The 56,692-nt window shown below is 46.5% G+C and carries 59 protein-coding genes and 1 pseudogene (2 of these 60 only partly in view); 41 read left to right on the plus strand and 19 right to left on the minus strand.

Going from position 1 to position 56,692, the window contains the following annotated elements; all coding sequences use genetic code 11:
• A protein-coding gene (gene flgA / locus OU793_RS11180) for a flagellar basal body P-ring formation chaperone FlgA (protein WP_140103351.1) crosses the window boundary here: on the minus strand, positions 1–53 show its start. The gene continues 745 nt to the left of window position 1, outside the view; the window shows 53 of its 798 coding nt (coding positions 1–53); it begins with the start codon at positions 51–53; the stop codon falls past the left edge of the window.
• A 78-nt stretch (positions 54–131) separates the two neighbouring features.
• Between flgA and flgB the strand changes: the two genes are divergently transcribed.
• The 12 genes from flgB to OU793_RS11240 are packed head-to-tail and all read left to right on the plus strand — an operon-like array spanning position 132 to position 10,110.
• On the plus strand, positions 132–494 hold the full coding sequence (flgB, locus tag OU793_RS11185; RefSeq protein ID WP_005463947.1) for a flagellar basal body rod protein FlgB: 363 nt from the start codon (positions 132–134) through the stop codon (positions 492–494).
• A gap of 2 nt (positions 495–496) precedes the next feature.
• A complete protein-coding gene (flgC, locus tag OU793_RS11190) occupies positions 497–931 on the plus strand; it encodes a flagellar basal body rod protein FlgC (protein ID WP_005464013.1) in 435 nt (144 codons plus the stop codon).
• Positions 931–1,614: a flagellar hook assembly protein FlgD gene (gene flgD / locus OU793_RS11195; protein ID WP_005463939.1), complete on the plus strand. Its 684-nt coding sequence runs from the start codon at positions 931–933 to the stop codon at positions 1,612–1,614. The genes flgC and flgD overlap by 1 nt, the downstream gene beginning before the upstream one ends.
• A gap of 26 nt (positions 1,615–1,640) precedes the next feature.
• A complete protein-coding gene (gene flgE, locus OU793_RS11200) occupies positions 1,641–2,837 on the plus strand; it encodes a flagellar hook protein FlgE (protein WP_005463978.1) in 1,197 nt (398 codons plus the stop codon).
• 12 nt (positions 2,838–2,849) lie between these two features.
• On the plus strand, positions 2,850–3,581 hold the full coding sequence (locus OU793_RS11205) for a flagellar basal body rod protein FlgF (RefSeq protein WP_005464045.1): 732 nt from the start codon (positions 2,850–2,852) through the stop codon (positions 3,579–3,581).
• Between the two features lie 25 nt (positions 3,582–3,606).
• Positions 3,607–4,392, plus strand: coding sequence for a flagellar basal-body rod protein FlgG (gene flgG / locus OU793_RS11210; RefSeq protein WP_005481471.1), 786 nt, complete (start codon positions 3,607–3,609; stop codon positions 4,390–4,392).
• Between the two features lie 32 nt (positions 4,393–4,424).
• Positions 4,425–5,096 carry a flagellar basal body L-ring protein FlgH gene (gene flgH, locus OU793_RS11215; protein ID WP_011106240.1) on the plus strand — a complete coding sequence of 224 codons (672 nt, stop codon included), beginning with the start codon at positions 4,425–4,427 and terminating at the stop codon, positions 5,094–5,096.
• A complete protein-coding gene (locus OU793_RS11220) occupies positions 5,096–6,217 on the plus strand; it encodes a flagellar basal body P-ring protein FlgI (protein WP_005463987.1) in 1,122 nt (373 codons plus the stop codon). The genes flgH and OU793_RS11220 overlap by 1 nt, the downstream gene beginning before the upstream one ends.
• 10 nt (positions 6,218–6,227) lie before the next feature.
• Positions 6,228–6,767, plus strand: coding sequence for a rod-binding protein (locus OU793_RS11225; RefSeq protein WP_005463927.1), 540 nt, complete (start codon positions 6,228–6,230; stop codon positions 6,765–6,767).
• Positions 6,768–8,141 carry a flagellar hook-associated protein FlgK gene (gene flgK / locus OU793_RS11230; RefSeq protein ID WP_005483982.1) on the plus strand — a complete coding sequence of 458 codons (1,374 nt, stop codon included), beginning with the start codon at positions 6,768–6,770 and terminating at the stop codon, positions 8,139–8,141.
• Positions 8,142–8,152: 11 nt separating this feature from the next.
• Positions 8,153–9,052, plus strand: a complete 900-nt coding sequence (flgL, locus tag OU793_RS11235; protein ID WP_005497981.1) for a flagellar hook-associated protein FlgL — start codon at positions 8,153–8,155, stop codon at positions 9,050–9,052.
• A 17-nt stretch (positions 9,053–9,069) separates the two neighbouring features.
• The gene (locus OU793_RS11240; RefSeq protein ID WP_031777765.1) at positions 9,070–10,110 is read left to right on the plus strand and encodes a flagellin; all 1,041 of its coding nucleotides are present in this window, start codon (positions 9,070–9,072) and stop codon (positions 10,108–10,110) included.
• A 124-nt stretch (positions 10,111–10,234) separates the two neighbouring features.
• Here the strand turns inward: OU793_RS11240 and OU793_RS11245 are convergent, their stop codons facing one another.
• Positions 10,235–12,949, minus strand: a complete 2,715-nt coding sequence (locus tag OU793_RS11245) for a DUF2339 domain-containing protein (protein WP_159404276.1) — start codon at positions 12,947–12,949, stop codon at positions 10,235–10,237.
• A 314-nt stretch (positions 12,950–13,263) separates the two neighbouring features.
• Between OU793_RS11245 and OU793_RS11250 the strand changes: the two genes are divergently transcribed.
• From OU793_RS11250 to OU793_RS11275, 6 genes are all read left to right on the plus strand, one after another.
• Positions 13,264–15,063, plus strand: a complete 1,800-nt coding sequence (locus OU793_RS11250; RefSeq protein WP_159404277.1) for a sodium:proton antiporter — start codon at positions 13,264–13,266, stop codon at positions 15,061–15,063.
• A gap of 244 nt (positions 15,064–15,307) precedes the next feature.
• Complete coding sequence (gene fni / locus OU793_RS11255; protein ID WP_159404278.1) at positions 15,308–16,327, plus strand: type 2 isopentenyl-diphosphate Delta-isomerase; 1,020 nt, start codon at positions 15,308–15,310, stop codon at positions 16,325–16,327.
• A gap of 160 nt (positions 16,328–16,487) precedes the next feature.
• Positions 16,488–16,751, plus strand: coding sequence for a DUF3012 domain-containing protein (locus OU793_RS11260; RefSeq protein WP_005481466.1), 264 nt, complete (start codon positions 16,488–16,490; stop codon positions 16,749–16,751).
• A 352-nt stretch (positions 16,752–17,103) separates the two neighbouring features.
• Positions 17,104–17,505, plus strand: a complete 402-nt coding sequence (locus OU793_RS11265; protein ID WP_159404279.1) for a GFA family protein — start codon at positions 17,104–17,106, stop codon at positions 17,503–17,505.
• A 236-nt stretch (positions 17,506–17,741) separates the two neighbouring features.
• Entirely contained in the window at positions 17,742–19,421 is a 1,680-nt protein-coding gene (locus tag OU793_RS11270; RefSeq protein ID WP_025507796.1) for an LruC domain-containing protein, read from the plus strand.
• 10 nt (positions 19,422–19,431) lie between these two features.
• The gene (locus OU793_RS11275) at positions 19,432–19,896 is read left to right on the plus strand and encodes a hypothetical protein (RefSeq protein ID WP_020834911.1); all 465 of its coding nucleotides are present in this window, start codon (positions 19,432–19,434) and stop codon (positions 19,894–19,896) included.
• A 155-nt stretch (positions 19,897–20,051) separates the two neighbouring features.
• On the opposite strand, the gene OU793_RS11280 is transcribed toward OU793_RS11275, so the two are convergent.
• Positions 20,052–20,402 carry a rhodanese-like domain-containing protein gene (locus tag OU793_RS11280; RefSeq protein WP_025506177.1) on the minus strand — a complete coding sequence of 117 codons (351 nt, stop codon included), beginning with the start codon at positions 20,400–20,402 and terminating at the stop codon, positions 20,052–20,054.
• 258 nt (positions 20,403–20,660) lie between these two features.
• On the opposite strand from OU793_RS11280, the gene OU793_RS11285 reads away from it, so the two are divergent.
• The 4 genes from OU793_RS11285 to OU793_RS11300 all read left to right on the plus strand — a co-directional run bounded on the left by OU793_RS11285 (position 20,661) and on the right by OU793_RS11300 (position 24,048).
• Positions 20,661–20,951 carry a co-chaperone GroES gene (locus tag OU793_RS11285; protein WP_005373989.1) on the plus strand — a complete coding sequence of 97 codons (291 nt, stop codon included), beginning with the start codon at positions 20,661–20,663 and terminating at the stop codon, positions 20,949–20,951.
• A gap of 33 nt (positions 20,952–20,984) precedes the next feature.
• On the plus strand, positions 20,985–22,583 hold the full coding sequence (gene groL, locus OU793_RS11290; RefSeq protein WP_005463958.1) for a chaperonin GroEL: 1,599 nt from the start codon (positions 20,985–20,987) through the stop codon (positions 22,581–22,583).
• Between the two features lie 105 nt (positions 22,584–22,688).
• Positions 22,689–22,898, plus strand: a complete 210-nt coding sequence (locus tag OU793_RS11295; protein WP_005464025.1) for a hypothetical protein — start codon at positions 22,689–22,691, stop codon at positions 22,896–22,898.
• Between the two features lie 154 nt (positions 22,899–23,052).
• The gene (locus OU793_RS11300) at positions 23,053–24,048 is read left to right on the plus strand and encodes a hemolysin (protein WP_274647771.1); all 996 of its coding nucleotides are present in this window, start codon (positions 23,053–23,055) and stop codon (positions 24,046–24,048) included.
• An 89-nt stretch (positions 24,049–24,137) separates the two neighbouring features.
• Here the strand turns inward: OU793_RS11300 and OU793_RS11305 are convergent, their stop codons facing one another.
• Positions 24,138–24,749 (minus strand): LysE family translocator, encoded by a 612-nt coding sequence (locus tag OU793_RS11305; RefSeq protein WP_005481530.1) that lies wholly within the window; start codon positions 24,747–24,749, stop codon positions 24,138–24,140.
• A 109-nt stretch (positions 24,750–24,858) separates the two neighbouring features.
• On the opposite strand from OU793_RS11305, the gene OU793_RS11310 reads away from it, so the two are divergent.
• Complete coding sequence (locus OU793_RS11310; RefSeq protein ID WP_005498006.1) at positions 24,859–25,749, plus strand: LysR family transcriptional regulator; 891 nt, start codon at positions 24,859–24,861, stop codon at positions 25,747–25,749.
• A 59-nt stretch (positions 25,750–25,808) separates the two neighbouring features.
• The gene (locus OU793_RS11315; RefSeq protein WP_005395273.1) at positions 25,809–26,180 is read left to right on the plus strand and encodes a VOC family protein; all 372 of its coding nucleotides are present in this window, start codon (positions 25,809–25,811) and stop codon (positions 26,178–26,180) included.
• Between the two features lie 99 nt (positions 26,181–26,279).
• On the opposite strand, the gene OU793_RS11320 is transcribed toward OU793_RS11315, so the two are convergent.
• A complete protein-coding gene (locus tag OU793_RS11320) occupies positions 26,280–26,501 on the minus strand; it encodes a hypothetical protein (protein ID WP_005481464.1) in 222 nt (73 codons plus the stop codon).
• Positions 26,502–26,626: 125 nt separating this feature from the next.
• Between OU793_RS11320 and OU793_RS11325 the strand changes: the two genes are divergently transcribed.
• Positions 26,627–27,163: a TetR/AcrR family transcriptional regulator gene (locus OU793_RS11325; RefSeq protein ID WP_159404280.1), complete on the plus strand. Its 537-nt coding sequence runs from the start codon at positions 26,627–26,629 to the stop codon at positions 27,161–27,163.
• Positions 27,164–27,236: 73 nt separating this feature from the next.
• Here OU793_RS11325 and OU793_RS11330 read toward each other — a convergent pair whose 3' ends face one another.
• Both OU793_RS11330 and OU793_RS11335 read right to left on the minus strand, forming a co-directional pair.
• The gene (locus OU793_RS11330) at positions 27,237–28,679 is read right to left on the minus strand and encodes a hypothetical protein (RefSeq protein WP_159404281.1); all 1,443 of its coding nucleotides are present in this window, start codon (positions 28,677–28,679) and stop codon (positions 27,237–27,239) included.
• A gap of 33 nt (positions 28,680–28,712) precedes the next feature.
• Positions 28,713–30,278, minus strand: coding sequence for a bifunctional UDP-sugar hydrolase/5'-nucleotidase (locus OU793_RS11335; protein ID WP_159404282.1), 1,566 nt, complete (start codon positions 30,276–30,278; stop codon positions 28,713–28,715).
• A 278-nt stretch (positions 30,279–30,556) separates the two neighbouring features.
• On the opposite strand from OU793_RS11335, the gene OU793_RS11340 reads away from it, so the two are divergent.
• Complete coding sequence (locus tag OU793_RS11340) at positions 30,557–31,612, plus strand: nitronate monooxygenase family protein (RefSeq protein ID WP_159404283.1); 1,056 nt, start codon at positions 30,557–30,559, stop codon at positions 31,610–31,612.
• Between the two features lie 72 nt (positions 31,613–31,684).
• Here OU793_RS11340 and OU793_RS11345 read toward each other — a convergent pair whose 3' ends face one another.
• The 3 genes from OU793_RS11345 to OU793_RS11355 form a co-directional block, all read right to left on the minus strand.
• Positions 31,685–33,085, minus strand: a complete 1,401-nt coding sequence (locus OU793_RS11345) for a fructose-specific PTS transporter subunit EIIC (protein WP_025553353.1) — start codon at positions 33,083–33,085, stop codon at positions 31,685–31,687.
• A gap of 11 nt (positions 33,086–33,096) precedes the next feature.
• Complete coding sequence (locus OU793_RS11350) at positions 33,097–33,537, minus strand: PTS sugar transporter subunit IIA (protein WP_159404284.1); 441 nt, start codon at positions 33,535–33,537, stop codon at positions 33,097–33,099.
• Between the two features lie 264 nt (positions 33,538–33,801).
• Positions 33,802–34,764, minus strand: coding sequence for a LysR family transcriptional regulator (locus OU793_RS11355; protein WP_069521108.1), 963 nt, complete (start codon positions 34,762–34,764; stop codon positions 33,802–33,804).
• 175 nt (positions 34,765–34,939) lie between these two features.
• Here OU793_RS11355 and OU793_RS11360 point away from each other — a divergent pair, with 175 nt between their 5' ends.
• A complete protein-coding gene (locus OU793_RS11360; RefSeq protein ID WP_015312889.1) occupies positions 34,940–36,433 on the plus strand; it encodes a DUF1254 domain-containing protein in 1,494 nt (497 codons plus the stop codon).
• Between the two features lie 238 nt (positions 36,434–36,671).
• Here OU793_RS11360 and OU793_RS11365 read toward each other — a convergent pair whose 3' ends face one another.
• Positions 36,672–37,148, minus strand: coding sequence for a peptide-methionine (S)-S-oxide reductase (locus OU793_RS11365; RefSeq protein WP_015312890.1), 477 nt, complete (start codon positions 37,146–37,148; stop codon positions 36,672–36,674).
• A 181-nt stretch (positions 37,149–37,329) separates the two neighbouring features.
• Here OU793_RS11365 and OU793_RS11370 point away from each other — a divergent pair, with 181 nt between their 5' ends.
• Together OU793_RS11370 and OU793_RS11375 are read left to right on the plus strand one after the other, a co-directional pair.
• Positions 37,330–37,719 carry a VOC family protein gene (locus OU793_RS11370; RefSeq protein ID WP_159404285.1) on the plus strand — a complete coding sequence of 130 codons (390 nt, stop codon included), beginning with the start codon at positions 37,330–37,332 and terminating at the stop codon, positions 37,717–37,719.
• Positions 37,720–37,810: 91 nt separating this feature from the next.
• On the plus strand, positions 37,811–38,551 hold the full coding sequence (locus OU793_RS11375; protein WP_025499242.1) for a DNA-binding transcriptional regulator YciT: 741 nt from the start codon (positions 37,811–37,813) through the stop codon (positions 38,549–38,551).
• An 18-nt stretch (positions 38,552–38,569) separates the two neighbouring features.
• Here OU793_RS11375 and OU793_RS11380 read toward each other — a convergent pair whose 3' ends face one another.
• A complete protein-coding gene (locus tag OU793_RS11380) occupies positions 38,570–38,926 on the minus strand; it encodes a VOC family protein (protein WP_020834926.1) in 357 nt (118 codons plus the stop codon).
• 256 nt (positions 38,927–39,182) lie between these two features.
• Between OU793_RS11380 and OU793_RS11385 the strand changes: the two genes are divergently transcribed.
• Positions 39,183–40,697 carry a catalase gene (locus OU793_RS11385; protein WP_180793899.1) on the plus strand — a complete coding sequence of 505 codons (1,515 nt, stop codon included), beginning with the start codon at positions 39,183–39,185 and terminating at the stop codon, positions 40,695–40,697.
• A 101-nt stretch (positions 40,698–40,798) separates the two neighbouring features.
• Positions 40,799–41,266 (plus strand): ankyrin repeat domain-containing protein, encoded by a 468-nt coding sequence (locus tag OU793_RS11390; RefSeq protein WP_005490844.1) that lies wholly within the window; start codon positions 40,799–40,801, stop codon positions 41,264–41,266.
• 177 nt (positions 41,267–41,443) lie between these two features.
• Here the strand turns inward: OU793_RS11390 and OU793_RS11395 are convergent, their stop codons facing one another.
• Positions 41,444–42,097, minus strand: coding sequence for a nicotinamidase (locus OU793_RS11395; RefSeq protein WP_140103588.1), 654 nt, complete (start codon positions 42,095–42,097; stop codon positions 41,444–41,446).
• 32 nt (positions 42,098–42,129) lie between these two features.
• The gene (locus tag OU793_RS11400) at positions 42,130–42,855 is read right to left on the minus strand and encodes an NUDIX domain-containing protein (RefSeq protein WP_140103589.1); all 726 of its coding nucleotides are present in this window, start codon (positions 42,853–42,855) and stop codon (positions 42,130–42,132) included.
• Between the two features lie 299 nt (positions 42,856–43,154).
• Between OU793_RS11400 and pncB the strand changes: the two are divergent.
• From pncB to OU793_RS11415, 3 genes and pseudogenes are all read left to right on the plus strand, one after another.
• A pseudogene (pncB, locus tag OU793_RS11405) lies at positions 43,155–44,463 on the plus strand (nicotinate phosphoribosyltransferase).
• Positions 44,464–44,756: 293 nt separating this feature from the next.
• Positions 44,757–45,116, plus strand: a complete 360-nt coding sequence (locus tag OU793_RS11410; RefSeq protein WP_005479882.1) for a hypothetical protein — start codon at positions 44,757–44,759, stop codon at positions 45,114–45,116.
• 252 nt (positions 45,117–45,368) lie between these two features.
• On the plus strand, positions 45,369–45,887 hold the full coding sequence (locus tag OU793_RS11415) for a glycine zipper 2TM domain-containing protein (protein WP_140103590.1): 519 nt from the start codon (positions 45,369–45,371) through the stop codon (positions 45,885–45,887).
• 87 nt (positions 45,888–45,974) lie between these two features.
• Here OU793_RS11415 and OU793_RS11420 read toward each other — a convergent pair whose 3' ends face one another.
• Complete coding sequence (locus OU793_RS11420; RefSeq protein ID WP_025593152.1) at positions 45,975–46,883, minus strand: DMT family transporter; 909 nt, start codon at positions 46,881–46,883, stop codon at positions 45,975–45,977.
• A 91-nt stretch (positions 46,884–46,974) separates the two neighbouring features.
• Between OU793_RS11420 and OU793_RS11425 the strand changes: the two genes are divergently transcribed.
• The 3 genes from OU793_RS11425 (at position 46,975) to OU793_RS11435 (ending at position 50,473) form a co-directional block, all read left to right on the plus strand.
• On the plus strand, positions 46,975–47,859 hold the full coding sequence (locus tag OU793_RS11425) for a LysR family transcriptional regulator (RefSeq protein WP_025577649.1): 885 nt from the start codon (positions 46,975–46,977) through the stop codon (positions 47,857–47,859).
• 182 nt (positions 47,860–48,041) lie between these two features.
• Positions 48,042–48,656, plus strand: coding sequence for an outer membrane beta-barrel protein (locus OU793_RS11430; RefSeq protein ID WP_029831743.1), 615 nt, complete (start codon positions 48,042–48,044; stop codon positions 48,654–48,656).
• A gap of 158 nt (positions 48,657–48,814) precedes the next feature.
• Positions 48,815–50,473, plus strand: a complete 1,659-nt coding sequence (locus OU793_RS11435; RefSeq protein WP_193237402.1) for an ABC transporter substrate-binding protein — start codon at positions 48,815–48,817, stop codon at positions 50,471–50,473.
• 90 nt (positions 50,474–50,563) lie between these two features.
• Here the strand turns inward: OU793_RS11435 and ompV are convergent, their stop codons facing one another.
• Both ompV and OU793_RS11445 read right to left on the minus strand, forming a co-directional pair.
• Positions 50,564–51,340 (minus strand): outer membrane protein OmpV, encoded by a 777-nt coding sequence (gene ompV / locus OU793_RS11440; RefSeq protein WP_159404287.1) that lies wholly within the window; start codon positions 51,338–51,340, stop codon positions 50,564–50,566.
• A 216-nt stretch (positions 51,341–51,556) separates the two neighbouring features.
• On the minus strand, positions 51,557–52,081 hold the full coding sequence (locus tag OU793_RS11445; protein WP_020834930.1) for a copper resistance protein NlpE: 525 nt from the start codon (positions 52,079–52,081) through the stop codon (positions 51,557–51,559).
• A 376-nt stretch (positions 52,082–52,457) separates the two neighbouring features.
• On the opposite strand from OU793_RS11445, the gene OU793_RS11450 reads away from it, so the two are divergent.
• Genes OU793_RS11450 through nqrM form a run of 3 tightly spaced genes read left to right on the plus strand, consistent with a single transcriptional unit; the run spans position 52,458 to position 53,456 of the window.
• Complete coding sequence (locus tag OU793_RS11450; RefSeq protein WP_005464150.1) at positions 52,458–52,748, plus strand: DUF134 domain-containing protein; 291 nt, start codon at positions 52,458–52,460, stop codon at positions 52,746–52,748.
• Entirely contained in the window at positions 52,745–53,245 is a 501-nt protein-coding gene (locus OU793_RS11455; RefSeq protein ID WP_020841802.1) for a NifB/NifX family molybdenum-iron cluster-binding protein, read from the plus strand. The genes OU793_RS11450 and OU793_RS11455 overlap by 4 nt, the downstream gene beginning before the upstream one ends.
• Before the next feature lies 1 nt (position 53,246).
• Positions 53,247–53,456 (plus strand): (Na+)-NQR maturation NqrM, encoded by a 210-nt coding sequence (nqrM, locus tag OU793_RS11460; RefSeq protein ID WP_029824064.1) that lies wholly within the window; start codon positions 53,247–53,249, stop codon positions 53,454–53,456.
• On the opposite strand, the gene OU793_RS11465 is transcribed toward nqrM, so the two are convergent.
• Positions 53,434–54,246, minus strand: a complete 813-nt coding sequence (locus OU793_RS11465) for an aminoglycoside phosphotransferase family protein (RefSeq protein ID WP_162400236.1) — start codon at positions 54,244–54,246, stop codon at positions 53,434–53,436. The genes nqrM and OU793_RS11465 overlap by 23 nt on opposite strands.
• Before the next feature lie 187 nt (positions 54,247–54,433).
• Between OU793_RS11465 and OU793_RS11470 the strand changes: the two genes are divergently transcribed.
• Positions 54,434–54,628: a hypothetical protein gene (locus OU793_RS11470; RefSeq protein WP_005373920.1), complete on the plus strand. Its 195-nt coding sequence runs from the start codon at positions 54,434–54,436 to the stop codon at positions 54,626–54,628.
• Between the two features lie 75 nt (positions 54,629–54,703).
• Here OU793_RS11470 and fusA read toward each other — a convergent pair whose 3' ends face one another.
• Positions 54,704–56,692, minus strand: partial view of an elongation factor G gene (gene fusA, locus OU793_RS11475; protein WP_274647772.1) — the 3' portion only. 36 nt of this gene lie beyond the right edge of the window; only the last 1,989 of its 2,025 coding nucleotides appear in the window; its start codon lies beyond the right edge, outside the window — the gene reads right to left on this strand; it ends in the stop codon at positions 54,704–54,706.

A 56,692-nucleotide genomic window follows, 5' to 3' on the forward strand; every position in this document is an offset into this window, starting at 1 on the left:
TTTTTGCTTTCCGTAAACCGGAAGTTTGGTTTCCACTCTTGTTTGTAAATCATTGATAAATATAAATAAATTTTATGGCACGTATCTTGTTTGTATCTTGGCGTATTCGAGCCGACTGTAAGGAAAGATGCATGGCGATCACATTTGAAAATGCTTTAGGTGTACATCCAGAGGCACTCAATTTTCGCGTTCAGCGTACCAAAGTCCTCGCCAGTAACCTAGCAAATGTTGACACCCCTGGGTACTTGGCGAAAGACCTAAGTTTCACCACTGTTATGAACCAGATGTCGACAAACGGTGTGAGTAATTCTGTACCTAAGCTGCAGGTTCAGGCCCAGTATTCGGTGCCGTACCAAAACAGTAAAGATGGCAACACTGTGGAACTTGGTGTTGAACAAGCAAAATTCACCCAAAACAACATGGACTTTCAAACCAGCCTGACATTTCTGAACATGAAATTTAACGGCTTGGCGAAAGCGATTGAGGGACGTTAATTATGTCATTCACTGATATTTATTCGATTACTGGCTCTGCGATGACGGCGCAAACCGTTCGCCTAAACACGGTTGCCAGTAACCTTGCGAACGCGGATGCGGTGTCTGCAAACCCAGATGATGCGTACAAAGCACTTAAACCTGTGTTCGCTACCGTGTATCAAAAAACGCAAATGACGACAGAAAACGGCATTTACCCAAATGCTGAAGTTCGTATTGTCGATGTGGTGCAAAACAAAGGTCAGGCGGAAAAACGCTTTGAGCCAAATAACCCACTCGCTAACGGTGAAGGTTACGTTTACTACCCAGACATCGACGTGGTTGCGGAAATGGCGGACATGATGTCAGCGACTCGTAGCTTCGAAACGAACGTGGAAGTGTTGGCAAATGTGAAAAGCATGCAGCAAGGCTTGCTTCGTTTAGGGCAGGGTAGCTAATGAGTCTTGCACAGTACACGGCATTATCGTCGGACGCTCCGGTTAAAGCGGCAGCAAAAGAAAACAGTGGCATTGCGCCAAACCCAACGGATAAGAACAGCGCGTCTTCACTTCAAAATGAGTTCATCTCTTTGATGGTGGCGCAAATTCAAAACCAAGATCCGTTAAACCCGTTAGATGGCACAGAATACGTCGGTCAGTTGGCGCAGTTCTCTCAAGTTCAAAGTACCGAGAACATGTCGAAGGTCATGCAAAACAGCATGGTGCTACTCGACAACATGCAAGTGCTATCGACCGCCGGTTTGGTTGGTCAAACGGTTTACGTGAATTCAAAAGAATTCGAACTGGGTGATGGTGCGCAAAACGGCAAAATCGAACTGAGTCATGGTTCAAACCAAGTGACTTTAGTTGTGAAAGATCAGTTCGGTCAGAAGACGAACGTACCACTTGGCGCTCACGGCGCTGGTGACGTTGAGTTCTCAATCAATCCAGAAGAGCTTGGCTTAAAGCCGGGCAAATACACGGTATCTGTAGAAGTTCAAGAAGGCCAAGCGAGCCCGAATGTTCTACTGGCTGGCACTGTTGAACAGGTTCGTATTCCGAGTTCAGGTGGCGCAGCATTGGTCAATGTTAATGGCGTTGGCAACGTTCCTTTCTATCAAATCACTCAGTTTGGTGCTTAACCAAATAAGCAAATCAGAGGTCTTTTATGAGTTTTAACATCGCACTTAGTGGTCTGGACGCGACCAACACAGAGCTAAACACGATCAGCCACAACATTGCCAACGCTTCAACGTATGGCTTTAAAGGTGCGCGCACAGAGTTCGCAGCGGTATACAACGGCATGCAACCTGGCGGCGTAGAAGTTGCGTCTATTTCGCAAAACTTCGATAAAAACGGTTCAATCACGGGTACTGGTCGTTCGATGGACTTGGCGATCAACGGCAGCGGCTTCTTTGTGACAAAAGATCACATGGGTCAAACGCTTTACACTCGTTCTGGCGTATTTGGTACGGATAAGAGCAACTTTGTAACAGCGAACAATGGCGCGAAGTTGCAAGGTTACAGCGTAGATAGCAACAACAACCTGATGACGGGTTCCGTAGGTAACATCCAAGTATCAACATCGTCACTCAACGCGAAAGCGACAGATAAGCTTGATTTTGTTGCGAACTTCGATGCAAGTGCAAAAGCGATTGATAAAGCGGTAACGCCGTTCGATCCAGCGGATCCAACTTCGTTCAACTCTTCTTACACGACACAGGTGTACGATTCACTTGGCAACTCTCACACCGTGACGCAGTACTTCACTAAAACGGCAGACAACGCATGGGAAGTAAACGTGCAAGTCGACGGTGGTAAGACTCCTGTTTCAACCATTCCTGTGACGTTTAATAAAGACGGTACGTTAGCGGCGCCAACAGGCTCTTTCAATGTGGCATTCCCAGCTGCGGGCGCAAACGCAATGAGCGTTGATATCAACCTAAAAGGCAGCACGCAATTTGGTGCTGCGTTTGGCGTGAGCACAAACAGTCCGAACGGTTACACATCTGGTGAGCTTGCAGGCGTGCGCGTAGAAGACAACGGCATGGTTTACGCAACTTACACTAACGGTCAATCACAGCTTCAAGGCCAAGTGGTTCTGGCTGATTTTGCTAATACGCAAGGTCTAGCAAAAGTGAGCGGCACTGCGTGGACACAAAGCTTTAGCTCTGGTGCGCCGATCATGGGCGTTCCGGGTTCTGGCACGCTGGGTAACTTGACTCCAGGTGCATTAGAGGGCTCAAACGTCGACCTAACCAGTGAGCTTGTGGCACTGATGACAGCACAACGTAACTACCAAGCGAACGCAAAAACGATTTCGACCAGCGACAAGCTCACTCAAGCCTTGTTCAACGCGGTGTAATAGGAGTTCTGCATGGATAGCTTGTTATTTACAGCAACCTCCGGTGCAAGCCGAGTTCTTAAGGCGCAACACGTTCGTTCGAATAACTTGTCGAACGCGGATACCGCAGGTTTCCGTGCGGATATGGAACGTGTTCGTAGTGTGGAGTTACAAGGCCCGGGCTTTGATGGCCGAACCATGGTGGTCACAAACTCTGCATCAACGCGTTTTGATTCTGGCGACGTTGTGAAAACAGGTCGTGCGCTGGACGTTGCCGTCATGGGTGAAGGTTACCTTGCGGTAGAAACGCCAGCGGGTAACGAGGCTTACACGCGTGCCGGTAACATTCAAATCGATACCTTTGGCGCAATGTCTATCAACGGATTCCCGGTTGTGGGTGAAAACGGTCCGTTGGTGGTGCCTGATTATCAAAAAATCGAAATCAGTGAGCGTGGTCTTGTCTCGGTTATTCCACCGGGCGGCGGTGCAGAAATCGCAGTCGGCACATTGAAACTGGTGAAGCCAGAAATCAATCAGCTGCAAAAAGAGAGCGACAGCTTGCTTCATAGCGTTGACGGTGTGCCATTCGCAGCGGATGAAACCGTGCAATTGGCACCAGAACACATCGAAGGCAGTAACGTATCGGCGATCGATGAGCTGATCGGCGTGATGTCGCTAACGCGTAACTTCGAGATGCAAGTACGCATGATGAAAACTGCAGAAACGTTGGCGCAAGCCGGTAACAAATTAATGGCGGCGAGATAAGTCTCGCCCCAAAAGGAGATAACCAATGCATTCGGCATTATGGGTAAGTAAGACAGGTATGGCAGCGCAGGACACGAAGATGACTGCCATTTCCAACAACTTAGCAAACGTAAACACCGTCGGCTTTAAGCGCGACCGCGTTGTATTTGAAGACTTGTTCTACAGCATTCAGCGTCAACCTGGTGCACAGGTGGATCAGGTAAACGAGCTACCTAGCGGTGTTCAACTGGGTAGTGGTGTGCGCGTTGTCGGCACGCAAAAAGTGTTCACGCAAGGTAACACACAAAACACGACTCAAGACCTAGATCTAGCGGTAATGGGGCAAGGCTTCTTCCAGATTGAAAACTCTGACGGTCAGATTATGTACACGCGTAATGGTCAGTTCCACATCAACTCAGAAGGTTTGATGGTGAACAGTCAAGGTCTACCGCTTGAGCCACAAATTCAAATTCCTGACAACGCGACCTCTTTCTCGGTTGGCGTAGATGGCACAGTGACAACAACAACGGCAGACGATCCAACACCTCAGCAGCTTGGTCAAATCACACTAGCAAAATTCATCAACCCAGCTGGCCTTGAAGCCGTTGGCGGTAACTTGTTCCGCGAGACGGAAGCAAGTGGCCCTGCCGATGAGCTGATTGCTGGCGCAGATGGTGCAGGCAGCATCAAGCAAGGCGCGCTAGAAGGCTCTAACGTGCAAGTCGTGGAAGAAATGGTCGACATGATCACGACTCAACGTGCTTACGAGATGAATGCCAAAGTCGTATCAGCAGCAGATGACATGCTGAAGTTTGTCTCGCAATCGATGTAATGATGAAGTTGGTGATGATGAAGGAAAAAGCAATGAAATGGCTTTCTAAGAGTTGGGCAGTAGCCGTCGTGTTGCTGGTGGGATGTGCCGGACGTCAGGAGTTTATTCCGCCTCAGCCAAATGCTGAGGAGTATGCGCCGCCGAAGTTGGATTACACCTTACCAGACGCTCAATCTGGTAGCCTTTATCGTCACCAATACACGATGACTCTGTTCCAAGATCGTCGTGCGTACCGAGTCGGTGATGTGTTAACCGTGGTGCTTTCTGAAGAGACTTCTTCAAGTAAAAAAGCCGGAACCAAATTTGGTAAGAGCTCAGCGGTGAACTTTGCTGCGCCAACCATCGGCACTAAAAAGTTTGATGAACTTGGTGTGAGCATTGACGGCAGCCGAAATTTCGATGGCAGTGCGTCTAGCTCACAAGGCAACAAGCTCCAAGGTGCTATCACGGTCACGGTGCATGACGTGTTGCCAAATGGCGTATTGCGCATCAGTGGCGAAAAGTGGCTGCGCCTAAATCAAGGTGATGAATTTATCCGTTTGACGGGCATTGTTCGCGTCGATGACATCACTCGCAATAACCAAGTTTCTTCTCAACGAATTGCGGATGCTCGCATCACTTACGCTGGTCGTGGCGCGTTGGCAGACAGCAACGCTGCTGGGTGGCTGACTCAGTTCTTTAACAGCCCATGGGTACCATTCTAATGAAGCCAATCAATACCTTTTTTTCGTCTTTCCTACTGGCATTGACCTTAGGGCTTCCTGCGACTTCACAGGCTGAAGTGGAAATTCCTATTATGGATTTGGTGGATGTTCGAGGCATCCGCGAAAACCAATTAGTCGGTTACGGTTTGGTGGTTGGTCTTGCCGGCCAAGGTGACCGCAACCAAGTAAAATTTACCTCACAATCCATCACCAACATGTTGCGCCAATTTGGTGTTCAGATTGATGACAGCATGGACCCTAAACTGCGTAACGTAGCATCGGTAAGCGTGACGGCATCGGTAGACCCTATGGCAGGACCGGGCCAAACCTTAGATGTGGTCGTATCATCCATTGGTGATGCGAAAAGCTTGCGCGGCGGTACGCTGCTTCTTACGCCGCTACGCGGTATCGATGGTGAAGTGTATGCCATCGCACAAGGTAGCGTTGTTGTGGGCGGTTTATCTGCTGAAGGTAAAAGTGGTTCGAAAGTCGAAGTGAATACGCCAACAGCGGGTCGTGTGCCGAATGGTGCAACGTTAGAGCGCGAAATCAAAACAGACTTCAACCAGCGCGATGAAATCACGTTAAACCTGCGCAAACCAAGTTTCACTACTGCAAAAAACATCGCACGTGAAATCAATAATACGTTTGGTCCGAACGTGGCTGTTGCCATCAACAAAGCACGCGTGGATATGCGAGCGCCGAAAGACACGCAACAACGCGTGATCATGATGTCGATGCTGGAAGAGATGAGCGTAGTGGAAGGTCGTAAGCCTGCACGTATCGTCTTCAACTCCCGTACTGGCACTGTGGTGATTGGCAAGAATGTCAAAGTTGGCGAAGCGGCAGTAAGCCACGGCAACTTGACGGTGCGAATTTCAGAATCAGAAAAAGTCAGCCAGCCGAATGCGTTTGCTGATGGTGAGACAAAAGTCGTGAATCAAACGGATATTGATGTAAACGAAGAGCTCGCTCAAATGGTGATTTGGCCTCCGGGTACAGAGCTCAATACCATTGTCGATGCAGTCAACAGCTTAGGCGCAACCCCAACCGATTTAATGTCGATTCTTCAGGCACTAAATGAAGCGGGCGCGTTGAATGCTGAACTGGTCGTGATTTAAGGAGTGAACGATGAAACTAGACGGTAGCAGCGATCAAGCTCAATTGAACTCAATGCTTTATCACGACAACAGTGCGTTGGCGAACATCAAGCACAGTCGTGATCAAGAAGGCGCGCTCGAAATGGTGGCGGGTCAGTTTGAAGCTATGTTCTTACAACTGGTGCTGCGTCAAATGCGCAGCAGCAGCGACGTGTTAGCGGACAAAGACAGCCCATTTTCAAGCAAGCAACAAGGCGTTTTTCGCGACATGTACGATGGTCAGTTGGCGATGGAGTTAGCGAAAAAGCAAAGCTCTGGCATCGCTAATATGCTGATTCAGCAGCTGAGTCCTTCAATGCGCGAAGTGGCCTTCGATTCGGCGCGCAATGTGTCTTCTGCAAATGACGGTAAACCGGTCGATTCTGAATCGATATCACAGCTTGAACTCGAAGAAATTACCGACCCATTTAACTCAACGGCTCAAGCGGTCGCCTCAGTTAAACAAGTGCTTGGAGAAGCCGGTATGACGACCGCTTTTTCTCAGCCGCTGATCAGGAAAATGGAGCTGTAAATGAACCTAGTTAATATCGCCCTCTCAGGTTTAAACGCAAACCGCGTTGCACTTGACGTGACGGCGCAAAACGTTGCGAACGTCAACACGCCAGGATACAGCCGTCAACAAGCGTTGATGGCGACAGTTGGTGATGGTAAGTCCAACCGCTTAAGTTCTGGCATGGGTGTGGAAGTGACCAGCATCCGCCGTGTAACTGATCAGTTCTTGGTTAAACAAACTTGGTCTACCAATAGTTTGGCGGCTTACGCGGCTGGTTACACCAGCAACATGAGCCAACTAGAAAACACCTTGGGTGCAGACGGATTTAGTATCTCTGCTGGCTTAGATTCGCTTAACGCCGCGCTTAACGACGCGACAGTGAAGCCAGAATCGATGCCTTACCGCCAGCAAATCATCAATGAATCAGAAGCGTTGGCTCGACGCTTCAACACACTAACTCAGTCTTTGCACAACCAACATAAAGACATGAACGATCAGCGCACTGCTGCGCTGACTCATGCAAACAGTCTGATGTCGAACATCGCTCACGTGAACAAGCAAATCGTTGAAATGCAAGGTACAGGCGGTAACCCTGCTCAATTGATGGACACGCGTGAAAAGCTGATCGGTGAGCTGTCACAAGTGATCGAAGTGAAAACAACCGATCAACCGGATGGCAGCATGCAGGTGACGTTGGTTTCTGGTCAGCCGTTAGTCATGGGTTCGGACTTTGGTCAACTGTCTGCGATTCCTGATCCAAGCGATCCGTATCTTGCGGATCTGCACGTGAATTTTGCTAATCAAAGCTTCGCTATTGGCGATTCGGTCGGGGGTAAGTTGGGTGCCATTAACGATTACCAAACCGACGTTCTAAAGCCAAACCAAGTGGCGCTTGATGACATGGCCAAAGCTCTGGCAGATGAGTACAACGCGGTACTTGCTACAGGTAAAGACTTGAAAGGCAATGCTGGCAAACCACTGTTTAATTACGACCCTGATAACCCAGCGGCAAGTTTAACCATCACAGATTTGAGCGCGGAAGAATTGGCGTTTTCAAGCGATGGTACACCGGGTAACGCGAATGTTCTTAAATCTCTGATTGATTTGAGTAACAAACCGGTTGCGGTAACGGGTTACGGCTCAGTGAGTTTGAACGATGCCTTTACCTCAATGGTTGGCCAAACGGCGATCAAAGCGCGTCAGGCTGATGCGGATTACCAAGCAAAACTGGCAATGAGCAAGCAAGCGCATACCGCTCGCGACAACGTAAGTGCAGTGAACAGCGATGAAGAAGCCGCGAACTTGATGACGTTTGCTAACGCGCACAATGCCAACATGAAAGTGATCAGTACGGCGAACCAGCTGTTCGACTCTGTATTGCAGTTATTCTAGAGGAAACCCAGATGCGAATCAGTGATAACCAATTCAGCCAAATGATGCTGCAAAGCCTGCAGAGCAACAGCGCAGGCCTTGGGAAAGTACTTCAACAAATGTCGACACGTGAGCGACTGACTAAACTGTCTGATGATCCAATGGCGTCTATCAAGCTGCTTAACTTGGAACGCGAAAACAGCGCGATTGCTCAATACCAAAGCAACATCGCAAACCTGAAAACAACGCTTTCAAGCCAAGAGACACACCTAGACTCCGTGAGCGAAAGTTTGAAAAGCATGCGTGACATTGTTCTTTGGGGCGCGAACGGTTCGTTAACGGATCAAGACCGTAGCGGCATGATCACCGAACTGAAAAGCTACCGTGACTCCATCGAATCGTCTTTCAATGCGCAAGATGAAGAAGGCCACTTTCTGTTCTCGGGCACAAAAACCGATACTGCTGCTCTCAATAAATCAAGTGGCGCTTATGTAGTCGAAGGCAACAGCGATGTTCGTGTGGTGACGGTGGCGAAAGGCGTGACCATGGATTCGAACATGACCGCACAAGAGATCCTAGATATTGGTGGCGGCAAGAACGTTCTTAATCAAATCGACGCTTTGATTGCAGAATTTGAGAAGCCGAGTCCGAATTTTCAAGCCGAAGTGGACGCTAGCCTAAACGCCATCGATGATACGATGGCAAACGTACTAGGCGCGATGACGGAAATCGGTGGTCGCCATAACAACCTAGATTTGATGGATGGCGCACACAGCGAAAACAAGTTGTTTGTCGACAAAGTCTCTGGTGACTTATCTGCATTGGACTACGGTGAAGCTTCGGTACGTTTAAGCAACTACATGGCTGCTCTGCAAGCTACGCAGGCGAGCTACGTGAAGATCAACGATCTTTCATTGTTTGACCGTATTTAAGGTTAGGAAGTTCTTTTATGGTAATGAGTACAGTAGAGGTTAGAGCCCATAGCATACGCTTGGGTGGCCAAGAACAAGCCTCTATCATGCCAACCCGCTCTGCGGATTCAAGCAGTACGATCAAACCGCGTCCAATTCAAGTTCAGGCTGACACCGCGTCAGCCTATTCTGTTTCAGGCATTCAACTGACTCAGGGACAGCAACAAGCAACAGCGGTACAAATTGCTTCAAAATCACTGCAAACCATTGGTAAAGAGCTAACGCACATTAAGCGTGGGTTAACTCAAGCCGTTACGCAAGGCACACAAAATGTGCCGGGGTTGCAAGATACGCTTGTGCGCTCTAAAGCGAACATTCAACGTGTTGTGGAACAAGCGCGTTTTGATGGCCAGAAGGTGATTGATAACGAGTTGAATCTCAAATTGGATAAAGCCGATATTCGTCGCTTCTCTATCCCAGGTTTGAATGTGCATCGTCTCAGTGACCGAGCGGAACAAATTCGTTTGGATTTCCCTCAGGGCCAAGCGGTGATGATTCAGTTTGACGGTCAATCGGACGGCGCACGCACGGTGAAAATGCTCGACCGCAGTTTAATTGCAATGGGCATGCGCGCATCATTGGCTGAAGACGGCACCATTTTGTTTGAAGCGCGCGATAACGCTTATCAACAAATGCAGCAGAAGGTTTTGGTTACGGGCGAAGGGCATCGCTTCCCTGCTGGCCAGCCAAATGTGCTGAACTTGAAATCTGAGCCGGACGGCATTGCTGAGCTGAGTTTTGATTTAGGCTCTCGTGATGGCATCAAACAGACCATCTCGAAAGTCAATCAGCACTTAAGACAAGTGCAAACCAGCTTAGAAGAAGCGAAAGCTTTTCATGGCGAGTTGAACACGCAGATGCGCTCAATCCAAAGCAAAAGTCATCAACTTTCGGTAGATGAAGTGAACGCAAAACTGGATGGTTTTATGGAGACGTCTGGTCAGTTTACCTCGACGTTCCAAGCGTTAAATGCGCAAGCGAATGTTCGCCGTCATACGGTGGTTGCATTGTTGAAATAACGCCGTTTCAAAGAACACTCCAATGATTCCCGGCTTTACATTTTTGCTGCCCCCCAATAACGGCGAAAATGCATTGTCGGGAATCTCTCTTGTCCGCTTATCTTTTTGTGTTGAAGAACGTCGATTATGACTCAGAGGTCTGAGTGACTGAGCGATGCAGTTTTTGAAATAGCCACCCCAAAGCAATAAGTGATGCCCCCAAGCCTAAGAAGCTGATGGCGCGCCAGAACCCGTCCAAAGAGCTTACATCCCACAAGAAGACTTTCAACGCCACAAAGGCCAATATAATTAAGCCGATGCGTTGCATCATCACCGCCTTGTGAGTGACACCGCGCCAAGTTAAAGCGCCACCAACCATTAATCCTGCCACTGAGTAGCTAAACAACTCTGCCATACTGGTCGGTTGAAACAGCGTCATTGACGTGGTTTGCCAGAACTGTCGAATCGACATCCCTAGCCAAATGGCCGCTAATGCAAAGCCAAGACATGCGACCGCTAATCGGTGTACACGCAGCGTATTCCAGCGTCTAATGACCGCAGCAATGAGAATGCACGCTGGCAGAAGCCAACCTAAACTCAGCATGTTGAACACAGGCATGGCTTGTGCCGATACGTTGTTGGTGATGAGTGGCGATTCAACGCTGTTCAGCCATACCGTCAATAGCACGAATGCGCCCCACAATAAGTAGCTATAGGCTTGATAAACAAGGGTGAGCTGCTGAGCAAATTGGCTGCGATAACTGTAAACCAAGCCCATAACCAGTGCTTGATTGGCAAAGACCACGGCACTTGTGAAATCGATGTGCCCCAAATAGCCGTATTGTCCCGTTAACCAGTAGTTGGTTTGGGTGAACAACGCCATTAAGAACACATGCAAAAACGCCCCTTCGAACCAGTTGGTCAGGTCGGAATCTTGTTTCGCTAGCACGCTTCGGGCATAGGCTAAGATAGCCAATGACGGCACGTAACTAAGAATGATCCAAGCCCAATGCCCACTCTCAACCGGCTGCCATTGTGGAATAAATGGCAGCAACGTGAGACGAACCACCAAAATACCCATCACGATTTTGACCGCCCAACTTGCTGGGCGAAAGAACCCGGCTTGGATTTGCAGTGCCATCACCGCGACTTGTATCGAAATGGCAGTGGTGAGCCAAGTGTCGCTTAACCAAACGAAAGCGACGCCAGAAATCAGAGCGTGAACGACCGCTGAACATTCAAGTGCAAGAGAGCGAAGGCGCTGGCTAAGGAACGCATAATAGGCCGCGATGAGCGCGCAGAACAACGTCCAGTACAGGGCGTAACCGTGCATGAATTCGTCAGCATAAAACAACGTGACCAAACCCATCGTTGGTGCTAGCACCAACAAAAGCACGTTGCTGATTTGCGAACGGTCACTCAAAGATTGGCAATAGGTTCTAAAGCCAATCAGCGCAATACTCACCGCAAATGCGAATAGGATGCTGGCTTCTCGCTCTAACATATACAGCGCATCAAACGCGATGGTGAGAACAATCAGCGCGGTTGCCGAGACGAGTATGGATGGCAAAAATACACGTAACGACCAGCCTGTACGCAGTGCTGGTAGCCAGATGATCGCCACAAGCAGCGTATAACAGTACGCCATTTGTAGAGTGTTCAGTTCCGGCATTCTGGTGATAGCAGAAAAGGTCAATAACGCTACTGCAAGAGAGGTCGCGGTTGGTTGATTTGTCCACTTGCTTTGATAGTGGCGAAAACGAGGATTGAGCATCCAACCCATTCTCGGAACCGCGAAAATGAGATACAAAGTGATGGAGAGATAAATCGCGAGCCACGAGAACAGCAGTTCAGTTGGAATACTCTCAATCAACAGCAGCATCCAAATGACATGCGGAACGGCGATGCTTGGCGCAATCCATGCCCGATGCACTTTTTGCATCAATAAGGTCGCCGCGAACGAAATCGCGCAGATGTATCCGGCTAACAAAAAGTAGTTCGGTTCATTACCTCCAATCCAAAGTGGAGCGGTGTAGCCACCGATTAAACCGAGCACCGCCATTAACGGCCCTTGTCGTAATGATAACGCTAAACTGCAAAATGCCGCCGCAGCCAAGATGATCAACGAGACACTTGGCGTCAGCATTTGATAAACCACAAAAGCAAAAATGACGGTGCAGTAAATGCCCGTTAGCCCCGTTCCGGTGACAGCAGCAGGCACATAGGTAAAGCCTTGAGCGCGTGCGGCGCGATCCGGGTTGTTTTGCTCTTTTCGATGGAACCACTCGCCAGCGAGTACCATAAGTAACGAGAGTGAAAAGGCAAAAGAAACACGCATAAGTGGCGAAAACTCAATATGGCTGCCAATCACTTGCACCAGATAGCCGCCACCGATCAACATGGCTAATGCGCCAACCCAAACTAGCCAGTTCTCTTGGAAGTTAGCAATGAGTTTTTGCGCGTGCTTCTGGATTAGTGGGTCTTCTTGCTGAGTAAACGTCGCCAACTGAACTTGTGTTTGCTGGCTTTGGTTGAGTTCGGTTTGCTCTTGCTCACTATGGTGCTGCTGAGTTGCAATGTATGAAGGCTCAAATTCAGGCTCGATATTGCTTGGAGCGCTTAACGCCGAGTCGCCAGAATCTGAACGCATCGAAGAGGCCGCCCCAAGGCTGGATTCCGATGTATCAGGCTCTGGTTGGGAGGCTTCGAGTTTCGAATCGCGACGCGTGCTGACGCGAAGAGAGGCAACTTCTTTCTGTAATTTCGACAGTTCTTTTTCCAGCAACGATATCCGACTGGCGGCTTTCAAACCGATCAATATGGCAAAAAAAGCCGTGATCAGCGCAAGTGTCGTAAACAATCCATTTCTCCCTATCCTTGGTCGTTTGTCTCACACGATAGATGATTCTTAACTTTGAGCACGTACACTAAAGCTTAGTTCATGCTCTATGCCTGAGCGTTTTATGATGCTAGGTTCCGCGTGAAATTTTGTACCCACTTTACCTTGCTCTGAGGGGAACTGCGAGAATGACGCAAGTCTTGATGCAGTTTCTGGACGACTTTTCGGCACACATCGCCGCTAAGTCACTGGGTATAAACTATATTCATAATTCTAAGGGTCAACGCATCCTAGCGCTGTGACGCTAAAACAACGATAAAAATAGGTGACGATAGATGCAAGTGGGTAATGAAGCGCTGTTGCTGTCAGCGGTAGGGGTCATTGGTTTGGGCTGTCAGTGGTTAGCTTGGCGGCTGCGCTTGCCAGCCATTTTGTTTTTGCTGTTGGCAGGCCTCATCGTCGGGCCATTTATGCAATGGCTCAAACCCGATGAAATTTTGGGAAATTTGCTCTTTCCGTTGGTCTCATTAGCGGTGGCAGTCATTTTATTTGAAGGCAGTTTGACCTTAAATTTTAAAGAAATTCGTGGCGTGAGTGGGTCGGTATGGAGCATTGTTTCCATCGGGGCGATCATCTCGTGGGCGGCAACCAGTGTTGCAACACACTATTTCCTTGGTTTTACATGGGAGCTCGCCATGTTGTTTGGTAGCTTAACCGTCGTCACGGGGCCGACAGTTATCGTGCCGCTGCTTCGGACGGTAAGGCCTAACAGTACACTTGCCAATATTTTGCGCTGGGAAGGGATCTTAATCGACCCTCTTGGTGCGCTGTTTGTGGTGATGGTGTATGAGTTTATCGTGTCGCACAGCGCCGTAAACAGCATGGAAGTCTTTGGCACCATCATTGCCGTAGGTGTCATTTTAGGTGTGGCGTCTGGTGCAGCCGTGGCGACGGTATTGCGTCGAGCGTGGTTGCCGGAATACTTGCAGCCTTTTGCGGTTTTAATGGTAGTACTAGGCGTATTTTCGGTCTCTAACCACATCGAATCAGAAGCGGGGTTATTAACCGTTACCGTGATGGGTATGTGGCTTGCCAACGCGAAAGACATCAACATTCAGCAAATTCTGCACTTTAAAGAACACTTGACCATTTTGCTGATCACCGGTTTGTTCATCTTCCTTGCGGCTCGAATCAGCTTGGATGATTTTGCAGCGCTGGGCAGTGGTGCGTTGCTGCTGTTTGTCTTTATGCAGTTGGTGTCGCGCCCGTTATCGATTTTTCTTTCTACGATGCGCAGCAACTTGAACCTTAAAGACAAGCTCTTTTTGTCTTGGGTTGCACCACGCGGTATTGTTGCTGCGTCGATTTCTTCTCTGTTTGCGATTAAGTTGACCGAATACGGAGTCGATGGAGCAAGCTTACTGGTGCCAATGACCTTTATGGTGATCATCGGTACGGTGGTATTACAAAGTGCCACTGCTCGCCCTATGGCGATTGCGTTGGGGGTCGCTGAACCTGCGCCGAGAGGCTTCCTACTTATTGGGGCGAACCGAGTCGCACGTGAAATTGGCCAAGCGTTAGCGCGTTATGATCGACGTGTATTGATGACGGACTCAAACTGGGAGTACATCAGCCAAGTTCGTATGATGGGCCTGGATTATTATTACGGTAACCCGATTTCTAGCCATGCGGATGACAACCTGAACATGATTGGCATTGGTCAAGTGGTCGCACTCACGCCAGATCAACACTTCAACATCATGGCTTGTATGCAATTTGTCGACGAGTTTGGCGAAGATAAAGTGCATTGTCTGCAAAAAGTGAAGACGAATGGAAACGGCAGTGAAAAGCACTCTGTTGCTCAGGAGTATCACGGCAAGCTGTTGATGGGGGGCAATGTTAGTTACACCCAGCTAGCGAGCCTGTTAAGCCGAGGTGCGGAAATCAAGCACACCAAACTGAGTGAGAACTTCACTTACCAAGATTATTTGGAACATCACAAAACCAATTTGGTGATCCCGCTGTTTAATGTCGAAGACAAAGGCAAAATCCAATTCTGTGATGATCCGGATCAGTTTGCGCCAAGTACGACAAGTACCATTGTGTCGCTAATTCTGCCTGAAAGCGCACAATAGAACGCAAAACATCTATTTCACCGCCTTTAAGTTGGCATCCTATCCGTTTGTTATCCAAGCTTAGGGAGTAACTCGCCGTTATCGTTTTAAACGAGAGGGGGGGGGTTCTCTTCCTATAATTTCAGAGTAAATAACGATTCATTGCTGGTTTCGGAAATGCAATGCGCCTATTTCAGAAAATTCGCATTGACGTTACTGATAAGGATGGCAATACTGCGCGACTGTTTTACTTTAGGGTGACATTATGGCTCCGCAAACTAACCGAAAAGACTTACATTTAGACGCTGTTTTACATCATGACATGAGCATGAAAAAGAAAACGGCGGGTTTTGAGTTTGTCGAGTTTGAACATTGTGCGCTGCCAGAATGTGACTTCAACACTATCGATTTATCGACTGAGTTTCTTGGCCATCGATTGGCGCTGCCGTTTTTGATCAGCTCCATGACGGGGGGAGCGAGAGACGCCGAAACGATCAACTGCCGCTTAGCTGAAGCCGCAAGCGAGTTAGGTATCGCGATGGGTGTGGGCTCTCAGCGGATCAGCTTAGAAGAAAGCCAGCACTCTGGCTTGGGTAAAACCATCCGTGAACTCGCGAAAGGTGTGCCGCTGTACTCAAACTTAGGAGCTGCTCAACTGCGTGACAAAGGCAAATTGGATAACGCGCAACGTGCGGTTGAGGCGATTCAAGCAGATGCCTTGTTTGTGCACGTTAATCCGATGCAAGAAGCGTTTCAGAAAAACGGCGATCACAATTGGATTGGTGTATTGCACGCTATTGAGCAACTAAAGCCGCGCGTTAACGTTCCTATCATCATCAAAGAAGTAGGTTTTGGTATAAGCGGTGACGTGGCGCAGCGACTGGTTGATGCTGGCGTGGACGCAATTGACGTCGCGGGCGCTGGTGGCACAAGTTGGAGTGCGGTTGAAGGGTATTGCCAAGACAACCCTCACATGCAGCGCGCAGCAGAGCTTTTCCGTGATTGGGGTATTCCGACGGCAACGTGTTTGGCGCAAATACGTGCGCAGCATCCTAAATTGCCTTTGATCGCCTCTGGTGGTATCCACAATGGACTTGAGGCGGCGAAAGCGATTCATTTAGGCGCGAACCTCGTAGGTCAAGCTGGTGCAGTATTGAAAGCTGCGACCATCAGCACGCAGTTGGTGGTCGATCATTTTGAACAAATGGCGTTAGAGCTGCGTTTGGCCTGCTTTGGTACTGGATCGGCGAAGGTGAACGCGTTAACTAAAGCACGTCGTCTGTAAGACCAGATATGGTGTGATTATCACAGCGTCGCTCAATAAATTTTCGGTGTCTTAACACGTAGACTGATAATTTCGTTATAGTTGATACAAAAGTCACTTTGATGAACAACGCTTGTTGAAGTGATGGGTATTTAATTGTTTGCAACTGGAACCTGAATTTATGAAAAAACTAGTCATGCTGATGTTAGCTGTGTCTGCTTTAACTGCTTGTAGCGATGAAGTGGGCACCGAAGGCTGGTGTAACGACATGCGCGATAAGCCAAAAACAGAATGGACAGCAGACAATGCCGTCGATTTTGCAAAGCACTGTGTTCTTCAAGATGGTGTTGGCAGTGAGCAATGGTGTGAGAGCTTGAAAGACAAGCCAAAAGGTGACTGGACAGCAAACGAAGCAACCAGCTTTACTAAGCACTGCATTTTCTAAGCACTGAACTTGCTTAACACGATGTCTCTTATGAAGAGCGATGGCGTGGTTAAATAAAATATTAAGAAAACACCAAGCATCTTGCTTGGTGTTTTTGTATCCGAAAAGCTCATTTTACTTTTCTCTGATCGTCTTTCTGTTTTCCTACCTTTTGGCGTTAGGATGAATGAGCTTTAGGACTCATGCTTCTCGCCGTCGCGTTAGAAATGAACTTTTATCGCGTTGTGGTTTTTACATTTTCGTTTCATTTTTGAAAACCTGCGTTACCCGTCTTTAATTTGTCGTCTTGTGGTGGCATGGTGACGAGACCATCACCAACCTCACGTAGGTTCATAATAAAAAAGGGACTCAAATGGAAGTACTCAAAGGCTCATGTCTGTGTGGCAAGGTAAGACTCGAAGTGGCGGATGAATTCAAATACATGGGCAATTGCCATTGCTCTGAATGTCGAAAATTTACTGGCTCTGACTATTCATCGGCGGGCGGCATTGCTCTAGATAAGTTGCTCATTATCCAAGGGAAAGAGGATATTCAAACTTATCAGAAAAGTGAAAATACCGAGCTATGTTTTTGTCGCCATTGCGGCTCAAGTTTATATTCGAAAAAGAATAACGGAATCGTCAATATTCGCTTAGGTGTGTTGGACGATGCCCCATCTCACAAACCAAGCTTTCATATTTTCGTGGCGTCAAAAGCGCCGTGGTTAGAAATAACCGACAACCTGACCCAGTTTAAAGCAGGGCCAAAACTTTAGAGAAAATCCGTTGTTATCGCGGGGCGAGTATCAACGCCTCGCGGATTAAAATTCCACTGCACACGAACGCATTTTCTGAACTCTTCAGACTTCTACTTCGCTTGTCATGTTCATTCTCAAAATGACAAAAAACACCCTTATCATCATAACTCTTTGTTAGATAAATAATTTAATTTAGGCACCATAATTGCTCCTTCTTGCATATGACCAACGTCCGGTTAAAGAAGGGGAACATTATGAGAACAGGGAAACTAATCGCGCTTTCTGGCTGCTGCTTATCATTTTCAGCCAGTGCGCTTATGACCAGCGACTTTACCTTTGAATCTGGTAGTGACAGTTCAAATTATTCAGCTAAAGGTAAACCCGTTAATACCTATTCGGTCGCAGAAACCTTGCCGCAAGATGTGCTTAGTAACGTTTACTCCATGTTGCCAGAGGGCACACTCGTCAACAGCGCCTTTATTGCGCCAGAACGTTATTCCAGCATTGATATCGATGAAGAGTTGAATGGCGCGGAGTTTGCAACCGCAAAAGTCACCTTTTTGAATGAAGGGGCTGGGTATCGAAATACGCTCGGTTATTTTGTTTTTGATACCAATAACCCGCCGACCAATAAAGATGAAATCGCAGCGCATGTGATCATTTTCCCTAATACATCGAAAGCGCCAGATGGCGAGATGGAAGAAGGTGACACTATCGACCTGAATGTGCAGCTCACTGCTGGTCAAACGCTCGCGTTCTTCATTATTCCGAATGGTTGGGGCTGGTCTGGCTCATACAATAACATTGCCAGCCTTGGCAGTTGGGGCACGCCATTTTACAGCTATTCCAATCTAAACCCAGAGTCGACTTCAGAAAATCGTCGTCATAACGTGGCTTTTATCGATACGCAAAACGAGTTCTTAGTGCTGGGTTTTGAAGATATTTATCGCCCTGATGGCGACAATGATTTCAATGACTTGCTGTTTACTGTCGAAGTGAGCCCATTCACCGCCATTGATGGCGTCAACACTGATGGTTCGACGGATTCGAAATACGAGCCATTGGTGCAAGAAAACAACCCAGAAGTGACGGTAACTTCGGTTTATCCAAGCTCAGATACGTACGCGACGATGGCGTTTGAAGATCGCTGGCCGCTAATGGGCGACTACGATTTCAACGATGTGGTGTGGCGTTATCGCGTTACCGAACTGCTAAATGGTCAGCGTGAAATCAAAAACATTACATTCGATTACACCTTACAGGCGATGGGAGCTGGGTTCTCCAACGGTTTTGCGGTTCATCTACCAAATGTTAACCCTGCCAATATTGCGTCGACCGTGTTGACTCGAAATGGCGAACCCGTCACTCATCAAGTGGTGCAATCTGGCGGTGAGGCGGTGCTTGTGGTCTCAGAAAACTTGCGCAAAGACTTAGAAGCATTGGGTGAGTTAGACAGCAATTGTACTTTTTATCGCACTCAAACCGCGTGTGTGAGTCAGCAAACGTCAGATGTTCTGAATTATCAGCTCACCGTTGAGCTATCGACGCCTGTTTCACGTGAGCAAGTTGGCTATCCGCCTTACGATTCATTCATCTTTGCTTCGAAAGACTCGTATCACGGAGACTTTACTGCCACGCCTCCGGGCATGAGTTGGCAAACGCACTTCAAGTCCTTTGCGGGAACCAGTGAGATGAATAACTCTTTTTTCAACCTGCATGATGATAACTCCGGCGGCGCTGAGTCATTCTTGACGAACAACAACATGCCGTGGGCGATCAACATTCGTGACGAGTGGGATCATCCGATTGAAAACGTCGACATCAGTAAAGCGTATCCCGATTTTCCAACTTGGGTAACCAGCAGTGGCGAGTCAGAAACAACGTGGTACCAAGCCTCAACCGCTAACAAAGTAATTCCTGCAACTCAGCAGTAAGGAGCCTGACATGAAACATTCTACAAAACTGCTTATGACGACGTTGATTTCGGCATTAACCGTAGCTTGTGGAGGCGGCGGTGGAGGTGGTGGCTCAACTACGCCTCCGGCACCAACACCGACGCCATCGGTTCAGGTTCTCGACAATACGGCTGACATCGTGGCGGAACGAGACTTCTCATTCGATATTGGTGAAAAAATTACCTTGTCTGTGAATTATACCGGTTCGACCGAGGGGGCGTTGCACTTGTATTCGAAAGCGGCGTATACCACCGCAAATGGCGATGTGATTGCCGACCCGACATCTCGTATCACGACGTTGTATCCAAACATGGCGGGTGACGTAGAGCTCGAAGTGAATGGCAACTGGACACATCTTTATGCGCAATGGGTGCCGATGAGTGCGCAAGAGTCTGAGCAAAATTGGTCAATTGCGCTAAACAATTCCAATAACAACTACCACATAGATTTTTAGAGCCGGACTTTGCGAATAATGGGGAGCGTGTGCTTAAAAGGAGTTAAGCAACGTACATAAAACTAGGGGAAGCCGCAGAGCGCGTTGCCGCTAATCAGCAACGCGCTCTGTTTTTTCCAGATGAAAAACGAGTCATGTAGTAACAAAACGAGGGATTATTGGGCGTTTTGCAACTCTTCCAGGCCGCCTGCATTGTGCAGATTTGTGAAACCTTGCGATTGCAAATATTGGTAGGCTTGGCCCGAGCGGTTACCACTGCGACAATACAGCACGATCATTTGATCTTTTTTGACGTCTTTAAAATGTTTATCAAGCTCAGATAGAGGGAAATTTACCGCATTGTCTAAATGCCCCTCAGAGAACTCTTGCGGAGTGCGCACATCGACGATCATTGCGCCTTGCTCTATCAGTTGCCATCCTTGTTCCGCGCGTTCAGAAGCCGCTACATTAGGAGCGAGCAACCCTAAGCTCAGCGTTGCAAGAAACAGAGAAATTGCCTTTTTCATTCTTTCGTCATCCTTATCAAACTATGTGTACCACTGCGTAAAATAGCCTCCATCATAGACTCATTATGACGGATGGTGAATGAGAATTTTTGATAGGGAATTTTATTTAGTTCGATAAAAAATTTTTATTAAATTTCCCCCTTGAACTCCAATTTTTCGACCTTATTATTTTCATCGAAACGAGCAGACGACTCGTTAATCCATCTTTATGTTCAAACTATGTCTTTTATTTTTGGTTCTAAGTAGGAGGCACTTCAAATGAAAATTCGTCCTTTAAATGACAAGCTAATTGTTGAAAGACAAGAGGTGGAAAATAAATCTGAAGGGGGAATCGTTTTAACTTCTCAGTCGGTTAAAAAATCAAACCGCGGGAAAGTCATTGCTGTTGGTTTAGGTAAACGCCTTGAAAATGGCGAACGCGCTGCGATGGAAGTCAAAGTGGGCGACCAAATCATTTTCAATGACGGTTACGGCGTGAAAACCGAGAAAATTGACGGCGCAGAATACTTGATTCTGTCCGAATCTGATGTGTTAGCAATCGTTGAGTAATTATTTTTGTAGTAGTTTTTTGAGGAGATAATTATGGCTGCAAAAGACGTATTATTTGCTAATGACGCACGTCAAAAAATGCTGAAAGGTGTGAACTTACTGGCGGACGCAGTAAAAGTGACACTAGGCCCTAAAGGCCGCAACGTTGTGCTTGATAAATCTTACGGCGCGCCAACGATCACTAAAGATGGCGTGTCTGTAGCGAAAGAAATCGAACTGAAAGACAAGTTCGAAAACATGGGCGCACAAATGGTGAAACAAGTGGCGTCCAAAGCGAATGATGAAGCGGGTGACGGTACAACGACGGCTACCGTGCTGGCGCAATCTTTCATCAATGAAGGTCTTAAAGCGGTAGCCTCTGGCATGAACCCAATGGACCTAAAACGTGGTATCGACAAAGCCACTGAAGCGGCGGTTGAGAAACTACGTGAAATGTCTAAGCCATGCAGCGACAAAGAATCCATCACCCAAGTGGGTAGCATTTCTGCAAACAGCGATCGCGCGATCGGTGAAATCATTGCAGAAGCGATGGAAAAAGTGGGTCGCAATGGCGTGATTACGGTGGAAGAAGGCCAAGGTCTAGACAACGAATTGTCTGTGGTTGAAGGTATGCAATTCGACCGCGGTTACTTGTCGCCATACTTCATCACTAACCAAGAAAATGGCAGCGTAGAGCTAGACAACCCTTACATCCTATTGGTGGACAAAAAAGTCAGCAGCATCCGCGAGCTATTGCCAGTGCTAGAAGAAGTGGCAAAATCTTCTCGCTCGCTATTGATCATTGCCGAAGACATCGAAGGTGAAGCGCTAGCGACATTGGTTGTGAACAACATGCGTGGCATCGTGCGTGCGACGGCGGTGAAAGCACCTGGTTTTGGTGACAACCGTAAAGCGATGATGGAAGACATTGCGGTACTAACCGCAGGTACGGTCATCTCTGAAGAAATCGGCCTAGAGCTTGAAAAAGCAACGCTAGAGCAACTAGGTAGCGCGAAGAAAGTGACCATCACCAAAGACACAACAACCATCGTGGGTGGCGCAGCAGAAGCAAGCGCGATTGCTGATCGTGTGGCTTCGATTGAAAAACAAATAGAAACAACCACTTCTCAATACGATAAAGACAAGCTTCAACAACGTGTTGCGAAGCTTTCTGGCGGCGTAGCGGTGATCAAGATCGGCGCTGCAACCGAAGTTGAGATGAAAGAGAAGAAAGACCGCGTGGACGATGCGCTACACGCTACTCGCGCAGCGGTTGAAGAAGGTATTGTCGCTGGTGGTGGTGTTGCCCTAACTAAGATCGCGAAAGAATTGGCGGATCTAAAAGGCGACAACGATGACCAAAACGTGGGTATCCGAGTTGCGCTACGTGCAATGGAAGAGCCTCTTCGTCAAATCGCAACCAACGCAGGTGACGAAGCTTCAGTTGTGGCGAATGCTGTCAAAGCGGGTGATGCCGATTACGGTTACAACGCTGCGACAGGTGAATACGGCAACATGATCGAAATGGGTATCTTGGACCCTGCGAAAGTAACACGCTCAGCGCTTCAATTCGCAGCGTCTGTTGCTGGCTTGATGATCACCACTGAAGCGATGATCACCAACCACGTTGAAGACAAAGAACTTGATATCTAACGTTACCAATCGTTAGTGATTAAGTAAGCGTTAAAACAACAATAACATTGCAAAACCTAAGCGGGCTCGCTTGAGCCCGCGAATCAGTCATTTGAGGTAAGTGTTATGACCCGTTTGCCTGCGTTTTCTTTCTCAATATCTGAGCCGGGCGGTAATGAAGCTTCGTCAACGTGGCCGACTGCTATTCACTTCCCCCTCGTTCCAGCTGGGCCAGAGTTTTCGATCGAAAATGCTCTGCCTAAACGTCCGACAGTGACGATATTCACTATCGATCTGTCTCAGTTACTTAAAGGGGACGCTCGGGTCATTCATTAACTGCATCGAAACAGCCAGCGTAAGTTGGCTGTTTTTTTTCATTTCTGGGTGTAGGTCAAACTATTGATAATGTGAATCGTTTTCGTCACGTTGATGCAGTGTATTCAATATGTTAGCTTGGTTTGGGACTGTTCCCAAGTAAGGTAATAAAATAATGAATAAGAAAATACTGCTTCCCCTAATGTTAGGGATTTCCGCTACTGCTGCTGCTTCTGATAACAAGGTTGTAGAAAGTGTCTTGATTGATAACATCGCGCTAGAAGGTTACGTGAAGAAAAGTTATGAGGTCGTGATGCAAAGCGAGCCTGAGCTTTTCCCGTACGAGTTTCGTGGTAGCCGCGTGCAGATGAAGTTACTGGTTGAGTTATTCCATAACTCAAAGAACGATAAAAAAGCGGCTCGCGTGATCACTCTAGGGAATGGTTATGTACCAGGTAAGCCGGGTGTAAAACACACTTTTGATGCAGCGATTGTTGACCGTTTTACTCAAAACTACCCAGTTGCGTTCGATTACAGCATCTATCAAGCTGGTGGCACGCCTGTATTTAGTGAGGATTACTCACCGCAAAACGAAGCCAATGATGTTTCGGTATCGACAACCACGGTTGCACCGTCTATCGGCTTAACCGCGACTGCAACACCGGGCTCGGCACCAAGTTTTTCTGGCTCGTTGACGACCGATCTCGGTGTGGCTTATACGTCTCGCTACTCAAGTAAGGATTACGTCACCGCAGCCAAACCAAAAGCTTCCATGGAACGCGGTATGGGCGTTAAGTGGACCACCTCTCTTAGCCAAATTTACACCAACGACTACCAGTATTACGGTAAATGGGCGGGTGTTTACCACTACACAGGTTGTTCAAACGAAAACCTATTACCAGAAGAGAACTTGCCGCGTTTGATCTACGGTTTCAAACCGAAATTCCAATACGGTTTCAAACCGAAATTCCAATACGTGTTCACACCAGAATTTGAGCGCGGAGAAGAGCCCAAAACGGAGATGATTGCACGAGCGGGCATGAAAGAAGTTGACGAAGGTTTCTCTCGCAATGCGTGTAACTGGTACGATCAAGGCACAACGAGCCATTACACTGAAGCGCAAATTCGCTTCACGATTGATTGGGATAAGCTCACCGTTATCACTCAATAAACGTTTCACTTACCAGACTGAAGGTTTGTGGATTGTAATGCGGCTCCAGTAGCCGCATTGTTTGTGTTCAAAATCTGACCGCAAACGTATTAAGCCTTTAAGCCCAGCATCGCGCCGAAAATGACCAAACCCGCCCCACATGCTTGATTGAGTCGATGCTTAATCTTTAACAAGAAGGCTTGTAATTGGAGGGACGTGAATAAAACTGCAACGATAGAAAACCAAATGCCGTGCAGCGCAATCATATAAATCCCGTAAAACAAGGCGATATGTTGCTGACTAGAATCGGGAGAAATCACTTGGCTAAAAATACTCAGAAAAAACAGCATCGTCTTAGGATTGAGTAAATTACACAGAAATCCCTGCATGAAAAATCGCCACATTGAATACTCGCTCTGTTGAATGGTTTCTGAGTTTGACGCAGGCTGCGAGGAGAATATTCCTTTAATCCCAAGGTAGACAAGATAAGCAGCCCCAAGATAGCGCACGAGATTAAACAACCATTCATTTTGTGAAATTAAGTAACTGATCCCCAGCATGGAGTAAGCGATGTGGATGCTTATCGCCATGCTGATACCAATCGCACTGTACACGCCAGCTTCTCGTCCTTGATTTAAGCTGTTTCTTAATACCAAAACAAAGTCTGCGCCAGGGCTAATAACAATAAGCACACCCAATAGCGCAAGAGTTACAAATTCCATATCGGTTTCCTGTTTGAATGATGAAGTCTGTGATGTAGCGGAATTGTAGGCGTCTTTGTTACTGACTATAATCGAAAAATATTCCCATATTGGTGAGAAAAACTCACAAATGCGTCACCTAAAATCTTTCTATGTCTTCCACGTTGCGGCGAGCTCTTCAAGCTACACTGAAGCGGCTGACAAACTGAACATCACCCACGGAGCCGTGAGTAAGCAGATCAAGCAACTTGAGCAATATCTGTCGCAACCTTTGTTTTTGAAAGAGGGCAGGAAATCCGTGTTGACGGCAGAAGGCGAATTACTCAAGACATACACAAAAACGGCATTCCAAACGCTAGAAACAGGCGTGAATACACTCATTCAAGAAAAGCATCAGCATCTTGAAGTGTCTTGTGAACCGACATTAACCATGCGTTGGTTGATGCCAAGGCTTGCTGCGTTTAATGATGAACACCGTGCTGATGTTCGTTTGTCGACGGCTGGAGGCCCGGTAACATTAGGAGCAACAGGGCTTTCGATGGCGATTCGTCGAGACGATTTTGCTCAGCAGCACGATTACAACAAAACCATTCTTGTGGAAGAGTGGGTGGGGCCAGTATTTTCTCCTGAATATTGGCAATCCATTCAAGACGATTTGGATGCAGTTCGATTGTTGAATAGCCAAACTAGACCGCATGCTTGGGTGGATTGGCAGCAATCAACACGTTGTGAAACCTTCAACGGCAACACTCAGCAATCATTTGCGCATTTTTATTTTTGCATACAAGCCGCGGTGGATGGCTTAGGCGCGGCGATGGGATCGTATCCTTTTGTTATGGACGATATTAAGCGCGGTAATTTGGTCGCGCCATTTGGTTTTGTGCTATCAGGTTGCAATTATGTTTTATTGAGCCAAGATAAAAAGCGTACAGAACTCGAACATAAATTCATCACGTGGTTACAAACGCAAATGGTAGAGTGTGTACCACTACCATCGCAGCAAAATACGCAAGGCGAATAGAAGGCGTAGAGCGTGATTACGTCAGTCAGTTTGATGGAAAAGGGCTTAGGAAATTGGAAATGGAAAACCTCAATATTGTTGAAATCAAATCATTTGTTCCAGCGAAAGATTACGCGCTCTCAAAACGTTTTTATGAGGCGATAGGCTTTGATATGGCGTCAGACTTCGGTGATGTGGCGTACTTCTCTCAAGGCAGTTGCGCGTTTCTTTTACAGAATTTTTATGAGCCAGAACACGGCAACAACTTCATGATGCATTTGCTCGTAGAAGACGCAGAAAGCTGGCATCAGCACTTATCCAAAGTAGGCCATGAGGAATTTGGTTCGCGTTTAACTGAGCTGGTCGAGCAACCTTGGGGTATGCGCGAATGTTGTTTGTTTGACCCTAGTGGCGTTTTATGGCGAATCGGTCAGAACATGAATACTGATTAACGCCAGTCCTCTTTTCACCACATCTATATCGCGCAGGTATTGAGATCTCGATACTGCACGTTTTGTTTTTGCTTAACCTTGCCAACGTTTCTCGCGCACTCACGCCTTTTTCGAGGTGGTGTGTGATGGACTGACCCCAAAAAGCTCCTCAAGCAGCATGGCTTTGAGTTCTGCTCTGACTTCTGCCCCACCGATTAACGCCAAAAGTGCGAGTCCACCTGGTATGAGAATCACCATCAATATTGGTCTTAAAATATAAGAAAAGCAGAATATGGTCGGCAAGAAAATCAATCCTTGGCCTAGTTTGTTTAATACGTACATGAGCGATTCCTTTTGTTTTTATATAAAAATTGAGCGTGCTCATTTTTTATAATTGAGCGCGCTCAATTTGTCAATGTCAGCCGCTCAAGGTATGATCCTTTCAGGCTCATTAAGCAGATACATCAATGACGAAGCGACAACAAACCAGAGACAAAATCCTAAAAGCCGCGTGGGCATCTTTTGCTCAGAATGGCTATGACATGACGACCACAAGGCAGATTGCGAGAGAAGCAGGAGTCGCCGATGGTACGGTATTCAGCCACTTCCCGACCAAACTGTCGATTTTGCGCGAAGGGATGCTGACGCAACTGCAACAGATCAGCCAAGAGACGCTAGTCAGTGTGGAAGGTAAGACAGCTATCGAAATTGGTTTGGCGCTGACGGAGAAATACTATCGCTACTATTTTGCGAACGTCGAGTTGAGCCGAGCCTTGTTGAAAGAGGCGATTTGGGATTTGGATTATTACCAGTCGTTTAACCAAGCTTTGTTTCAATCTGCGAGCGTAAGTTCTGTTCTTGAAGACAAAATACCGTTGATTTTTGACTGCTACTTCATGACGCTAATCGCACATTTAAGCCGAGCAGAACCAGATGTTGAAGCTGCGCTTACAGATCTTCATGCTAAGTTTCGGCAAATCATTCCCATTGAATCACTTGGCTAATGGTTAAAAGTCGAATCTTAGATCCAGCATTTCAAACAACATCGGTTTTGATGAAGCCTTCTTGTTCGAGCGTTCAAAGGTGTACAGGAGCGTTAACCGAGCGGTTGATTGATTCGGCTATGCTATCGACGCGAGACAGGTCGATCTCATCCACCCCAACTTTTGGTGGTGATTGCATGGCTGAGTAGTTATAGAGAAATCGATAAATCGCTTGCCACTGTTTAATGCGCTGCAAACTCAAGTGGGCAGCGTAGCTTGGTGGTAACCATTGGGTATAACGGTTCCAAAACTCGCTGCTCCAATTCGGGTGTGTCGGGATTAATTCGTCTATCGATTCCGATGGTCTTGCGCTTTTTTGAGTCAGCCACCCCATCCCCACTTGCCAACTCCCATATTGATTTTGGATGTTCCCACGACGCCATGTTTCATCCCACCAACTCATCTTTTGCTTTGCATGATTTAAGCTCAGGTTTTCCTCACTTTGTCCAATATGGCAATAATAGAGTTGCGTCGTGCCCCGCTTAATGGCGGAGGTAAAAGCGGTGATCGCAGCCCCTCGTAAAAAGCTTTCATGTTCGAGGACAAAGCGTTTCGGCACTTTGTTCGCAAAGTATTTCGCCAAGTTTTGCATGTGCGCGTGCGCAGCAAAAACTGGGCGGGTGAGTAGCACTTCTTTTGATTTCGCGTGCGAACCATCGCAGTAAGCGAGTTGGTCAAATTGGCTGCGGCTAAGAATTTTGTCGTAAGTGCGCTGTGCTTGGAGAAATACATCTGATTCGTTTGGCGCTTCTTCTTGCTGCGTTAACTGGTAACGGCTTGGCTCCCAAAGCGGTTGAGGAATGACGTGCTCTGACATCTCTGTCTGAGGAAACCAAGCGTTGTCACTGAGCAAAAGCACGTAACCCGTTTGGGCATCGGCGCTGCATAGTGTCCAAACATGCGCTGCACGTTGTTCTCGGCCATGGTGGCGAAAACCAGAGCGCGCCACTTGAACAAAGGAGCGAGTTTGGATATTCGAGAACGATAAGTGACGTTCGTATAAGCGACTAAAAGTGTCCAGCATACTTGCCAAACGTTCAAGAGATTGTGAAAAACGGCGATGATTTAAGCCCAATTTATACTGTAAATCTTTGGGTGAAACCTCGGCCAATAGAGCATCAAGCAGTGGTTGGAGTGTGTGGGATTCTTTGTTCGGGTTCAGCAGCGTTGCGGTTTTTTGACAGCAGCGACACTTTACTCTTGGGCTACCGACGGCGGTTCTCCCGTAACGTTGCCAAGCAGGTAATCGGCATTCGCAATGAGGCAATAGCTTCAACTCAAAGGTTTGCTGTTGTAGTTGATGAGCCAATGCGAGTATCGGCTCGTTAATCAAAACCGGAGGATAAGCCCCACACTCAGGGCAATGCCACGCATCGTAGCCAAGCCGATTTGAGCGCGAATACAAACTGAGATCAGGCACGCCGCAATTAGGGCAGCCAAATGATTTACAGCCATTGTATTCTCGACGAAAAGTCATGGTGCTTATCCTTTGAGGTTATTTGTCAGAGACTCACTCTTTGACACTGACATCCACTTGGCGACCCAGCGCCGGAACGATAACGTCTTTCTTGGCTTTAAATTGGTCAATCAATACTTGGGTGACTGAATCACCTTGCGACTCTAACGTGCCTTTTTCAAATACATGATAACCGTCGCCCCCGCTCGCTGCGTAAGAGTAAGTGGCCACTTTGTATGATTGCGAGTCGTTCACTGGTTTGCCATTTACGTTCAGGCTGAGCAGGCGTTTACCTTGCGGTTTTGCGTTGTCGTAGTGCGCTTCAATACCGGAGAATTGTGCCAGACCGTAAGGCAAGGTGTAGCTGTACTCCAACAGTTCTTTCAACTGTACACCGTTGAGTTTTACGACGGAAAGTTTATCTGTGAATGGGAAAAGATCCATTACGTTTTCCATCGTTACTGGGCCTTTGTTGAGGTCAACGCGAATACTGCCCGAGCTGATCATACCCACATCCGCTTTAGCGGCTTCGCGCATCATATCTGCTACTAAATTACCTACGTTGGATTCGCGATAATAACGTCGGTACGCCGTGTCATTAATGGTCGCCAACTGCTGACCAAGCTCTGGGTATTGTTTGCGAGCATTGGCGATAAGATCGCTGGTTTTCTTGTCGCGCTCAAGCTTGTCTGACTCGACAGGGATCAGTTTTCCGTCCAGTAGTTTTACGTCGTGCTTTTCGGTGTCTACAACGAATTTAGTGTAACCCAAGTATTTACCTTGGCCGAAAGTGAGGCCGATAACTGTGCCCGTTTTTGGGTGCACGACAGGTTTCCATAAGCCATGGTCAGAGTGGCCGCCAAAAATTACATCGACCCCTTTTAGCTTGCCTGCCATGTCGTAATCTTCATCAAAGCCGCGTTGCACTTCAGGATCGGCTTCTTTGTCGGTTTGCATTGGTGCCGTTTTATTTTGGTGGGTGAGCACGACAACCATGTCCACTTCGTCGCGGATCTTATCAACCCAGAACTGAGTGGTTTTGATTGGATCGTCGATAGTCAAACCTTTGCGATTACCTTTCCACATAGTGTTGTAGAAGGCATCAACGCCCATTACCCCAATCACACCGACACGAATGCCATCGCGTTCAACAATGGTATATGGCGAAGCAAAAGGCGCATTGTTTTGCTCAAACTTGATGTTGGCATTGAGCACGGGGTAGGCGGCTCTTGGCATGTTCTCTTTCAAGGTTTGCCAGCCGTATTCAAATTCGTGGTTACCGAGCGTTATCGCGTCGTAGCCCATCGCGCTGTACAAATCGAAAGAGAGCTTGCCTTGCGTTTTTTTCGCGAGTGAACCAGTGAAAATGTCCCCCGCATCGAACAAGAAACTGGTCTCCTCTTGCGCGCGAGTTTGTTTGATCAGCGTGGCAAGGTAAGGAATACCGCCAATGCGGCTAATGTCTGGATTCCAAAATGCGTCAACAGGCTCATAAACGCTTTCAATGTCATTAGTGTGCAGTAACGTGACGTTGCGAATTTCCGCAAAGGAAGAAAATGACACACCGATAGAGAACGCCGCTAACGCATACAGCAACGGCTTTTTAGAAAATGTCTTCATAGTTGATCCGGTAAAAGTTGAGTAAGAAGTAAGGTTTCGCGAAACAGAGCAACTTTAAAAAAGCACGTAACTCAGGCGATTGAATTGGATCACATAAATTCATGTCAGTAATCGCTAATTGACGCGGAATATCATTTTGAGTGGGCGTTGAGTGCACAGAAATAACAACGCAGTTGGGTGAAAATTAGCCGATATGAGATAGTGGACATATTGATGCGCACTAGTGAAAACTCGCATAAAACAACAAAAACTCAGTTGGATGAACTCAAGGAAGAACGATGAAAAACAACGCATTTAATGCACTTTTGGGGACAGAGTTACCGATTATTCAAGCCCCAATGGCTGGCGTGCAAGATAGCCAAATGGCCATTGCAGTGAGTAATGTTGGCGGGCTTGGCTCGTTACCTTGTGGAATGCTGAATAAAGACGCCATCGTTAAAGAACTTCAACTTATTAAACAGGCGACCAATCGACCATTCAACCTCAACTTCTTTTGCCATGAAATGCCGGAATACGACGCTAACAAGCACGAAGAGTGGCAAAAAACGCTGCAACCGTATTTTGCTGAAGTTGGTGCAACCGTACAGGCTCAGCCAAACGCTCCGACAAGGATGCCTTTCAATCATGATATTGCTGACGCGATTGAACCATTTGCACCGCCAGTGACCAGTTTCCACTTTGGTTTGCCTGCCGATGACTTGTTAGCGCGAATTAGAGGCTGGGGAGGGAAGATCCTTTCGACAGTGACCACTTTGGATGAAGCACTGTGGCTGGAAGCAAAAGGCGTTGACGGCATTATTGCTCAAGGCTTGGAGGCTGGTGGACACCGAGGCATGTTTTTATCGGATGATTTATCTACTCAATTAGGCTTGATGGCGTTGTTACCGCAAATCGTTAAGCGCGTGAATTTACCTGTTATTGCAGCAGGAGGAATTGCCGATAAAAGCGGTGTTGAAGCCGCGCTAAAGTTAGGAGCAAGTGCCGTGCAGGTTGGCAGCGCCTATTTGTTGTGTGATGAGGCAAAAACCTCGTCTTTACATCGATATGCGATTGCCAGTGAGCGCGCGCAGCATACGGCGGTGACTAATGTTTTCTCGGGCAGGCCAGCACGAGGCATTGTGAATCGCGCGATGTCGGAGCTAGGCTACATCTGTGAGTCTGCGCCGAAATTCCCATATGCTTCCATTGAAATGACTCAGTTAAGAGCGCTTATGGAGAAGCAAAACCGAGATGAATTTACGCCGTTGTGGTGCGGACAAAATTCGTCGGGTTGCAAAGAAGTTTCGGCAGCAGAAATGACACTGTCATTAGTGGAAGGGATTGATTTGAATTGATGTATTCAATGTGCGTTTTCAATAGATAGAGCCCTTTGGGGGAAAGGGCTCTTAGGGGGAGGAGCTTAAGGTTTAAGCTTTCACAAGAGTCGCTGCGTTACGCATCGCTTCTTTTGTTGAACACTCAACAACGTTTGCTTTTGCAAAGCGGTGAGCGTCTTTTACTTGGATATCGTGAGCTAGAATAACCAGCTTCGCGTTTGCTACATCTAGGTCAGTGATGCGGTTCTGGATACCGTTTTGACCTTGAGTTTCTACTTTGATTTTTAGACCCGCTGCTGCACCTGCTTTCTCTAGTGCTTTCGCTGCCATGAATGTGTGTGCTACGCCTGATGGGCAACATGTTACTGCTACGATGTCGTACTCGCCTTCGCCTGCTGCTGGAGCCGCTTGAGCTTGCGTCGGTGCTGCTTCTACGATTTCGTCTTCTGCTTCTTCTTCAGCAACTGGTTTCCAGAAGCCAACGATAACTGCTGTTGTTAGTGAGCCTAGTGCGATACCTACAACGTACATTGGGATGTTGCTTGATACAGGTGCTGTGATTAGACCGCCCCATGGTGCGTGTAGTAGTACGTCTGTTAGGAAGCCGAACACACAGCCAACGATACCACCAGCAACGATTGAAGGAAGAACGCGTACTGGGTCGTTTGCTGCGAATGGGATAGCACCTTCAGAGATACCGATAGAACCCATGATTGCTGCTGCTTTACCTGCTTCTTGTTCTTGCTTAGTGAACTTCTTCTTGAATAGGAATGTTGCTAGTGCCATACCTAGAGGAGGCGTACAGATTGCGATACCAACACCGCCCATTAGCCATGGTTGAGTATCAACTTGAGTTTGAGCGAATAGCGTTGCTACTTTGTTGATCGGACCTCCCATATCGAATGCAGTCATACCACCAAGAATCGTACCTAGAACCACTTTAGAAGCGCCAGCCATAGAAGCTAGGAATTCGTTCATAGAAGCCATGAAGATCTTGATTGGCTCACCGATACCCCATAGAACGATACCTGCAGAGATAAGCGTACCAACAAGTGGGTAGATGAAGTAAGCGCCCAACGCAGTCATGTTAGCAGAAAGAGGGATCTTCTTAAGTTGGAATACCACACCACCAGCGATGAAGCCCGCTACGATACAACCAAGGAAGCCGCCGCCCATGTCAGCCATGATGCCAGAAGAGATCATCGCTGGAGCAAGTGCCGGTTTGTCTGCAATTGAGTAACCAATGAAGCCACCAAGAATAATTGGGAACAGCACCAGACCTTTAATACCGATATTAGAAATATCCGCCAATAAACCGTCCGCAGGAACCGCACCTTTACCTGATGCCATTACCGCCAGCGCCAGTAGTACACCACCCGCAACGATAAATGGAAGCATGTGAGAAGTACCGAATAAAAGGTGACCTTTCATGGTACTGAGTAGTTTTTTGAAATCGCTATTATTAGTAGCTTGAGCTGTGATTGTACTCATAATTTCACGCCTTATGAATTAATTAAAATATTTAGTATTTGGTTTTCGTCTTTTGCGTTATGAATATCTTCAATAAACTCTTCGCTAAATTTTCCGAATAATTCTTGAAGAACATAAATATGGTGGTCGGCACCGTTATCTGGTGAAGCAATCATGAAGAATACGGTCGGTTTGACTCCCTCTTCGTCGCCATACTCGATGCCTTCGCGCTTTGCGCCAACAGCGATTGCAGGCTCTGTGACCGCTTTGCTTTTTGCGTGTGGGTAGGCGATGCCGTCCATTGAAGTCACGCTTAATGTTTCACGTGCTTCGATGTCGGTTAAAAAAGCCTCTTTGCTGCTGATTCGATTATTTTCGAATAGCATTTGCGCTAGCTCTTCAAAGACTTCTTTTTTATTATTTGCTTGAAGATTGCCTTTAATTAAATTGACGTTTGTTAGTTCTGTAATCATTTTGTGACTCATTGGTACTGAAGTAATGAGTCAAATTTAATTAATGAAGTGGTTTTCGGAAATAGTAAAAAAAACACAATAACTATACTTTTGTATCACCCAAGCTTAAGTGTGATAGCCGTCATTAATAACGCGGAATATTATAAAATTTATTATGTGATTTATATTCCAGTTATTTGTGGTGGCCGCTGTAGTTACAATAATTAAATGTGAGTGAAGGGCTGGTGGATATTTATGCGGTGACGATTGAACCGACAAATCGGCTCAATCTTGAGGAAAATCGTATTCGAACAGTTCATTGATGATGGAAAGTAGCCACTTAAACATCGGGTTGCTACGGTTTCGATAATGCATGTAGAGCTCGATTTCCTGAGATTCTGACACCAGTGTTTCGACAATCGATTCTGCTAATGTCAGTTTTGAGAGTCGTGGGTGATGATTTTGTAGCAGATACATGGACGTGGGAAAGAGAACATCACTAGTGGCGGTAATTTCTAAAAGCGAGGCGATAGACTCAGATCGAAAGGCGACGTTGAATCCCAGTGTTTGAGATTGATCGAGTTGAATGATGCGAGGTTTTTTCTCGTTCCAATCTGGCACGATCGCACTGACGATAGGGAAAGAGGCAATGTCTTGCACCGTGACGATCTTCTTCGTCAGAGGGTGACCTTCTCTCGCAAAAATTTGGAAATGATCATTGGCTAAATATCGGCGAGAGATTTCTTTCGGAACGTTATTGAGGCTGTAGTTGATGCCAAGGTCAATGTCGCCATTCACCAGCCGGTTTAACGTTGTAGGCCCCCAGTTCTCGATGCTAAAAACCATGTTTGGAGCCAGTTTATTGAGCTTTAAGTAAAACTTCGCGGGCAAAGAGACGCCAAAAAAGTTGTTGATCGCAATTCGAATATGCGCAGCATGAGAGCCTGCATCAAAATCATCCAAACCTTCGAGAACGATGGATAACTCGTCAATAATTCGAGGTAAGTTGTCTGCCAGTAGTTGACCTTTTCGAGTCGGTTTTAAACCATGCCGAGTGCGAACAAAAAGCTCATCGTTAAAGTGCTGGCGCAGTCGAGATAACGCGCGGCTGACTGCTGGCTGAGTCATGTTCAGTCGTTTGGCAGCAAGCACGGTTTTCTGTTCTTCTGCGAGCACGATAAAAACCTTCAAGAGGTTAAGATCGAGCTGATGCAATAAACCTTTCGTTAATTTTCTGGATGGGGACATCGTTGATCACGTGGCTCAAATAGTGGTTTTTATACCAGCTAAACGTACCACACTTGTGGCCGTTTATTTATGCTCTATTTGGTATAGTTGACATAAACATAAGTCAATATCACCAAAGTGCTGTTGGAAGTAATGTGATTAGGAGACGTGTTGATTTCTTAAACAGGAGCACATTATGAACCTAAAAGCGGTACCCAAAGCGCTATTAGTGACCTTACTTGCGTCATCTTTACCACTTTCTTCCGTCGCTTATGCTGCGCCGAATGCCAATGAGTCCTCTCTTGTTCAACAGCAATGGGAAGGTAACTGGCCCACGCAAAACGAAGCGGAAAAACTCGTCCAAGAGTTGTATTACCAAAGAGCCATTAGTGCGTACTACCAAATGCAGCCTGCTATGAATGTGATTGGCATGCGTGATGGTTCGGAAAGTAAGTTTGGCAAGGGTTACAACGTGTTGCCAATTTGGAAAGACCGAATGGATTCGAGAACGTTAGTTCCGACACCAAATGCGGATGTTGTCTACTCTATGAACTATCTCGATCTGAAAGAAACAGGCCCGTTGGTTGTCGCTGCGCCGCCAAAAGTAATTGGCATGTTCACAGACTTTTTCCAACGAACGATCACTGATGTCGGTTTGATTGGCCCAGATCGTGCTCGCGGTGGCTTGTATTTGTTGCTCCCACCGAACTATGACGGACCTGTACCGAAAGGATATTTCACATTTACATCGAGCACCAACAACGTGTTCTTGTTCTTTAGAACCGTCATGAAGAAAGGCGAAAACGGCGCTGACCCATCAGATGCTGTCAAGATTGCAGAACAGACTCGTATTTATCCATTGTGGGATGAAGAGAAAAACATCCAACCGATGAAATTTCCAAACGCTTCTGGTCAACGCATCAACATGATGTATCCAACCGACTTCTCTTACTGGGAGAAAATGAAACAGTTTGTGGATGAAGAGCCAATTTCTGCCATCTCTCCAGAGCTACGAGGCGTACTTGCGTCGATTGGTATCGTAAAAGGTAAGCCGTTTAATCCCACCGTTGAAGAAAAACAACTGCTTGAGAAAGCGGTAAAAACCGCTCCTAAAATGATCACCGCGCAGCGCCTATTGGGCCGCAAAGACGAACGTAATCTTTACTACAAGGATCGTCAATATGAACGAGCTTGGGCTGGTGCGACGTCTGAATACATGCAGGAGTCATATTTGGATATTGACCAACGTGCCGCTTTCTTCCAGTATGCGTACTCTTCAGCGCCAGCGATGGTGATGCGTACGATGAATGCAGGCTCGAAGTATCCGTTCACTGTGCGAGATAGTAAGGGTGACATTCTAAATGGTAGCCATCAATACAAGCTTCATCTGCCTGCAAACCCACCAGCAAAACTCTTTTGGGCTGTGACACTGTACAACGTAGTGGATGGCACCATGCCAGAAACATCGCAGTTACTCCCTTCTAAAAATGGTTTTGACAACATAGAGAAAAACACAGACGGTTCAATCGATTTATATTTTGGACCTCAGCTTCCTAATGGCGCACCAGAGTCCAATTATATTAAAACCATTCCGGGCAGAGATTTCTTAACCGCAATTCGTTTGTACGGAACGGGTATTGAATTCTTTGACCAGACTTGGAAGCCTGACGACGTGTTAAAAATCAAATAGAAAGAATCAATATTTATAAATTTATTTGATGGTTTACAGAGGAGTAATTTAATTGCTCCTCTCGTTATTTTTTACAACCAAAAATGATGGCCATTATTTAGTCTATGTAACGATAATGATTAGGTCATAAAATGAAAATCTTCGCTATTTCTCCAGTTCGTGAATCCTGCCGTTACTAAATCGGATGATTCCGTACTACAAGGTATGCTGGAGCTACTTGTCGCTTACACTCAGCAGGCTACTTGTTCTTGTATTTATGCAGCAGGTCTAGAGGGATGTGACAGTAATCGTTTGGGAAACGAGTGAGTCTATCTTGATGCTCTTCGTCGCTTGGAACGTAGTTTTTTAGTGGTAAGACTTCAACCGCAATCTTATCGGCATCGTCTCTTGTTGCTATAAACGATTTGGCGATTTCAAGGTGCTTGGTATCACGGCTGTATACGCCGGTACGGTACTTTTCACCAACATCGTCCCCTTGCTTGTTGATGCTATATGGGTCGATGATTTCAAAGAAATAGCCCATTAAGGTTTCAACCGACACTTGGCTTGGATCAAACTCGGTGCGAACGCATTCTGCGTAGCCATCGTATTCAGATTGAGTGTTATCCGTCTTGCCATTTGCGCGTCCAGCTTCGGTGCTGATTACGCCCGGAAGGTGGCGCATAAATTCTTGTACGCCCCAAAGGCAGCCGCCTGCGAAGTAAATCTCTTCCATCATGTTATCCTGTAAAACTTTGCGCCATTATGAACAACACCGTCTTGCAAACACAACTCCTACCATAAAACAGGAACAAGGTTGCAGTGATTTGCTCTCTTTTTCATTCAAGTCGTCCTCGTTAGATTTGATGCCAATGCCAGCAATTATTGAATCACAAATACTTACGAAGAGAGCCAATATGAAAATAGAACATGTCGCAATTTGGACAGAGCGTTTGGAAGAGCTGAAAAGCTTTTATGAGAAATATTTTAACGCCGTATCCAACGATAAATACCACAATCCGAAGAAGCATTTTTCGTCTTACTTTCTTTCGTTTGAAAGTGGTGCTCGATTGGAGTTGATGTCGATGGAAGGAGTGACCGCCTGTGAAAACTCTCACTCGATGCAAGTAACAGGGTTGGCACACTTTGCCTTCGCATTAGGATCAGAGCAGGCCGTTGACAAAATAACCAAAACCTTGGTGGAAGATGGTTATCAAAGTATTGACGGGCCGAGATACACTGGCGATGGTTATTACGAAAGCTGCGTATTAGATCCAGATGGCAACCGTATTGAGCTTACCGTTTAACGCGACTTAGCTTATTGATCCTGTTCACAGGCTGCTTTCATATGAAAGTATTCGGGCGTATACTGCAAGCTCATCAATAAGGAGCGAGCCTGTGAATCCAAGACAAAATGAAATTCTGCAATTAGTGAATGACCGTAAACGCGTTCAAGTTACGGAGCTTTCTGACATCATCGGCGTGTCGGGCGTGACCATCAGGCAGGATTTGAATTTTCTTGAGCAACAGGGCTACTTAAAGCGTGTTCACGGCGCTGCTACCGCACTGCAAAGTGATGATATAGATACTCGCTTAGAAGTGCGTTTTGATATTAAACAAACACTTGCTAACAAAGCCGCGGATTTGGTCGCACCGAATGAGACGGTGCTGATTGAAGGGGGCAGTGCAAATGCGCTATTGGCTCGTACGTTAGCCGAGCGCGGCGATGTGACCATCATTACGCCATCGGCCTACATTGCGCATCTTATCCGCAATACATCAGCCAACATTATCTTGTTGGGTGGCGTGTATCAGCACCAAGGCGAAAGCCTCGTTGGCCCGCTCACCAAACTCTGTATTGAAAACATTCATTTCAGCACGGCTTTCTTAGGTATTGACGGATTTCACCAAGACACAGGTTTTACTAGCCGAGACATGATGCGTGCCGACATTGCAGAGGCCATTCTGGCAAAGAAAAGACGCAATATCGTACTGACGGATTCCAGCAAGTTTGGTCAGATTTATCCTTCGTCGATTGGCAAGACAAACGAAATCTCAGTGTTGTTAACTGACAAAGCCGCTCCGAAAAGCGACCTCGAACAGTTGAGAAAACTCGGCGTTGAAGTGGTGTTGGGTTAACAACACAATACCGATGACTCAGAGACTCTCTGACCACACTGCAAACTCGTTTCCGCTTGGCTCCGTGAAGTGGAAACGACATCCGCCCGGAAACTCGAAAATAGGGCGGATGATTTGTCCGCCAAACTTCGCTACTTTTTCTAACGTGGCGTGAATATCAGAGCTATAGAACACCAATAGTGCTGCGCCGTTTGAGGTTTGACTGACTTGTTCTGCCGAATAAAATCCGCCATCCAAACCTTGGCCAGAAAAGGCCGCGTAGTCAGGGCCGTAGTCGACAAATTGCCAACCAAAAACGTGCTCAAAAAACGCCTTAGTGGCACCGATATTGGGCGTACCAAATTCAACGTAGTTCAATTTTTCATGTTGATGCATGCGATATCCTTTCTGCTTGGTGATGTTTATTCAGTGTAATCACTCTCGCCGCGAGATTCTCATGCTTTTGGTTTGTTTTTTAATCTAAATAGATGAAAAACGAAAACTTTCATCGTTTATCCCTATCAAATCTATCGCCAATTCCCATTAAACAAATGGAATCTTTGAAGATATATTCTTCGTGGGCAGAAAAGAGCTTTTGAATATCCATTTACCATTCGTGGACTAAATGGTTAGCACGCATTGGAGAGCAACCATGCAGATGTCAAAAAGCTTTTTATTAATTACAGTTGGCTTAGCCAGCACATCTCTACAGGCGCAAACCCTGACAAGAGATAACGGTGCACCCGTCGGTGACAACCAAAATTCAATCACAGCAGGTGAAAACGGCAGCGTATTGCTGCAAGACGTTCACCTGATCCAAAAATTGCAACGTTTTGCCAGAGAGCGTATTCCTGAGCGAGTTGTACACGCACGTGGCACGGGTGCGCACGGTGAATTTGTTGCGTCTGGCGATTTTAGTGATTTAACGGTATCCGATCCTTTCACTGAAAAGGGAAAGGTGACTCCAGTTTTCGTTCGTTTTTCAACCGTTATTCACTCAAAAGGATCGCCAGAGACACTTCGCGATCCTCGTGGTTTCGCCACTAAATTTTATACTGAACAGGGCAACTGGGATCTGGTAGGGAACAACCTGCCTGTGTTCTTTATCCGCGATTCAATTAAGTTTCCGGATATGGTGCACTCTCTAAAACCATCTCCTGTTACCAACGTTCAGGATCCAAACCGATTCTTTGACTTTTTTAGCCATGAACCAAGTGCGACTCACATGCTGACTTGGGTGTACAGCAATCTTGGCACGCCAGCGAGCTATCGCACAATGGATGGCTTTGGCGTTCACGCTTACAAGTGGATCAACCAACAAGGTGATGTGAACTATGTGAAGTTCCAATGGAAGAGCCAACAAGGCATTAAGAGTCTTCGTCCTAATGAAGTGACGGAAATGCAGGGTAAAGACTTCAATCACCTTACGAATGATTTGTATGCCGAAATTGGTCGCGGAAACTACCCTAAGTGGGATCTGTACGTGAAGGTGTTATCGCCAGAAGCGTTAAGCAAGTTGGATTACAACGGCCTTGATGCAACCAAAGTGTGGTTGAATGTACCGGATCGCAAAGTGGGCACCATGACGCTTAATCGTCTGCCGGAAAACTTCTTTTTAGAAACCGAACAGTCGGCATTCGCACCTTCAAACCTGATCCCAGGTATTGAGCCATCGGAAGACCGTTTGTTGCAAGGCCGTTTGTTTGCTTACGCCGATACTCAGCTTTACCGCTTAGGCGCGAACTTGTTCCAGCTGCCAGTGAACCGTCCGTTATCGTCTGTTAGTAATCATAATCAAAATGGTTTGAGCAATAACGCGCAGCTGAGCAATGGGGACGTAAATTATGAACCAAGCCGTAAGCTTAACTTGGCTGAAGACAATCAGTTTAAAGCGGTAGAAACCAAGCTCGTCGGTACGGTTCAGCAAAAAGCGATCAGTAAACCACGAGATTTCTATCAAGCTGGCGTGTTGTACCGCAGCATGAATGAACAAGACAGAAGCGATCTGATTGCTAACCTAGCGGGCGACCTGAATAAGGTAATGGATAAAGACATCAAAGCGACGATGGTGAGCTATTTCTATCGTGCAGACAAAGAATACGGTTCGCGTCTTGCTGAAGCGACCGATACCAATCTCTCGCAAGTGAAAAACAAAGCGATGATGTAAGGCGTAAAGTTTTGGCCTGCGGGAGAAGTATCTGCTCTTTTCTGCCCGAAAATCAGGGCTCCCGTAGGCCATTTTCTGTCATTTTTAATGAGGATGGGTGAATGAAAAACGTATTCTTGCTCAGCTCTGTACTATTTTCTTTGGGTTTATCTTTTAGCTTGTTTGCCTCTCAAGACAAACTCGAAACTCAATATCAATCCTTAGTAGAGCTCTTTTTTGATGCTGCGCGCATTGGTAACAATGAAGTGGTTGAAACCTTTGTATCGCAAGGTTTCCCGATTGATCAACGCAACAATGAAAGTTACACCGCGCTAATGGTGGCGGCATATCAGGGTAATAAAGACACGGTACGGTTACTGCTCGACTCTGGAGCGAATGCCTGTTTACAAGACAAGCGTGGTAACACGGCCCTGATGGGGGCGCTGATTAAGCGCGAAATTAGTATAGCGAAAGATTTGTATCAAGCGGAATGTTCGCCCGATTTGCGCAATAAAGCCGGACTCGACTTAAAGACGTTTGCAGAGATTTATGGCCAGTCGGAAGTGTTGAAATCTCTTCAGAATAAATAGAGCAAAAACAGATCAAGAAAAGCCAAGCAAGCAAATGATGAGTAAGACGCGATCCCAAAATAAGCAAATAAAAAAGAAAAGCCAAGCAAGCAAATGATGAGTAAGACGCGATCCCAAAATAAGCAAATAAAAACGGCCCAGAAATCTGGGCCGTTTTTATACAAGGAAACCGGTTAATTACGCGAAGCGTTCAACAATAATTTCATCGGCATTTTTAACAAACTGTGCGCCTTTTTCTTTCATCTCTGCGATCACGCTGTCGACCGTATCTGGCAGAACGGCGCGAGTTGCAGCCAGATTCACAATCACCTTAAAGCCGAGATCTAACGCTTGCGTAACGGATTTCTTGACGCAGAAATCGAGCGCTAGTCCACCAACTACGACGGTATCTATTTTATTGCATTTCAGAAACTCATTTGCGCCCGTAGTTTTGGTGTCAGCCACGTCATGGAAGAAGATACCGTAAGGATGCGCGTCCGGATCCATCCCTTTATTGACTTGGAAATCGTAGTCAAGCACTGGAGGTAACCCATCCAGAAGCTCTACGCCTGTTGTGCCAAGCACACAGTGGCGATTCCATTTTACGTCGACATTTGGCAAGCCAACGGGCTCTAGCATGTTCGCAGGCGTTTCTGCATCCCAAGCGGCTTTTGGTGGGTGCAAGTCACGGCTTACTAGCTTCAAGCGACCTTTCGTATGGTTTTTTAGTAGCTCCGGCACGATGTCCAATGCGCCTGCTACAGGTAATTCATCTGGATAAAGCTCACTAAAGCCTTTCTCTGGATCAACGTCGATCACGGCTGTAGTTTGATAGTTAACTCGAACAGTCATGGCAGACTCCTTGTCTGTCTGATTGCTTGCGTTTAGCCACGCAAACAGTTTTGAAAAAAGGTCACTTCATCGCTTGTCAGCGTGTACACCATGGCTGGCTTACCGCCTTTGCCTTTGTTGGTGGACGCGACTTTGTTGGTCGGCTTCAACACACCTGAGTCGATCAAACGGCGTTTTATGGTCATGCGGCTGATGTCGATGCCAAATTCTTGATATGCAGAAATGATGTCAGCGACCAAAAATTCTTTATCGAGTGCGAACAGCAGCACTGATGTGTACTCAATCGAAGCACGCAGTTTCTGCCATGCTTTTTCGATGGTTTTTTGGTGGTCAAACGCTAGGGTTTCTTCTCCATTGAGGACCGCCTGTAATGGGAACCACTTGAGCTGACACTCGGGCACGCCAGCATTGTTGATTTGCTCGACGTTGTTGCGGTCAACCAATGCGTAGTGGGTGATGTTTAAGCTCCAATCTTCCGGATCGCGCTTAGGATCACCGTCGATAAACGCTTCGCTGAAGTGACGAGGATAGGTATGAATCTTCTCGCGGCAAATGCGTCGGCGCGCCGCTTCAAAGTTTTCATCTGCCGGACGTCCGCCTTCGCTGGTCAAGTCTTTATCAAAGACAAACCCGCCCGGTAATGCCCAGACACCATGGTAAGGCCGATTCGGATTTGAACGTTTAATCAGCAACACTTCCAATCCTTTATCGGCACAGCCAGATAGCCTGAATGGAATAATGTCGACAGTTACGATCATGGTTGGGTCCTAATATTGATTTGTAAGTAATCTAGCGCATAACAAGTGGTCAATCAATGGGTAAGTAACGAGTTGTTAGAAACATTGTCGACGCTGTTAACGAAATCGATTGAGCATAACAATGCCTATAAATCTGACTTGTTCACAATCAGTGCTGAATTTTTGAACGGAAAAACCATATAAAAAAGAGTGGTTAGTAACAAAAGTTGACAAACTAAAGATGGGTGTTTATTGTTTACGCAAATCAGTTAGTAACAAAAAGTTATATACCCACGGAAGGGCATGTAGAAGGGCTCCGAATGACGACCACACTATTTTCTTCTCGCATCATTCAAAGTGCATTGGACTTTGATGTGTACAAAGTAAACATGATGAGTGCCGTTGCCGCGCTTTATCCTGATGCGATGGTGTCATACAAATTTATCGTGCGTAGCGAAGAAGATCTGTCGGAATTGCTGCCAGATAAAGGCAGAAGTTCTTAAACTTCAAGATGTTCGCTTTACTGAAGATGAAATTGCGTACATGAAGCGCGTTGCGCCGTACCTAAAGCCCGAGTTTGTCGAAGCGTTACGTCACTTCCGTTTTAACCCGCAAAGCGATGTCTCTTTCCATAACAAAACCATGTCGGATGGCTCAAGCCAGTTACGCATTACAATCAATGGCTTGTGGAAGGAAACCATTCTGTACGAAACCATCATCATGAGCATTGTGTCGGAAGTTCGCAGCCGTCAACGTTGGTCAGATATCCCGTTCGAGCAGTTCCAAACCGTATTGGAAGACAAAGTTCGCTATTTGAAAGCCGAACTAGAACGTCGCAACATTACTAACTTCAAATTCGCAGATATGTCGACGCGTCGCCGTTTCTCTTTTCAAGCGCAGCGCACCATGTTGGAGTACTTAAGCAAGGAATTGCCACAATGCTTGACGGGAACCAGTAACTACCATTTGGCGAGAGAGTTAGATCTTACCCCAATTGGCACGGTTGCTCACGAGTGGTTTATGGGCCATCAAGCGTTAGTAAACGTGCGTGATTCGCAGAAAATTGCCCTGCAACGTTGGCAAAAAATGTTCAATGGCGCACTGGGTATCGCACTGACGGATACCATCGGAATCGATGCATTTCTCAAAGACTTCGATGAAGAGTTGAGTAATGCGTACGTTGGCGTTCGTCACGACAGCGGTTGCCCATTCACTTGGGGCGAAAAGATGATTGCGCACTATGAGTCGCTTGGCATCGACCCGATGACGAAGACACTAGTCTTTACGGATGGTTTGAACTTCGAGCAAGCGCTAGACATTTGTGAGCATTTCCAAGGCCGTGTGCAAGTGAGCTTCGGTATCGGTACGTCGCTGGCAAATGACATGGGCAATTACGTTAACGATCAAGGCGAGGCGTATCAGCCGCTTTCCATCGTGATTAAAATGGTGACCTGTAATGGCTCTCCAGTCGCTAAGATCAGTGATGAGCCAGAAAAGGCAATGTGTGAAGACATTTTCTTTTTGATGAATCTTAAACGTCGTTTTGAACAACCGCTTGATTTAAATGAATGTCGTAAGCTCATTGATCGCCTCGAAAGCGAAGGGCAGAACTACCTTATTGATGCGTAAACACCACGCTTTTTAGCTCCTTTCTTGATAATCACCCTCTATTGTTTCGATAAATTTATATCGGTAAACGAAGAGGGTGATTTCGTTATAGTAAGTCTTATATCAATCTTTGCTCCCTTGCGTTTTTTGCGTCGCTAGAGACTATGATTGATAGATACTCCCAACGTTGCGGCATTGTGGAAAGTGTTCTTTCGCAGAGCACTCACTTAGCCTGATCACATAGTTTATCTATGCGTTTATCTGCTTTTTCATGACTTTGGGCTTCACGTAATAGCTTGAATCAGGGTTCAAAAATGAATTTAGTTGTACATTTGCAAAAGAAAGCGATAAGAAAACACGGCTATGAGATGGCAACACGCCAAGCCTGGAAATGCGGTATTAAAGCGAACCTCGTGCGACGTGTCATTGGCTTGTTTAAAGGCCAAATCGTCTGTGTGGTAGAAGGGTGCCGCGCCGAGTTATCTTCAGTTGTTAACAATCAACTGCATGATGAAGAGAAGCAAGGCCGCTACGTATTTGTCGGCGGTGTGTGCTGGGAACCAAACAACATCATCGCCCCTGGTTTTCCGGATTTTATGTTCATGCATGTTCGCAATTTGAGTCATCGTCATAAGTACCTCACAGACGACGAGCTGTTTTTGAGTTTGGCGTAACTCAAATGTCTTTAGTGATGGTTTTGCCCAAGTGCAAACCATCACCTCCCACAGTGAATAGCGCAAAACAATAAACCTCAGTGATGTGAATTGGCCTCAATTAACCTCTTGCTGAGATTGTTCTGACGCTCTCTTTATAAAACGCCGTTTTTTTACTCCGTAATGACAGAGGCTTTGTTTTCGCCTGATGTGAATTTCTCTTCGCGATTTACTATACCGTTCATCAAAGCAAACCATACTGGGATGTAAATCATGAATATGAAATCTATCGCAATTGCAACGGCAGTTGTTGCTGTACTAGCTGGCTGTAAAGACAAAACGCCACCAGCGCCAACTCAAGCAAACATTACTTTGGTGGAAGCGGTCACTGAAACTGTGAAAAACCCTCACCAAGTATGTAAAGATGTGGTAGTGACTCAGCAAGTTGAGCCAACTGATGACAACAAAATCATCGGTACGGTAGGCGGCGCGGCAGCTGGTGCAGCACTAGGCAACCAAATTGGTGGTGGCTCTGGTAAAGTCATCGCAACCGCAGCAGGCACGATCGCAGGCGCATTGACGGGTCGTAAGATTCAAGAAAATGTGCAGAAGGGCGATGTAATTACGACCACGAAGAAGCAGTGTCACACCGAATACACGATTTCTGAGAAAGTGGTAGGTTACGACGTAACGTATGAAGTGGCTGGTGCACCAACCACAGTTCGTATGGCAAGCAAACCTGCGACGAAAACTTTCCCAATTCAAGATGGCAAAGTGGTTCTGCCACAATAATCTACGCTTGAATTGAGTGATAAAGACAAGCCCTTTGGTCTGATAGACGAAAGGGCTTTTTTGCATTCATCGTATAGTTTTTAGGTCTTACGAAACGATATGTACTTGCTGCTCGTGCTCCTTTTGAGCCTGAAGCTGAGCATGTTCTTTCTGCTTGCGACGCTCGCGTTTCGATAGCCAGATCAGTGGCACCACGATCATCACTGTACCGATGGCCATGAAAATATCTGGTATTTCACCAAACCAGATAAAGCCAACGACAACCGCACCAATCAAACCGCTGTATTCTGCACTCGCGATTTTGTTGCTATCGATAGAACGGTACGCCAGCACACAAGTTGCCGCATAGATCATAATGAACAAACTTGACCCTGCCGCGACAGGGAACGCGTCCCATTGCCAAGGCTGATCCTCTATGAGCACCAACAGCAACGCAACCGGAATACCGGCCAAGTTGGTCATCAGCAAGGTTTGCATCACTGATTGGTTTTTTGGCAACTTACGAATCAACAGATTGTTAATGGCTAACGTTAACGCGACCACAAACGCTGAGATTGCTGCCCAATCAATTTGATCCGGGCGAATAATCACTAAGACCCCTGCAAATCCCATTACCGCCGCAGCGACCGATTGTTTAGATAGCTGTTCACCGAAAAAAATCGCAGCGAGAGGGAGCATGATCAATGGCGCGGCATAAAAGATCGCGTTCGCAGTTGCGAGCGGCAAAGATGAGATCGCCATAACCATAAATACCGCGCCCAACAGCCACACGTGAGCACGAACCGCATGCCATTTAAATCCTTCCATAAAGTTTGTTTGTTTTGCTAACAAACAAACAGGAAGGAGGAACATAACCGCTGATATTTGTCGAAAAAAGACAAACTGAAACATCGGCACTTCATTCGCGACACTTTTGATCAAAGAGTCCGAAAGCACCGCAATAAGATTCCCGACAATTAATAGCAGCATTGCTGCCCCGACAGATGTGACTTTCACATTTTTCTCCTCATTCTTTGCCAAAGATTAGGTGATGTCATAGGATGAAGTGAAGTGATATTTATTAGTTCAAGTATGAGATTTTTAGATAATGAAATTGCCACCATTGCGAGCGGTTCACTGTTTTGAAGTTGTTGCGAGAAACCTGAGTTTCTCCCTTGCTTCCGAGGAGCTTAATGTGACGCAAAGTGCGGTGAGCCATCAGATTCGTTTACTTGAAGATTATTTGGGCGAATCGCTTTTTATTCGCCAAGGTCGCAAGCTTTCACTATCGGATACGGGCGCGCGGTATTTAGAAGACATCAGCCCGGCTATTAGCTCAATTGCGATGGCGAGCCAAAAGGTGCGAGAAGGGGATAAAGGCAGTATTCGGCTAGCGATTTACAGCTCGTTGGCGGTGAAGTGGTTGATCCCACGTTTGGCAGACTTTAAGCGCTTGTATCCTGAAATCGACCTCACACTCAATATGGTCGCGGGCGATCCAGAGCAAACGGACAGCGTGGGCGACTGCTTTATTACTGTGCAAAAACCGAAACGAAACTATATGGCGGTTAAGCTTTATGCTGAAACGCTGTACCCAGTTTGTAGCCATAAAATTTGGAAAGAAATCCAAGACCAATCTATCCCCGACGCACTGTGGCAATATCCCATTCTCTCGACAGATTCTATTTATCGTGAACGAGGGAAAGATTGGGCCGAATGGTGCAAAGCGGGTGGTTACACGTTACCAAATGATGTCGATGTTCAGCATTTTAGCCACATGCTCTTGGCGATCGAGGCTGCAAGGTACGATCAAGGCATCGCGTTTGCCAATGACTTCATGTTGAACGAGCGAGATAAAGCACAAGACTTGGTTTACATCCCATCTCATGGTTTAGAAACCGGCGACAGTTTTTATTTTGTGCACAAGAAGAACCGAGCAAAGCAGGCCGAGATCGTCAAACTGACCAACTGGTTAAAGCAGCAGTGTCTGTGATTAAGACTAAATATTCTTAATTAAGAAGGAAAATAGAAAAGTTGTGTCTAATTATTTCGTGTTTTATTGAGTTTTTATTCACTAACATCTCGCTCGGTTTAACGCCAAGCGAGATGGATAACGCGACATGCTTAAGGAAGGGCGATACACAAACTCAATAATAAAACAGGCAGTGAAATACAATGTTAAAGAAAACATGGCTAACAGTAGCCCTTCTAACAACTTGTTCTATGGCAAACGCCGCTCCTTACATTGGTGCATCGATCGGTAAAGCAACGTTTGATGATATCAGTGGTTCAATCAAATCAAATACCTACAACGCAAGCGAGAAACTTGAAGTTAAAGACAACGAAAGTCTGTCTGGCAAAGTTTTTGGTGGTTACACATTCAACGAGTATATCTCTCTTGAAGGTGCGATCGGTGGTTACGACGCTCTAGACGGCTCTGTCGTTACCGTTGGTGATATGAAGTTTTTGGCTATCCAACCTAAATTAACGCTGCCAATCGGTGACCGTTTCAATCTTTTCGCGAAAGCGGGTCTTTCTTACTTCAACGCGGAATTTAAAGTAAGCAATTCTGTGCTAACTGGTGACGAAGGCCACACGACGTTTTCTGAAACGACAGTAACCGGACTTTACGGCTTAGGTGCTGAGTTCGCGATCACAAAAAATCTAGCACTACAGGTTGAATGGGAATACATGAAACCTGAGTTAGACGTAGCGAAACTCGGCAGTGAAAAAGTCACCGTTGAAGCAGAAATCAGCGCGTTCTCTGTTGGTATGAGCTACCGTTTCTAAGCATTTTTATTCAAGTTCTTTGGGCTTAACTCAAGCGGTGTGCTGTTGTTTGTTCAGTTAAGCCCTCAGTTTGAATTCATATAGATATGACACAGGAAGTTTGGTCACTAAGCTTCCTGTGTTATTTTTGGTTTTTAGAAAAACGCTCAGGAAGCACTGTGAACGATGTAAATCTTAGATATTTAGATTTTCTGCTCAAACATTTTGAACCGCATAAGCATCATTTAGTGACGCTTAGCGAACTCGAATCTGTGATTTGCACGTCCAGACGTAACGTTTCCATTGTGATGAAAAAGCTGGCCGCTTACGGTTGGGTGGATTGGCAACCGGCGATTGGGCGAAGCAACCCAAGCCGTTTGAGTATCACCATTACTTTGCAACAAGCGATGACCGAGTTTTTGGTGGAAGAGCTTGCTAGGGGCAGAATGAATTCGATAACAAAGCTTATCGATTGGTTCGGTCAAACGGCGGTTCGTTCGCTTACGATTGCATCGGAAAAAGTGAACGAGCTGAATGAGTCTAAAAACGCCATTCTTATTTCTTCTTATCCGTGGGTTTCAAATATCGATCCCGCAGAAACCTTCCGTCATACCGAATTACACGTAGTCAAAAGTGTTTATGATGGGCTGCTAACACAAAACTCCAATGGTGGCATTGAGCCCGCTTTAGCGCATGAATGGAAAATGGAAGAAAACGTCATGACGTTATGGTTAAGGCCGGGCATTTTTCGTCATGATGGTGAGCTTCTGGGTATAGACGACGTGGTTTGGAGTTTAGAAAGACTCAAGCAAATTAAAGGGCCGGTTTATGAGCTTTGGCAATGCATTGAAACCGTTACAGCCGAAACACCGAACTGCTTGAAGATAGTGCTCAAACGCGCAAACCAATTCTTTCCATACATGTTAGCCACGCCACATGCCTCAATATTGTGTCGAGACACGGCCTCTTTTGGCTCGGGTTATTCATATCATATCGGTACTGGGCCATTTCGAATCAGCAGCTGGAACAAAGAGAGCATCACGCTGCAAGCGCACAAAGAGTATTTTTCTGCACGCGCGCTTTTGGATCAAATTACGCTTTCTCACGGCGATGTTCAAAACTTGAATATGCTGAGTTTCAATCAAGTCTCGGATCATGTTGAGATTGAAAAAATCAGCGCACTTTCCTATCTCACCTATCGTGAGAGGCGAGATTCGCAACTGACGAAACAAGAGTGGCGCCAGCTTGCCAACTATATTAATCAGCAAAAGCGGCACCATGAGCCACAAAGTGCCGTCGACAGTATTCAGTTATCGCCTCTTGAGCCTGGTTGTAGCGATGAGACAGCGCCAACGCTACAAGGCAAAGTTGTGCTTGCTGAACCTATATGGACTATCCCGAACCTGATGCGACATTCTAAATGGTTGCATGAGGTTATTCGTAGCACGGGGCTAGAGTTAGAGGTCATCAAAGTGGAAGACATTAGTTTTCCCGAGTCAGTTTCACACTTGGCGGATTTATTGTTCATTGAAGAGGTCATGGAAGCGCCATTTGAATATGGGGTCTTCGAATGGCTATCGGTGGCGACTGGCTTACGTTTTAGTTTCGAACAAAACCAGATGGAGCGTCACCGCGAGCAGCTTCAAGAAGCCATTGCCTATGAACAACCGATTTCTCGTTTGCTGGGTATTGAAGAGGCGTTGCGCGCGCAATATGTCTATTTGCCTTTGTTCATCGGCTACGAAGAAGTGACAAAAACTCAACAAGTTCGGGGCGTGCAAGTTAAGAATACGGGCTACAGCGACTTACACCGACTTTGGATTGCTCACAGTAGTTAGCCTGTTTGATGCCAATCGCATCATCATATTCTAGAAAGCAAAAAAGCCATCAGTACGATGGCTTTTTTAGACTTCAAATTAAAATCTGAGTTAGAAGTTGTAAGACACGCTTGCGCCAACAACCCATTGGTTTGCGCTATCTACAACAGATGAATCACTGATACCACTGCCTAGGCGAGTGTATTGAGTTGTTTGGTTGATTTGCCAGTTGTCATTAATTGGCATAACCAGCTTGTAGCCCAGACCGTAGCTTACAGTTGCATCACCTTTGTATGCTTTGCGGTTTGCCGTCGCTTCACGATCTTTGATGCCAAAGTAGTAATCTACGTAGTCTTCACTTTGATAAGTTAGGTTAGCAAAAGGAACAAAATCAACACTACCGAAGTTCATGATGTGGAAGTACGTCGCGCCCGCTAAGTAACCTTTGTATGCGCCGCTGATGTCGTGTTGTAGGTATGTCGAGATGACGTTGTGCTCATCTAGAGTGAAATCGGTATTTAGACCTAAATCAACCGCTAAACGACGTTTTTGTGTGCCTTTCAAGCTCTTTGCTACATCGCCATCACGAATAATGCCGCTGCCTACCACGTATGCGCTCATGTTGAACAGATCGTTGGTTTCACCCAAGAAGCGGTAGTTGATGCCGCCCAAATCTGCGTTGAAGTCTTCACCGTGGTAACCACCGTTTAGAATTGGTGCAGTATTGTGTTTTTGATCTTTAAATAGGTCACTACCTTGAGCTACGCCCACTTCCGCAACCCAACCACCTTGGTTGTTGTAGATGTTGCCGTTACGGATGTATGTGTCACCTGCCGTTGCGGTGCCAGCTGCTGCCAAAGTTAGTAGTGCGATAAGTGTCTTGTTCATTTGTATTTCCTGTACCGTTTATTTTATTTTGAACAGTGTACAAAATGGTGTTGTAAGCCTCTATCAGCAAAGCGTATGGAAATGTATGGCTTTCGGTGATTTCGCTTTTTGCGTAATGACAAAACAGTATGGTTGGGGGAAGGGAAGATTAGGGAAGACAAAAAAACCGAGCTTGGGGAGGCTCGGTTTTCAACATCTATCAGGTCAGAGTGACGATTATTGTTGCTTTGTTAGGTTGTAAAACGAAGCTAATTCGCCAGTTGCTTTCTCACCGTTCATGTCTAGCATCATAAGCATGTTCTCGCCTACGAAGTATTGGTTTGGTGCGTCTTCGTCGGTCAGCGTTACGATGCTGCCGTTTTCATCCCATGTGAAGTGGCCTTCTGATTTGAACTTGCCATCTTCTTTGTCTTGGTAGTTTTGCTCAAGCACGTAGCTGCCATCTTGATTTAGCGTCAGAGTTACGTCGATGCCTGCGCAATCAGCACATGGTAGTGTGCCTTTGTAGACACCATTCCAATCTAGCGCGTTTTTCGCGTTGTGCTCTGAGTCTACAAACGTTTCTGTGGTGATCACTTGTTCTTCTTCCACTGGTACTGCATCGACAGGCAATTCAGTGTCAGTGACTTCCATTTCTACTGCTTGAGGAGCTTCAACTGCACTTGTTTCTACTGGTTTCTCGTCTTGACAGCCTGCAAGAATAATTACCGCACCAGTTAACGCCAACATTGTCTTTTTCATTTTATCCCTCTTTAAATCAAGATTTTGTATGCCGTTAATATTAGCCCTGTTTCCGACGTTTACGTCATAACAAAGCAATAGAATGATCTATCTGTGTCAATAAAACCGGTGTTTTTGGCGCTATCCAAGCGTCGCACCATGACTTGGAGACAAAGTAGTCAGAATCATCAAACGCATGTAAATGCTTGAATTGTAGGACTGAGTATTGAGCTGGCTTTAAGCAAGTGGCAATTGAAGATGCGTTGTGGTGTGAAAACAGCCAGCATCTTATTAAATACGATTTTTGCAAACTTAGATTATTAGCATATGCCAAAAATGTTATTGGCATATGCCATAATTTGGGCGTAACGTAGCACAGTGTTTGAGAGGGACGATAATGGCAAGACCAAAAATAGAAAGAAGAATATGCGGCCGTGCAGCGCACCATTGTTTCAAGCCCAATGGCGTGCCATTCCATCAGTTGGAGCAAGTCGCCATATTGCCAGAAGAACTTGAAGCACTGCGCTTGGCTGATTTAGAGGGACTCAGCCAACAACAAGCCGCAGATCAAATGGGCATATCTAGACAAACTTTTGGCAACACAGTAAAAAGTGCGCGGTTCAAGGTCGCAAAAAGTTTAGTTGAAGGTCATGCATTAGTTTTTCCGAATGAGGAGTCAAACTTATGATTTATGCTATTCCTAATGATGGTGAGCGGGTGGCAAACCATTTTGTCAAAGCGCCTTACATCGCTATTTATTCTGATACTGACGGAATGCTTAAAAACCTAGCAAACATCGCTGCAATGCCCCAAGCTGGCTGCAAAGCGAAGTCCCAGCTTATCCAATCTTTACAAGACTACAATGTAGAAGCTGTGCTGGTGCGCAACATCGGCGAGCGCGCATTAGAAAAGCTTTTGCACAGTGGCAAACAAGTGTTCAGACTTTCAACGCGCAGCTCATTGGAAGATGTACTTGCCGTTCCGAGAGAGCCACTGACAGACGCATCGCAAGGTCGTCCATCAACCAATCATCAGAAAAAAGGTGGATGCGGATCATGTGGCTGCGGCGGTAAAAAATCCAAACCCTCGTTGCTAGCACGCCCAAAACAGGCTGCTGCATTATTCGCCGCAAAATCGAGCCCAGCTATACTTAGCGTAAAGGCGTCGATTAAAAAGGCAGGTTAGTATGGTTTGGTTGTTTACCTTTCTTGGTTTTCTCGCGATTATTTTGTTGATGTCGCTTGGGGTTATCTTTCATAACAAGCGTATTAAAGGAAGTTGCGGCGGTTTAAACAACGTCGGTGTCGACAAAGTATGCAACTGCGAAACCACATGTGCAGAGCCTGAGCGTCACTTGTATCAAATCTCAGAGCCTAACTCATCACCTGAGCGTTAAGGTTTTTGGCCCATTGCGGCAAGGTTTGTCGAAACCAGTCCAAATATTTGCTGGTCTGCGGATTTTTTCTGGAGACCAGTATGTTGACTACCTCGACGACGATCCACGCTTTTGCTATTCCGATATCGCGCGCTAATTCTGTTGTTTCACCTTTCTCGGCGCACTTTACATACTTGCCTGCCACCTTCAAGTAATCATCAAATGTGCCCATGCCTTCGATGAGCGGTGCTAAATCTATCGCGACATGCCCTGTAGAAAAGCGTTCCCAGTCGAACAGTACTAGCTCGCCATTTTCGCGCTGTCCCCAGTTTCCAGCATTCGAGTCTCCGGAGATCAAGTTGTGCCCATCGAAAAGGTGCGCCGATCGTTGTTGGAGGTTGTGGAAGAACTGTTCTGTCTCTGAGCCCAGTTCAAGTGTAGTGAGTGCTTGTTGGGTCGCTTGTGGTGTCCACTGATGGCGGTGATAAACACCATCTGATGTTGGTGGAAGTTGGTGCAGTTTGACGAGTTGTTCAATGACTCGACCATCTTCAAGTAAGAATGCTTGCTCGACTGCGTGGGGAACGTATTCAATGTGCAGAACGTTTTTCTGGTCGTCGAATTGAATCAAGCGCGGTACGTGTATTCCAAGTGCGTTAAACTGTTCGGCATAGCGTTGATAAAACGCCACTTCTATTTGAGTAGGGTTACGTTTTTCTATTACTTGGACGCCATCTTTTTCGATGAGAAAAACTTTGGCACTGCCCATTTGGTTGAGTTCTTGCTGCGACACCGGACTTCCTGTCTTCATGTAGAGAGAGCTCACCTTAATCGCTGCACTCACGTTTGCCAATAGCCACGACAAAGTGCCTCAAAAATATTAAATGCAACTGTTTAAATATGATTTTGCTGTGAGTGTCTAAATTTTACACAGTCTCGCCTGTACTCCGTTAAATTCGTTCTACGCTTACTATTCGTCTTAATAAAGGAGAACCCAAATGGCTGTAATGAAGCAGGATATTCCAAATCGTGTAACGGTTTACCATGACAATATCGACCAAGAACAAGAGCTGAAAAATGCGATGCTGCCAGAGAAACCGCGCTACTTTAACGGTGCTCCGACTTACAAAGCGAACAGCATCGAAGAGTTTGAAAGCAAAATCAGTCAGATAGGTTTGTCTCTCGATAAATAATTTTTCTTTTACTTAAAAACGCCCTCAAAATGAGGGCGCTTTTTTATTCATATGATTGATTTGAATCGTAGGGAGTTAACCTTGTTGTGCACTGCCTTGGCAGACCTGTTTTTGCACTGCTGGTGGCGCGGGCTCGTAATGGCTTAAGGTCATACTAAAGCTGCCTTCACCACCAGTGATGGAGCGTAATCGACGAGCGTAATCTTGCAGCTCATTTACTGGTGACTTGGCTCTGAGTAAGGTGAAGCTGCTGTCGATTGGCTCGGTGCCTTCGATCAAGCCTCGGTTTCCAGATAAATCACCAGAAACATCGCCAACGTTCGCGGTTGGGATGTGCAGTTCCATCTGGACAATGGGTTCTAACACAATAGGATCGGCGTTGTTAATCGCATCTAAAAAAGCTTTCTTACCTGCGATGACAAACGCAATTTCTTTCGAATCGACGGAGTGATATTTACCGTCATAAACGGTGACTTCCACATCCTTAATTGGGTTGCCAGAAATCGCGCCTTCCTCTAACGCTTGCAAAATACCTTTTTCTACAGCAGGAATGAGCGCGGTTGGAATGGCGCCACCCACCACTTTGTTGATGAACTTAAATCCGGCACCACGTTCGAGTGGACGAACCTTCAATTGCACTTCACCAAACTGGCCTGCACCGCCACTTTGTTTTTTGTGTCGATAATGCCCTTCGGCAGGTTTGGTGATGGTTTCAAAGTATTCGACGCTTGGTTGGCAGGTTTCGACGTCCAGTTTGTACACGTTCGCCATCTTTTCTAATGCGACTTTGAGGTGAAACTCCCCTTGTCCGCTGATGATGGTTTCGTTGGTGCGAGCGCGATGTTCGATGCGCAGCGAAGGATCTTCACTGGCAATTTTATTCAGCACATCTCCTAATTTTTGCTCATCTCCACGCTTAAGAGGCTTCAAGCACAAAGAATACATGGAGTCAGGAAGGTCCAACGTTTTGAGTTGAACACCATCTTCTTCGTGAGAGTCATGAACGATTGAATCGAATTCGAGATCATCCACTTTGGCTAAAACGCAGAAGTCGCCCGCAAGCGCACGAGGGATCTCGGTTCTATCTTTGCCCTGCAGTTGACATAAGTGCCCAACTTTAAATGCCTTATTGCTTTCGCCAATATAAAGCTGGCTGCCCGCATTGATTTCACCCTGATACACACGTAAGTAGGCAAGTTTTCCCATGTATGGGTCGACGCTGACTTTGTACACGTGTGCGACGGTGTGCTCTAAGGTTTCGCAATTTACTTTGATTTTTTTGCCGTTCTTTTCCAGTAGAGGAGGGTTACCCTCGTTTGGCATGGGCATGATCTCCGCCAAGGTGCGCAGCAGCAACTCGACGCCCGCGCCGGTTTGTGCTGAGACAAAACAGACCGGAATCACATGTCCAGTTCTCAGTGCTTCTTCAAACGGATCATGCAGTTGCTCTGCGGTGAGTTCGGAGCCTTGTTCCAGATACAGTTCCATCAGTTCTTCATCGACTTCGATAACTTGGTCAATTAAGGTCTCATGAGCTTCATCTACCGTTGCAAGTAAGGTTTCTCGTCCCAATTCTGGTTCGAAATAGCAGTCAACTACAGATTCTCCGTCAGCCGAAGGTAAGTTGATCGGTAAGCAGTGGTCACCAAAATGCTCAACGATGTTCCCCATCAATCTTTCTAACTGATTACCGTGGTTATCGAGCTTATTGATGATGATCATCTGACATTTTTGCTGCTCTTTTGCAAAGGTGAATAAGCGATCGGAAGTTTGGTTAAGTGGTGTTTGAGGGTCGATGACAAGGGCGGATGTTTCAACGGCAGGAAAAACGCTGATCGTACGGCCAAGTAACTCGTTTTGTCCCGGAGTGTCGATGATATTGAGCCGGTGTTTATTCCAGCGCAGTGCGACTGGCGTTGCTTCAATACTGTGTTGATATTGGATGGATTGAGGGTCGAAGTCGGTAACGGTATCGCCTTTTTCTACGCTGCCTAAATGGTGCGTGGCATCGCAGGTGAAGAGCAGTTTTTCTATCAGCGTGGTTTTACCGGTCCCGGTTTGGCC

It is taken from the genome of Vibrio sp. VP6, from assembly GCF_028823755.1.
Taxonomy (GTDB): domain Bacteria; phylum Pseudomonadota; class Gammaproteobacteria; order Enterobacterales; family Vibrionaceae; genus Vibrio; species Vibrio parahaemolyticus.

Excerpts from the sequence above, each read along its gene's own strand:
- flgB (WP_005463947.1), top strand. The coding sequence starts at position 132 with ATGGCGATCACATTTGAAAATGCTTTAGGTGTACATCCAGAGGCACTC.
- flgC (WP_005464013.1), top strand. The coding sequence starts at position 497 with ATGTCATTCACTGATATTTATTCGATTACTGGCTCTGCGATGACGGCG.
- flgD (WP_005463939.1), top strand. The coding sequence starts at position 931 with ATGAGTCTTGCACAGTACACGGCATTATCGTCGGACGCTCCGGTTAAA.
- flgE (WP_005463978.1), top strand. The coding sequence starts at position 1,641 with ATGAGTTTTAACATCGCACTTAGTGGTCTGGACGCGACCAACACAGAG.
- OU793_RS11205 (WP_005464045.1), top strand. The coding sequence starts at position 2,850 with ATGGATAGCTTGTTATTTACAGCAACCTCCGGTGCAAGCCGAGTTCTT.
- flgG (WP_005481471.1), top strand. The coding sequence starts at position 3,607 with ATGCATTCGGCATTATGGGTAAGTAAGACAGGTATGGCAGCGCAGGAC.
- flgH (WP_011106240.1), top strand. The coding sequence starts at position 4,425 with ATGAAATGGCTTTCTAAGAGTTGGGCAGTAGCCGTCGTGTTGCTGGTG.
- OU793_RS11220 (WP_005463987.1), top strand. The coding sequence starts at position 5,096 with ATGAAGCCAATCAATACCTTTTTTTCGTCTTTCCTACTGGCATTGACC.
- OU793_RS11225 (WP_005463927.1), top strand. The coding sequence starts at position 6,228 with ATGAAACTAGACGGTAGCAGCGATCAAGCTCAATTGAACTCAATGCTT.
- flgK (WP_005483982.1), top strand. The coding sequence starts at position 6,768 with ATGAACCTAGTTAATATCGCCCTCTCAGGTTTAAACGCAAACCGCGTT.
- flgL (WP_005497981.1), top strand. The coding sequence starts at position 8,153 with ATGCGAATCAGTGATAACCAATTCAGCCAAATGATGCTGCAAAGCCTG.
- OU793_RS11240 (WP_031777765.1), top strand. The coding sequence starts at position 9,070 with ATGGTAATGAGTACAGTAGAGGTTAGAGCCCATAGCATACGCTTGGGT.
- OU793_RS11250 (WP_159404277.1), top strand. The coding sequence starts at position 13,264 with ATGCAAGTGGGTAATGAAGCGCTGTTGCTGTCAGCGGTAGGGGTCATT.
- fni (WP_159404278.1), top strand. The coding sequence starts at position 15,308 with ATGGCTCCGCAAACTAACCGAAAAGACTTACATTTAGACGCTGTTTTA.
- OU793_RS11260 (WP_005481466.1), top strand. The coding sequence starts at position 16,488 with ATGAAAAAACTAGTCATGCTGATGTTAGCTGTGTCTGCTTTAACTGCT.
- OU793_RS11265 (WP_159404279.1), top strand. The coding sequence starts at position 17,104 with ATGGAAGTACTCAAAGGCTCATGTCTGTGTGGCAAGGTAAGACTCGAA.
- OU793_RS11270 (WP_025507796.1), top strand. The coding sequence starts at position 17,742 with ATGAGAACAGGGAAACTAATCGCGCTTTCTGGCTGCTGCTTATCATTT.
- OU793_RS11275 (WP_020834911.1), top strand. The coding sequence starts at position 19,432 with ATGAAACATTCTACAAAACTGCTTATGACGACGTTGATTTCGGCATTA.
- OU793_RS11280 (WP_025506177.1), bottom strand. The coding sequence starts at position 20,402 with ATGAAAAAGGCAATTTCTCTGTTTCTTGCAACGCTGAGCTTAGGGTTG.
- OU793_RS11285 (WP_005373989.1), top strand. The coding sequence starts at position 20,661 with ATGAAAATTCGTCCTTTAAATGACAAGCTAATTGTTGAAAGACAAGAG.
- groL (WP_005463958.1), top strand. The coding sequence starts at position 20,985 with ATGGCTGCAAAAGACGTATTATTTGCTAATGACGCACGTCAAAAAATG.
- OU793_RS11295 (WP_005464025.1), top strand. The coding sequence starts at position 22,689 with ATGACCCGTTTGCCTGCGTTTTCTTTCTCAATATCTGAGCCGGGCGGT.
- OU793_RS11300 (WP_274647771.1), top strand. The coding sequence starts at position 23,053 with ATGAATAAGAAAATACTGCTTCCCCTAATGTTAGGGATTTCCGCTACT.
- OU793_RS11305 (WP_005481530.1), bottom strand. The coding sequence starts at position 24,749 with ATGGAATTTGTAACTCTTGCGCTATTGGGTGTGCTTATTGTTATTAGC.
- OU793_RS11310 (WP_005498006.1), top strand. The coding sequence starts at position 24,859 with ATGCGTCACCTAAAATCTTTCTATGTCTTCCACGTTGCGGCGAGCTCT.
- OU793_RS11315 (WP_005395273.1), top strand. The coding sequence starts at position 25,809 with ATGGAAAACCTCAATATTGTTGAAATCAAATCATTTGTTCCAGCGAAA.
- OU793_RS11320 (WP_005481464.1), bottom strand. The coding sequence starts at position 26,501 with ATGTACGTATTAAACAAACTAGGCCAAGGATTGATTTTCTTGCCGACC.
- OU793_RS11325 (WP_159404280.1), top strand. The coding sequence starts at position 26,627 with ATGACGAAGCGACAACAAACCAGAGACAAAATCCTAAAAGCCGCGTGG.
- OU793_RS11330 (WP_159404281.1), bottom strand. The coding sequence starts at position 28,679 with ATGACTTTTCGTCGAGAATACAATGGCTGTAAATCATTTGGCTGCCCT.
- OU793_RS11335 (WP_159404282.1), bottom strand. The coding sequence starts at position 30,278 with ATGAAGACATTTTCTAAAAAGCCGTTGCTGTATGCGTTAGCGGCGTTC.
- OU793_RS11340 (WP_159404283.1), top strand. The coding sequence starts at position 30,557 with ATGAAAAACAACGCATTTAATGCACTTTTGGGGACAGAGTTACCGATT.
- OU793_RS11345 (WP_025553353.1), bottom strand. The coding sequence starts at position 33,085 with ATGAGTACAATCACAGCTCAAGCTACTAATAATAGCGATTTCAAAAAA.
- OU793_RS11350 (WP_159404284.1), bottom strand. The coding sequence starts at position 33,537 with ATGATTACAGAACTAACAAACGTCAATTTAATTAAAGGCAATCTTCAA.
- OU793_RS11355 (WP_069521108.1), bottom strand. The coding sequence starts at position 34,764 with ATGTCCCCATCCAGAAAATTAACGAAAGGTTTATTGCATCAGCTCGAT.
- OU793_RS11360 (WP_015312889.1), top strand. The coding sequence starts at position 34,940 with ATGAACCTAAAAGCGGTACCCAAAGCGCTATTAGTGACCTTACTTGCG.
- OU793_RS11365 (WP_015312890.1), bottom strand. The coding sequence starts at position 37,148 with ATGGAAGAGATTTACTTCGCAGGCGGCTGCCTTTGGGGCGTACAAGAA.
- OU793_RS11370 (WP_159404285.1), top strand. The coding sequence starts at position 37,330 with ATGAAAATAGAACATGTCGCAATTTGGACAGAGCGTTTGGAAGAGCTG.
- OU793_RS11380 (WP_020834926.1), bottom strand. The coding sequence starts at position 38,926 with ATGCATCAACATGAAAAATTGAACTACGTTGAATTTGGTACGCCCAAT.
- OU793_RS11385 (WP_180793899.1), top strand. The coding sequence starts at position 39,183 with ATGCAGATGTCAAAAAGCTTTTTATTAATTACAGTTGGCTTAGCCAGC.
- OU793_RS11390 (WP_005490844.1), top strand. The coding sequence starts at position 40,799 with ATGAAAAACGTATTCTTGCTCAGCTCTGTACTATTTTCTTTGGGTTTA.
- OU793_RS11395 (WP_140103588.1), bottom strand. The coding sequence starts at position 42,097 with ATGACTGTTCGAGTTAACTATCAAACTACAGCCGTGATCGACGTTGAT.
- OU793_RS11400 (WP_140103589.1), bottom strand. The coding sequence starts at position 42,855 with ATGATCGTAACTGTCGACATTATTCCATTCAGGCTATCTGGCTGTGCC.
- OU793_RS11410 (WP_005479882.1), top strand. The coding sequence starts at position 44,757 with ATGAATTTAGTTGTACATTTGCAAAAGAAAGCGATAAGAAAACACGGC.
- OU793_RS11415 (WP_140103590.1), top strand. The coding sequence starts at position 45,369 with ATGAATATGAAATCTATCGCAATTGCAACGGCAGTTGTTGCTGTACTA.
- OU793_RS11425 (WP_025577649.1), top strand. The coding sequence starts at position 46,975 with ATGAAATTGCCACCATTGCGAGCGGTTCACTGTTTTGAAGTTGTTGCG.
- OU793_RS11430 (WP_029831743.1), top strand. The coding sequence starts at position 48,042 with ATGTTAAAGAAAACATGGCTAACAGTAGCCCTTCTAACAACTTGTTCT.
- ompV (WP_159404287.1), bottom strand. The coding sequence starts at position 51,340 with ATGAACAAGACACTTATCGCACTACTAACTTTGGCAGCAGCTGGCACC.
- OU793_RS11445 (WP_020834930.1), bottom strand. The coding sequence starts at position 52,081 with ATGAAAAAGACAATGTTGGCGTTAACTGGTGCGGTAATTATTCTTGCA.
- OU793_RS11450 (WP_005464150.1), top strand. The coding sequence starts at position 52,458 with ATGGCAAGACCAAAAATAGAAAGAAGAATATGCGGCCGTGCAGCGCAC.
- OU793_RS11455 (WP_020841802.1), top strand. The coding sequence starts at position 52,745 with ATGATTTATGCTATTCCTAATGATGGTGAGCGGGTGGCAAACCATTTT.
- nqrM (WP_029824064.1), top strand. The coding sequence starts at position 53,247 with ATGGTTTGGTTGTTTACCTTTCTTGGTTTTCTCGCGATTATTTTGTTG.
- OU793_RS11465 (WP_162400236.1), bottom strand. The coding sequence starts at position 54,246 with ATGAAGACAGGAAGTCCGGTGTCGCAGCAAGAACTCAACCAAATGGGC.
- OU793_RS11470 (WP_005373920.1), top strand. The coding sequence starts at position 54,434 with ATGGCTGTAATGAAGCAGGATATTCCAAATCGTGTAACGGTTTACCAT.